Below are 57,671 nucleotides of genomic sequence, written 5' to 3' on the forward strand. Positions count from 1 at the left end.
AGTTTTGGGGATGCACTAACTGGAGAGAGCCGATACGTTACTATCGGGTTATCTCAATTGGGCCGATTGCTGGTTGTAGCTCATACCGATCGAGGCGATCGCACCCGTATTATTAGCGCCCGAATCGCGACACGCCAAGAGCAGAGATTTTATGAAGAAGGAAACTGATCACGAACTAGAAGATGAATGGCGCTCTGAATACGATTTTTCTCAGCTTCAGGGAGGTGTACGAGGCAAATATGCAGAGCGCTATCAGGCAGGAACTAATTTGGTATTGCTAGATCCTGATGTAGCTCAAGCATTCCCAACGGCTAAAGCGGTCAATGAAGCGTTGCGGTTACTCATCCAAATTGCTGAGCGTCAAAAAGCTTAGTTATTCAGATTAGCGATCGCGCACCTTCAATTTATAAAAACTCCCCAGATACCGAGCAGGATTGGTAATCTAGAGCTTACTGGATCATGATTATTTAAGAACCTCGCTCAGTATCGCTATGACTAGCCCCTTCCTCGCGCGTCTTCACAGTCCCGCTCGCCCTGTTCTTGTGTTTGATGGGGCAATGGGTACCTCGCTGCAAACCCAGAACCTGACTGCTGAAGACTTTGGTGGCCCGGAGTACGAAGGGTGTAACGAATATCTAATCCATACCAAGCCTGAAGCTGTCGCCAAGGTGCATCGCGACTTCCTGATTGCGGGAGCCGATGTGATTGAGACCGATACGTTTGGCGCTAGCTCGTTCGTTTTGGCTGAGTACGACTTGGCTGACAAGGCTTATTACCTCAACAAAGCTGCGGCTGAGCTGGCAAAAAGTGTAGCGGCTGAGTTTTCCACCCCCGAAAAACCCCGATTTGTGGCGGGTTCAATGGGGCCAGGGACCAAACTGCCGACGCTGGGCAACATCGACTATGACACCCTCAAAGCTGCTTTTGCCGAGCAAGCTGAAGGGTTGTTTGATGGTGGAGTGGATTTGTTCATTATCGAAACCTGCCAAGACGTGCTGCAAATTAAGGCAGCGCTGAATGCGGTGGAATCAGTCTTTCAGAAGAAGGGCGGTCGCCGCGCGTTGATGGTGTCGGTGACGATGGAAGTCCAGGGCACAATGCTGGTTGGTTCTGATATTAGTGCAGTGCTGTCGATCCTGGAGCCATACCCGATCGATATTCTGGGCCTCAACTGCGCCACTGGACCCGATCGCATGGCCGAGCATATCAAGTATTTGTGTGAATACTCGCCGTTTGTGGTGTCTTGTATTCCTAACGCAGGTCTACCCGAAAACATCGGCGGGCATGCTCACTATAAGCTGACCCCGATGGAACTGCGGATGGCCTTGATGCGGTTTATCGAAGATTGGGGAGTGCAGGTGATTGGCGGTTGCTGCGGGACTCGGCCCGATCACATTCAGCAGTTGGCCGAGGTCGCTCAAACTCTCACGCCTAAAACTCGCGAGGTGCGGCCTTCTACTGAGTCCACTGGTCGGGCACCGATCCATTACGTGCCTTCAGCGTCCTCGATTTACAGCGCTCAACCCTATGAGCAAGACAATTCTTTCTTGATTGTGGGGGAACGCCTTAACGCCAGTGGCTCCAAGAAGTGCCGTGACTTGCTCAATGCGGAAGATTGGGATGGCTTGGTATCGCTAGCCAAAGCTCAGGTGCGAGAAGGTGCCCATATTCTTGATGTCAACGTCGATTATGTAGGGCGTGATGGCGTGCGAGATATGCGGGAACTGGTGTCGCGCCTCGTAACCAACGTGACGCTGCCGCTGATGCTCGACTCCACCGAGTGGGAAAAGATGGAAGCGGGGCTGAAAGTTGCGGGCGGGAAGTGCTTGCTGAACTCCACCAACTACGAAGACGGTGAAGATCGATTTTTCAAAGTGCTGGAACTGGCGAAAGAATATGGGGCTGGTGTGGTTGTCGGCACCATCGATGAAGAGGGGATGGCCCGGACAGCTGAGAGGAAATTCGCGATCGCCCAACGCGCCTACCGAGCCGCTGTGGAATATGGCATCCCCGCTCACGAAATCTTCTTTGACCCCCTCGCCTTGCCGATCTCAACTGGGATTGAGGAAGACCGCGCCAACGGTAAAGCCACGATTGAAGCAATTCGCCGGATTCGGACTGAGTTGCCTGGTTGCCACATGATCTTGGGTGTCTCCAATGTCTCCTTTGGCCTCAATCCTGCCGCTCGCGTTGTGCTGAACTCCATGTTCTTGCATGAGGCGATGGAAGCAGGGATGGATGCCGCGATTGTTAGCCCCAACAAGATTCTGCCATTGGCGAAGATCGAGCCAGAACACCAAGAAGTGTGCCGCAAGCTGATTTATGATGAGCGGCAATTTGAAGGAGACGTCTGTGTTTATGATCCGCTAGGCGAACTCACCACGCTATTTGAAGGTAAGACTACCAAGCGCGATCGCTCGGAAGATGATAAGCTCCCCGTTGAAGAACGCCTGAAGCGCCACATCATCGACGGTGAGCGAATCGGCTTGGAAGAACAACTCACCAAAGCTCTGGAGAAGTATCCTCCTTTAGAGATCGTCAACACCTTCTTGCTTGATGGCATGAAGGTCGTGGGTGAACTATTTGGCTCAGGGCAAATGCAACTTCCTTTCGTGTTGCAATCTGCCGAAACCATGAAAGCCGCCGTTGCCCATTTAGAACCCTTCATGGAAAAGGAGGAATCCGGGCAGGCCAAGGGCACAGTGGTGATCGCGACGGTAAAAGGAGATGTGCATGACATCGGCAAAAACCTAGTAGATATTATCCTCACCAACAACGGCTACAAAGTTGTCAACATCGGCATTAAGCAGCCTGTAGACAACATCATTGAGGCTTACGAAAAACATCAAGCCGACTGCATCGCTATGAGCGGTCTACTAGTGAAGTCTACTGCGTTCATGAAAGAGAACTTGGAGATATTTAACGAGCGAGGAATTACGGTTCCAGTGATTCTTGGTGGCGCAGCACTCACGCCTAAGTTCGTGAATGAAGATTGCCGCCGCGCCTACAAAGGCCAGGTAATCTACGGCAAAGATGCCTTCTCCGATCTCCACTTTATGGATAAGCTCATGCCTGCCAAAATTGCAGGTGAATGGGACGATCGCATGGGATTTTTGAGGGATGAAGGCGGAAAGATGAAGGATGAAGGGGAAGAGGTGGCAGCAACTCAGGGCTTAGAAGCTACAGACCCTGACGAATCTCTTCATCCCTCATCCCTCATCCCACCCTTCGGGAACGCTAAGAGCGAACATCCTTCCGAAGAAGATACTCAGCGTTCTGAAGCGATCGCTAGTGATATCCCTCGACCCACCCCTCCTTTCTGGGGCACCCAAGTTTTGCAGTCCGAGGATATCCCTGTGGAGGAGCTATTTGGATATCTCGATCTGCAAGCATTGATCGCTGGACAATGGCAGTTTCGTAAGCCCAGAGAACAATCTCGCGAAGAGTATGATGCTTTCTTGCAGGAGAAGGTCTATCCGGTTCTAGAGCAGTGGAAACAGAAGATCGTTAAGGAGAAATTACTCCATCCCCAAGCCATCTACGGATATTTCCCTTGTCAGGCGGAAGGAAACTCTCTGCATCTATATGATCCCTCTGTAGGAACCAATAGTTCGCCCTTGCCAGAACCAACCGCGACCTTCAAATTCCCGCGTCAGCGATCGCTCCGTCGCTTCTGTATTGCTGACTTTTTTGCTCCCAAGGAGTCAGGCCAGGTCGATGTGTTCCCGATGCAAGCGGTAACAATGGGCGAGATTGCTACGGAATATGCCAAAAAGCTGTTTGAGGCCCACAACTACACCGACTACCTCTACTTCCACGGATTAGCGGTGCAGATGGCGGAAGCTCTGGCCGAGTGGCTTCATGCCCGGATTCGTCGTGAACTGGGCTTTGGCAACGAAGACCCCGAAAACATCCGGGATATCTTGGCGCAGCGTTATCGTGGCTCCCGGTACAGCTTCGGCTATCCCGCCTGCCCCAACATGCAAGACCAATACAAATTGCTGGACTTGTTAGGCAGCGATCGCATCCACTTACACATGGACGAAAGCGAACAACTCTACCCAGAGCAATCCACTACGGCGATGATTGCCTATCACCCAGAGGCAAAATACTTTAGCGCTTAAACTTAGCGTCTAGGTGGACACCAGCAAACGCGATCGCTAAGCTTTTTATCTTCTACCAGCCGCTTTAGCGATCGCGACTTATCATCCAGGAAAAAGGCACTGGGTGAAAACCATGAAACTTGAAAGCTCTGCGTTTGAAGCTGACAGTTTAATTCCATCTCAGTACACCTGCGATGGGGCCAATATTTCGCCACCTTTAAGTTGGGACGCACCCCCAGCCGAAACGGAAAGCTTGGCGCTGATTGTAGATGACCCGGATGACCCGGTCGGCATTTTTGTACATTGGGTGGTTTACGACTTGCCGCCGGAAACGCTCCACCTACCTGAAGGCATCGCTCCCCAAGCCACGCTCCTGAAAGGCGGCACCCACGGTAAAAATGACTTTGGCAGTCTAGGGTACGGTGGCCCTTGTCCTCCCAATGGCACGCACCACTATATCTTCAAGCTCTACGCACTCGATCGCACCTTATCTTTGCAATCAGGTGCGACCAAAGCGCAATTGGAAGCAGCAATGAACGGACATATCTTAGGGGCAGCAGAATTGGTGGGTCGCTACGCCAGACGCCGCTGAAATCCTGAAGTTACTGTTTAGGACGTTCACCATTTTTACCAATCTTGGTGTCTTGCCAAGCACTGCCAATCCCCTGCAAAATGCCGCGCCCGATTAAGCCAATGCCTCGCCCCAGCACTTCAGTTAAGACATAAACGAAACCACTGCCCAAAAACGCGATCGCTGAGCGAAACCGAGGTGCGATCGCATCCCTAGTTTCTAATACCAAAGTAACGGCGAGTTGCAGACCCGCTAATTCTCTCAGTTCTTGGTTGCGAGGAGAATAAATTGAGGTTTTGGCAATGCCTCGACTATCTAAAACCAATAATTCATATTGACTTTCAAAAATCGCTTTGGGCTCACCCACATAACGTTCAAGCCGATATTTCCAAGACAAACTATTTCTAAATCGCTCAATTTCACGAGTGGAAATCAGACGGCGATCGTAAAAGGTTTGCTTAATCACTTCCACATCAGCAAAGTGATTAAGCAAGGGTTGGATGACAGCGTTGGCTAGTTGCAGCAGTAGGTTTTGCAATAAACATTCTGCTCGCTCGATCGCCTCTGGAGTATGAGCAGCATAAGGTACATTGTCGACAACGAGGGGGATTTGAAATAAGAGGTAAGCAAACAGATCCCAGCTCAGGGGAGTTTTATTAAGAATTTCGCTCTCTACAGTTGGGGTATCTTGCAGCAAAACTTTCACGACTTCTAAGTTCATCGCTCCCAACTGCAACGTATAGTATTTACCAAAAAAATCTGTGGTAGTTGCGACCCACAAATCCCGAATCACAGCAGGTTGTTTTTCCAACAACTGAGCAGGTTGGACTTGCGCAAATCGCAACTCATCCAGCGTTTCTTCTAACTTACGCAAAATAATGTAGAGCAGTTCTCGCTTTTTTTCTTCGCGCAGAATATCGATTTCTAGAGGGGTGTTGCTGAGATTCTGCAGGGGAGATTGCAACTTACTCACTGTCCGGTCAAATAGGCGAGATTGTAGAGGCCGCGCTGCTAGCTCTGGCGAAGTTATAGGGGCGCTAGCCACCAGTTCTGAGCCTGAAGATATGCGCAAGCTAGGCTCTGAAACTGGGATGCGGCGATCGCTCTCTTCCCATGCACTCTCTTCCCAGCCGCTTTCTTCCCATCGGCTGATGTCTGAAAGGGTGGACGAGCGATCGCGCAGTGTTTCTGGATCAGGCTCAGGCGGAGCTAATAGCTGATTCACCACCCAGCGAGCTGCCCGCAGTTCTCGCCACCGTCCCGCCAACACAGCGCGATCGAGAACTGGCAACCCTGGTTGTCGTAGTTGAGCCGTAATCGCTGCCAAAGCAGCATCAATTTGCTGTAAGCCCGAGAGTCGTTGCTTTTGCCACAAGGCAAGCAATGGATGGCGCTGGGAGACGGCAAGGGGGCGATCGCTGACTGGCAAAGCTGCACCTAGCTGAGTCGATGGAGCGATCGTCGTAGGAGCGTTTGCAGGCCAATAACTTTGCCCTGTAGCCACCTGCCGAATGGCAGTTAATAGCTCTGTAACTCTGGTGCCTTTGGCGCAATATCCCTCCGCTCCTGCTTGACGGGCAGCCGCGATCGCCTCTGGAAGTGGGGATGCACTCAAGAGCAAAATCGGAATTTGGGGATATTGCCGCTTCAGTAACTGACACAGTTGTAGCCCCGCTTCCTGATCCCGGCTTGTCCAGGTTGAAACTGCCCTGCCCAAATCTAAATTCAGAATGATCAGCGTTGCGGGAGAAGCTGCCAAAATCTGTAGCACAGTGGCTTCTGTCTCGGCTTCCCCAATGACTTGTAAGTCAGGAAACTGCTCCAGCCAAGTTCGCAATCCTAGCCGGAATACCAAGTCATCATCAATTAATAGCAGCTTTACTAGCGGTTCTGTCATTGCACTTCGAGTGCCCAATGTTCCATAACTGGCAATCAAGTTTCCCTGAGCCTAGCAATGATTCAGGTTGCTAACTGCTTCAAGTTGCAGCTCAGGTCGAATCCAAGATTGACGCTAGCATACTTAAGCCTTCTGAATTCGCTTAATTACCTAGCTTTATTCACTGGGCGCTGAGTCCGTTGGCGGTTCTGGCTCTCCTGAATAAGTTGGTTCTGCTGCCCCTGAGGGATCAGAATCAGGCTCAGGGTCATCGGTCGCTGGAGCTTCTGCGGGCGTTTCTGCAGGCGTTTCTGCGGGGGCAGCTTGCTGGTCTTGGGCAGCTTGCTGGTCTTGGGCAGCTTGTCGAGCTTCGGCTTCACGGGCCGCTAAAATTGCATCCCGCTCGGCAGACCAATTCGCGATCGCGCCTTGAGCTTCTCCATAGAGCGCTCGGCCATAACTAATTTGGGCTGCCACATTAATGGCTTGACTCAAGTTTCCTTGGCTTGCCAGACTGTAAGCCTCGTTTAGAATAGGGCGATCTTCTGCAATTTGAATTTGTGCCGCCCAATCATAAATCGCGTCCTGAGCCTCCTGATACAAAGCCCGACCTGAGCGAATTTGTCCTGCCACTTCAATCGCTTTGCCTAAGTTACCTTGATTCGCCAAAGTCCGAGCTTGGTCTAAGATTGGTTGGTCTTCAACCACCTGAATCTGGCGCTTCCAAGTCGCGATCGCGGTTTGGGCATCAATCCGGAGAGCCCGCCCCTGAGAAATTTGACTAGCCGCCGCGATCGCCTGCCGTAAGCTGCTCACTGTCCCTACCTTGGCTAACTGTTGAGCCTGCGCTAAATAAGGTCGATCTTCCACCCGCTGAATTTCTTTTTGCCAGTGAGCAATCCAGGTTTGCGCTTGCAGTCGCTGAGGACGACCTGGCACAACCAGCTTCGCTTGGTCAATCGCTAAGCGTAAAGCCGGAACTTGTCCTAAGTTGGCTAAGGTATGGGCAAATTGCAAATTGATTAAGTCTTGGCGCTGCATTTCCCAACGCTCTCTCTGGGCTTGCGCCGTTTTATATAAAGGTCGCCCTGGCTCGATTTGGCGTAAGACTTCTAGCGCTGTGACTAAGCTCCAAAGCTGCTCATGTAAAGGTTTGCCTGGAACTTTGCCGAGCGCCGCTGCTTGGTAAGCCCGACTTAAGCGAATTAGGTCTTGAGCTTCAGCGAGGACCGAAACTCCAGCGGGCACTTTCTCAGCGATCGCGATCGCAGACTCCCACTGTTGTTGTTTCAGTTGAGCCGCCGCTAATTTCAGTAAATCCTTGCTCCAGGTGACTTTTTTCGTCTCTGCAATGGTTTTAGCATGAGTTTTAGGCGTGATCTTCGGCAATAAAGCGATCGCCGCTGATAAATCTTCTGGCGTATTTGCTTGGGCCAAGTTCTCAGCCCGTTGCAATTGCTGCCACGCCAACCGCTCCACCGCAATTTGCTGCCGGAGGGCTGTCACCCGTTGCCGCCAATGCTCGTTGGTTAACCCTGCCAACGCTTGAGATTGCTTCCAAGCTTCTTGCCATTTCTGAGCTTTGATCGCGGCTTGGGCTTGGTCATAAATCTTTTCGCCCTGGTTCCAATCTTGCTGCCAAGCGGAGATCTCTGCTTGTGCGTCCTGATAGAGAGGACTGCTGGGCGGAATTTTTTGGGCGATCTCTACAGCAGCTTCCAGCTGATTCTGCCCAATCTTTTGATTGGCGATCGCCAACAGCCCCCGCGACCACTCAGCTAAAGAACTTTGAGCGCTGCTATACAGGGGGTGCTCAGTAGACCAATGCTTCACCAACTCCACGCTGGCAATCAGTTGCTTGAGTTCGCCGGACTGAGCCGCTTGTTGGGCACAGTACAGCCGCTCCGCATCAGCGGCTAGAGGTGAAATTTGCTGGCAATTGGGTGGCGGTGGCAGCATGGTCAGCCAAACCAACGCCATTGCCCCGGTACCACCACAGACCAGCACCACGCTCAGCCAAACTAATGACCAGCTCCAGCCACGCTTACGGCGTGGTTCCAGAACTGGTGAATCTGTAGGCATGGCCTCTGGCCCTTGGGGATCGGCTAGATTAGCGGCTGGCTGAACGGCCTCATCCTTGGTTACCTTTCGGGTGCCATTGGGTCTATCGGCAAAAGCAGCCGACTGAGCGATCGCTTCCCGTTCAGCATTGTTTGAGACTGTGCCATTCCCTGGCTCCTCAGTCGGCTCAGCCAAAATTTCTGCCAACTCAGTTTTTGGCTGTGGGTTAGATTGTCGCCCCAGGTGCCAAGGTCGAAACTGATTCCCAGCATGAATACGAAATCGGTAGAATTGTCTTCTCGCCATAATTGCGGCTGTTGCGATTACCTAGAGAAACCCATATGGCACCCATCGACCTCTCCCAAAATTTAAGGGAGTTGTGTCTGTCAGAAAGACTTGCAGCCCTACTCACAGGTACAGCTTAGTTAGCCCGACCGAAATTGGAGAGTTAACGTTTGCAAAGTGAGCATTAACGATTGCTAGAAGTGCAATTGGTGCCTGGGGCGAGGATAGAGTGCTGGTGAGGAGCGAAGAATGACGGTCAAGACTGGCCTAATCCAATACCCTAGTTGTATAGCAGGTATCCGGATCATTGCAGTCAAAACTCTAACAAGCCATAGAAATATTACGATACACGAACTTTAGCGCTTTCCTACCCTGAAGGTGAGCGAGCTGTAGGAGGGTCATCCAACAGGCTTTATCAACTCTAACTTTAAGCACTGCAAACTCACAGTGACCAAAATCGAATCATTAATTTATCTATAGCCATCCGAGTAGGTTGTGAGAGGCGCACTGATTACTCAACAGTGGCTAAGACAAGCTTAGCTAGGACGATCCAGCTTCCTGCCGTGGTAGGGTCACAGTTGCGGCTGAGCGATCGCCAACTACTCTGTTGAAACTTTCGGAACTAAACGCTTGAGTGATCCCTAAATAAAACATAGCGATCGCATAGCTACTCGGCAATGAAGCCAAACCTACCAAAGTGTAGTGACTCATCCAGCAATAAAATGACTTCGATTGGACGAAGGGCTGAATTGCAGCACTTCTAAAAGATTGCTAGGCTTACGACGCTTGCGTTGCTGCCACTTCAGCGCCTCGGTAGCCAAAAAAGTCAATCCGATAATCGGTGATTTTGACTCCGACTTGCGCTTCAATCTGCCGAATAATGTCTTCCGGCAATTCGATATGAATATCTAAAATTTGGTTCGTATCAAGGCAATTCACATGGCTGTGAGAATCACTGATATTGCCGTACAGACGACCGTCCGATCGCTCAATACATTCAATAATGCCTTGCGCGGAAAGAGCTTCCAGATTTTGGTACACCGAGGTATGTCCGATCGCCTTACCCTGACGATTCAGGCGGTCATAAATTTCTCTGGCTGACAAGTGCTCATGAGCTTGCCACAGCAACTCCAAAATGAAGCGACGCTGACGACTCAGACGCATCCCCAAAACCTGGCAACGGTTTAAGGCATCGTCTAGGGAGCGGATGGGTTTCGAGACTGTCACTTCATTTTGCATACTTAATGCCCTTAACCTATCTGATGCTCACTCAGCTATCCCTCGTTGAGCTTACTCACGACCTCAAATACTCAATGTACAATCGCTGTCAAGAGGCGGAGTAATTCTATTCGAATCTAACACCCCAAATCAAAATTGGCGATCGCAATCGTCAAATCTGTGAGCCAAGGGATGGGTGAATAGCCAGTACTGAGATTGGCTTACTATTTTCCTTCTCTATTATAAGTCAAATCTCGGCTAACACAAACTCACTACAACTTTACTTTAGTCAGGGGTACTGTAGCCACAGGCCGCCGCACTCGCGTTGCTGCATACTTCACCACTGGCGCAGAAGCGGCAGGCAGTTGAGCTTGGGTGATTCGATGCGCCTTTTCTAAAGATTGTAAACTTTGAAGCACAGCGTTACGAACTACGGGTTCTGACTCTTGGCTCAGCAGCAACCGAAGATAATCCACCACTGAGCGCCGCTGATTGCGATCGGCAGTTGGAACAGTCACGGCTTGAGTGAGCTGATGGACGGCAATCAGGCGCTTCAAGGCATCCGCATGAGTTAAATCGCGCACGAGTTGATCAAAACGGGCGGTCGGCTGTTCATCCTGATGCTCCAAAAGATGCCCAATGAATAGGACCAGGACAGCTAATGTGCCAAAACCCTGAAGGATAGCTCCTGTAGCACTCCAAAAGTTCTCAGCCTCACTCCAAATTACTAGGGAAATATAGGTACTAAGGGCCGCGATGGCTCCGCTGGCTACTGCTAAGCCAAAGCGCTGCTTAGTTCCTTTTAGGTGGCGGCGCAAGTCTGCCCAAGGGATCTGCCAGGTTCCTGCCTGCAATGAATGAGTCAGCAACAGAATCAGAGTACCGATCCCCAGAGCAAACAGTAGCTTCCAGTGCCAAATTAGCAGCACTACCATGACTGCCATACCCCAGAACCAAGTTCTAGACCCTTGATCTCCAGAACTTAGCCAGAACAGTTGCTTCAATGCTGCAACTGGAAACTCTGGCAGAGATGCCTGCACTTCGTTGATGAGTTGCCGCCGCCGAGATGAAGCCTGTGCCACGTTCCCTACCTATCTACCCGCCATACGCAAAATTGAAGCATGAAGTTTGATCAATCCACGATTGAGGAGTTCAAACTTCAAATTAAATCAAAAACTCAGATCTATTGTGATCCTAATTTTTACTACTAGGATACTCAATTTGCTACTGGAATGCCTGAGCCTTAATAGTAAGTGAAACACCTAATTTAATTTGTAGGTTGCTGAACTGCGATCGCCTCCATTACAGAGGACTCCTTAGCATCTTGAGCCTCGGCCCCTTGAGCGGGTAACGCTGGGCAATCATTAGGCGCAAGGCGCAGGTAGCGGATGCATTCTTCGGTCGTCAGTTGTCGTAAGGTGCGATCGCGAGCCAACTTGAGCAGAACCTCCCAAGTGGCAGCCCAAAGACGCACTTTGCCATCGTCACCCAGAGTAGCGATGTATTGACCATCGGGGCTAAAGAAAGCTCGCCGTACCCGATTCGATGCATTACTAGGACTAGAAGGCCGCAATTGCGCTTGTTCGGTGCCTGTTTGAGCATCCCAGAGACGAGCTGTACCATCTGCGCTAGCCGTCACCAGCGATCGCCCATTTGGACTAAACTCAGCATCCAGCACAGGCCCCCGATGACCAGCCAAGACCACCCGCAAACCCCCGGTCGTTGGGTCAAATACTCTAGCGGCACCATCCCAGCTTGCGGTTACCACAAGTTGACTGTCTGGGCTAAAAAAGGCGCTACTCACGACATCCTGATGCGCTAGTAAGCGCACTAGCTTCCCGGATGCCACATCCCAAATCCGAGCGGTTCGATCCCAACTGGCTGTAATCACCTGCTGATTGTTGGGGCTAAAGTGCGCCTGCTCGATTGTGGCATGATGCCCGTGCAAACTCTGTAACGGTTGCCCTGAAGCTACATGCCAAAGCCGTACCGTCAAGTCGTCTCCTATCCCTAGTAGTTTCTGGCCATCCGGGCTAAAACTCAGTTGGCGGATGACAAGCGGCGTAGCGATCGTGGACTTGGTCACCGATTTCGCCTTAACGTCGCGTATATTTTGCAATCGTCGCAACAATTTCGGCTTCTGCTCATCCTGTAGTTGCAAAATCTCCATCGAGCCATCAGTTTTAGCGACTGCTAGCGTTGCACCATCCGGACTCAGGGCAACACCACTGAGATTGCCACTGGATGAGTGACTCAACAGAGCCTCAGCTGACTGTAGATCTACCTCAGTTGTTTGTTGAGTGATTGACACCCCAAACCGCCCACCAGCCTTTGATTGAGAAAAGTTCTCCGTGACTGGGTTCCCAGAGAGATGCCAAGCTTGCAGATTGCCAGCGGCAGTAGCAGTCACCATGCGGCTCAGTAGATTGGAAGCGACCGAGGCGGGACTGGAAGCCGTACTATCCGAGAAAGACGAGGAATTGGCTGAAAAAGCCGCTTTTGTAAAGCGAGAATTTAAGCGTGAAGGCAGGGATAGCAGTACTTCCAACCCCTGTGGGGCTGCTTGAGCCGTCAAAGTGCTGTTTTTGAGCGATCGCGACCCAGTAGGTTGCAAAAATGTAGCCCATTGAATCGGTGCTTTTGCCATAGCCAAGGTTGGGAGTTCACCACCGGGTTGAGTGGCCCACAAGCGCACCACGCTATCATCACTCGCAGTCGCAATATAAGCACCGTCAGGGCTAAACTGAGCCGCCTCGATCGCGCCTTGATGCCCCCGTAACACACTGACTTCGCGTCCGGTATAGACCTCCCATAGATGAGCAGTGTAGGCAGTGCTACGATCGCCGACCTGATTGCGGGTGGTCGTGAGGATGTAATCTCCATCAGGACTAAAGGCAATGGGTTCTGGTCCTGCATAACGAATCATGGTGGGTAAATCTCGGCGGGCGCTCAGTTGCGTCCACAATTGTCCAGAGCGCAGATTCCATAGTCGGACTCGCTGGCCGGGGTCAGCCGTAGCAATCAACTTCTCGTCTGGACTAAAAATCACCTGAATGATCGGAGTCGACTTAGTTTGATGGGGCAATTTAGAGCGGTGATATAGCAGGCGATCGCTTTGACCTGTGGCACCCGAAGTCGGGCTAACCAAAGGCTTTCCTAGCGATGGATTTTCGTGATCTAAGCTTCGTGCAGTTTCACCTGCATGAGAGAAAAGCTGTTGAAGTTGTCCAGTTTGGGCATTCCACAGGCGAGCTTGACCATCATCACAGGCAGTGGCAATCCATTGACCACTGCGACTAAAAGTAGCTTGGTTTACAGCTCCTGGATGCTGTAACACCTTCTGAATCCGCCCAGTTGCAACTTGCCAGATTCGAGCTTTACCATCGGTACTAGCCGTCAAGAGCGATCGCCCATTCAAACTAAACTGGATGCTGTTAATCGGACCTTGATGGCTTGCTTGGGCTTGTAATTGCCCAGTTTTTAGTTGCCAAATTCGCACCGTGTGATCAGCGCTCGCTGCCGCAAACCATTGCCCTTGAGGGCTAAAGGCAATTTGGACTGCCTCTCCCGTAAAGCCCGCTAGCTGAAAAACCGGAGTCCCAGATTCAACAGCCCAAATCTTGACTTGTCGAGTTCCCTTAGCGATCGCTGCTAATTGTTTGCCATCTGGACTAAAAGCGAGCGCTGTAATCGCTGACGGGGGAGAAGCTGGTGCAGCTTCAGTCTGCTTAGCTTGTTTGGAACGAGCAGGAGTTGGGGCATCCCATTGCAGCACTCGTTCGGTGGTTTGAGATTGCAAGGACCAAATGCGAATTGTTCCGTCTGCGCCTGCGGTGGCAAGTCGGTTTTGGCTAGGGCTAAAGGCAACTTGATGCACAGCACCTTGATGACCTCTTAATTCAACCTGCAATTGCAGTTTTTGCAAAGCCGCTCTTAAGCTTGCTTCCGCCTCATAGGTGGGTTTTCCTGCTTCCGCAGCCAAGCGGCTAATCAGCAGTGCCGTAGTCGGATCTCCGCCTGATTCTTGCAAAACAGTTTGGGCGATCGCTGCTCGCTGCCGCGATGTTGCCACCTGGATTTGGTAGTCTTTCTCCGCTTGATTACTCACAGCAGTGCGGTATTGGTTAAATGAAACCGTTAACGCTACCAACAATGCACAGGGAACGGCAATTTGCAGCACCCTGGACTCCTTGTGGGCCTTGCGGCTCTCCTCTTGGCTGACTGCTACATACTGCTGAGCCAAGGCTGAAAGCTCATCTGGATAATTCTGCAAAAAGTCTTCCGCATCAACTAAACGACCGCCTCGAAGGAGATATTCTGCTTCTAGAGGTTGTTCAGCACGTTGCCATTCTCGTGTTGCCTGTTCAATGCGTCGCTGTCGCCGCAGCATTTCGCGGTTTTCGTCGAGCCAGCCCCGTAACAAAGACCAATTACGAATCAACGCCTCGTGAGCCACATCGACCGTCTCGTAATAGAGAGCGGGGAGCAAGCTACCGGGTGATGACCAAGTATTAGCTGAGGTCAAATCCAGATCCAAAGGCAAATTCGTTCTCCCAGTTCCTAAGCCATAGGATGACTTGATAGAACTAGCCAACGTGCTTGAGTTCCAAGTCCAAACCGAACCAGACAAGTCTTGATTCGCTTGGGCAAAGTGTAGGGCATTTGAGATAGGTGGCTGAAGCGTCGTTACGGGTGTGTCAGTTTCATCAGCGCGAGAGCTACTAGCAGGGACTTGATTCGTCACAACCAGCTTGGCAACTACCAACTTCTCTAACACCTTTTCCACTAAAGAAGCTGGAAAGCGGCGACTGACCAATTCTGCTTTCAGAATGCGGCGGCGGGTATCTTCTGTACCTTCTCCCAACTGCGTGAGAGCCAGAAAAATCCGCTGGGCCACTCGCTGCTCCTCCGGAGCCAAACTGTAGAAGATTTCTGTCGCTCGTTTTTGTAAGGTGCCCCGCACGCCTCCTAGTTCGGTGTAGGCGTTCAGGGTCAAGCGAGGCGGCTCTCCGTTCTCGCTTTCCTGCCGCCGCTCCCAAAGCTCTAGCAGCGTATATTGAAGCAGCGGCAACTCCCCCGGCGCGCCTACCACATCCAACAACATGGTGTAAATCAAGTTAGGTTCGCAAACTAGCCCTACTCTCTGGGCTGGACGCACAATCGTAGCCTTGATTTGCTCGTAGGTCAGTGGTGTGACGGTAACTAAATTTTGTTCAATCTTTTGAGCAAGTTGGTTGTAGAGCGAGCATTTGCCAAAAAAGTCGGCCCTTAAGCCGATCACAATGCTAAGGTAATGGCCCGCTTCCTGTAATGCCCCGACTAGACAGTTGAAAAATCGGTAACGTTCTTGTTCGGACTGCTGTCCCTGACAGAGGGTAAAGACTTCCTCAAATTGGTCAATCACCAGCACTAAGCGCGATCCCGCAGTGCTCTGCCCATCTGTGGTCTTTTGACTGGCGATCGCACTTGCTTGAGCTAATTGAGCTAAACCAGAACCACCATCTTTGAGAAATGCTTCAGCACGGCGCAACTGTTCGGCCCGCTCTAGACCTGTCGCTTGCGGATCGATAAATGCGTGAGCCAGACTACGGAGCGGATGATCCCCAGGGGTAATCAGCTTAATTTGCCAGCGATCGCTACCTGAAAACTTATTACCCTTGCGGAGTTCGTAAATTAACCCTGCTCGTAGCAAAGAGGATTTACCACTACCTGATGCCCCCACTACGGCGACAAACTTGCCATGCCGTAGCTTGTCAATCAGTTGATCGGTTAAATCTTCCCGACCAAAGAAATACTCTGCATGAGATTCATCAAAAAATTCCAGTCCTCGGTAGGGGCAGATTGTCTGAGATTTGACACTCAGCACAGTTGAGGGGGACTGGGTGCAACGAGTCAGAATAATTTCGCTACCAGAGTTTTCAAACAGAGGCTGTTGGACTTCTGTTTTTAGCGCACTACTCACCCAATGAGTTAGCGAATAATTGGTAACAACTCCGTTTTCATTGCTTTTAGGATCAAGGCCATTTAGAACAGCCTGTGTAAATACACTGTAGGCACTATCTAATGACTCATAAGCTGTTTCATATTCTCTCGAAGCTGCCATAAACAAGCGATCGGTACCCGCATGGGCACCGGGATCAGCTTCCAGCATATTGAACAGTTCACCACTGTGACAGCAGTCTAACCAAATGATGCGCTGGCGCACGGGGCTTTCTTGAAGCAGTCGCCGCAACCAAAAGAGAGACAAACCGTAGAATCCTACGTCTGGCTGGGAGTCACTTAGAGCTAAGTAACCTTCCTGAATCCCTGCATCTTTTTGTAGTCCATGTCCAGAAAAGTAAAACAGAGCCGTATGAGGGATATTGTTTCCTTTGGGCTTAAAGAGCCGAATCAAGGCTGCTTCTAGCTCTCGCAGGGTTACTTGAGTTTTGAGACCCACTCTGGTCTGTACTGTACCAGCCGCATTATCAGTCGCCACGATCTCTGGTAAGCGGGTAACTCGGAATTCACCATAGGTTTGCAATTGTTGAGCGATCGCCTCAGCATCTCGGGCTGGAGCATTAAGGCTGGGCAAGGATTGATACGCATTAATTCCAACAACTAAGGCATCCCGTGACATGATCTACTATTCCTGGCAACACCTTGATACAAAGGTAAGAAACTGGCTTAACTCCCCCAACTTAATGGGCAGTTTCTTACCGAAATTAAAATATAAACTCGCAGGAAATCTGTAAATTTAATCTCGAGTTTTTAACTACTAGCACAAACTAAAAGCAACTAAAATTCAGTTGATTTTTTTGCAAGCTTGCGCATTGCTGACTGAATAGAGAGAATGAAATGTTGTTTTTCCAACAGAGCTTACAGTTAAAAAAACAACACCACCAACTAGTCAAAACTGAAGAGTTCTCTAGTTAAGATTTCCAGTTTTTCATTCATCTTAAAACTAGCTTGAGACGTTTATTAAATTTCAATACTGTCAAAATATCGGAATATACAGTTCTTGTAAAAGGGGGTGATAACCCCTAGTTCAGACTACTTGAAGTTAAGAAGGAAGCCTGACTCAAAAAAGCTGGCAGCCAAAAATGAGAGAGCACAATCCTCTGAAATACCTAATTTCTTACAGTTTGAATTGCGCCTAGAAAAGATAGGTAGTTTTGGTTATTAGAGTGAAACTACGGAGGCAAACTGGTGGCTTCGTGGAGAGAAAAACCCCACCCAAAAACGGCTCCCGTAGAAATACTGAAAATAGAAACTGTAGCGATCGCAGTCTATCAAGCTGAGACCAGAGAGTTTTTCCTGCGTAGTCTTTAGTCAAGGATCTGAATCACACAGAATGTGAATTGAAATCACAAAGTTAAAGTTAAAACCGTTATCAATTGAATAAGATGTCTGTCAGTTCTTTTACAAAACTTAAATTTTTTCTGATGTTCGTTGGTGCTATTTCGGATAACTACGCCTTTCGTTACCATTCAGCGGCTAAAACTAATGTCATCTAAAGTCAGGTGACTGCCGAATGTAGAGAAAACAACCCGATAAATATTACTAGCAGTCAAAAATAGTTCAGCGTTTGCCGGAAGACTAGAGTTAGAATTCGCTAAATTACCTTCTGTTAGTTCCGCCACAGCAATCAGTTGATCATTGTGGTCGTAGGCTGACAAGACCGTGCAGCGAGGACTCGTGACAAACCCACTTACAGAAGATACCGGATGGAGAAATTTAGCTTCTATCAGACCAGTCTTGGGCGCTCCCATTAAAACAGTGGTGCCAGAGCGGGGAGGAAAGGCGGGATTGGAAGGCCATAGGGCGATCGCGTTGTCAAAAATCACTCCCTGATGCTGAAATTGGTGGTTGACCACTTCAAAGCAAGCTAAATTTTCCAAATCAAGCTGTACCTGCCAGGGGCGAGCCACTACCAAACTTGATTCGGACCAAGGCTGAATCGGCAGAGACGCTGCCACGGGGGGGCGATCCAGCAACTCCGGCACCAAGGGCATCGCCTCTAGATCAGAATTAAACCGTTGGTAATTTCTACCAGAACTACTTTTTTCAGTTCGAAGACTCAATGATTCTGCCATAACACCTCTGGGCTTGCCTGATGTATCGGACGATGCGATGCATGCTACACAAGTCAAAACAAGACCTGCCTCAAGCTGCCACTCCGATTAAGAGCGAGAAGACGAAGTTCACGGGACGATAGCAGATGCACTGGTATCAAGTTCCCAAAAAATACTTATTTCGACTTCACTCGACTGGGTAAACCTTGAGAGATATTTAGGAGCCCTGTGTAAGGTTTTCGGGAAATCCACCCCTAAAGCAGCTCTTAGCCTACTCAAGTTCCAGTGATATTAGGATGGCTCAGCTTACATTTACAGTTTCTGGTAGCTGGACCCCAACTCGAATTCTTACAATGCACCCCGTTTGGTTTTTGCGTTCAGACCAATCAACTTATTCAGTCTTCTGAAAACGCCACACCCTGATCTGAAACTTAGAAGCACCCTTATTAAGAAATGTAACGCAACCTTCTCAGAAAAGCGAGAAATTCAAGGAGTAAAGGATGTTTACGTCTTTTAATTTCTCTCATCTTTAACCAATCTGCTGTTTCCCAAAGTACGTTTCTACTATTTCGCTGGTTCGTAGCAGTCTGAGCCGAGATTTGCTCAAATATAAACAAACTTTGTCGGCACTTGACAAAATCTTCATATTTACATCATCTCTAAGACGAGGTTAATTGAGTTATGTTTCTACCTCCTGGCTTTCGCCAACAATCCATTCTGACCAAGCTAGGCCGTATGGTTTACTACACTGCGGCAGCAAAACCTTGGGTCACTGCCGCGGCAGAACTATCTAGCGATCGCGACACCTTAGTATTCCTGCATGGTTTCGGCGGTGGTTCTTCCGCCTATGAGTGGTCCAAAGTCTATCCAGCCTTTGCCAGCGACTACCAAATTTTGGCTCCAGACCTGATTGGCTGGGGTCGTTCAGAGCATCCAGCCCGAAACTACCGAATTGAGGACTATCTCAGCACCATCACTGAGTTTTTGGAGCAAACTTGTTCTGGCCCTACGACTGTCATTGCTTCGTCACTCACGGCAGCTTTTACGATTCGGGTAGCGATCGCTCGCCCAGAACTATTCAAGTCGCTGATTCTAACAACCCCTGCGGGGCTTTCCGATTTTGGCGAAGACTATACCCGCAGCTTTTTTGCCCAACTGGTCACCACTCCCATCATCGATCGCTTAATTTACAACGCTGGAGTTGCTACTAGTGGGGGGATTCGCAGCTTTCTGGAGCAACGCCAATTTGCTCGCCCAGAGCGAGTTTACCCAGAAATTGTCGCAGCCTACTTAGAATCCGCAGGCCAAGCGAACGCTGAATATGCAGCACTGGCTTTCGTGCGCGGCGACTTATGTTTCGATCTATCCCAATACATCACCCAACTGACTGTGCCCACCGCAATTATTTGGGGTCGCCAGTCACAATTTACCGGACCAGAAATTGGTCGGCGCTTAGCAGACTTGAATCCTCAAGCCATTCGGGTGTTCCAGCAGTTAGATGAGGTGGGATTAACGCCACAACTAGAGCTACCCGCCGTTACGGTGGGGTTAATTCGGCAATTTCTTCAGAATCCTGACCTTAAATAGCTACTTGTCATTCAGTCTGATGTCAACCACACTGGCATTGAAGTCGTACAAAGTACCTTGTAGCTGCACAACACTGCCAATCTTGATCTTGCTATTTCCCAAAACAGGACCATCCTTGTTAACTTGGGCTCTACCACCAACCGTAATCAGCAAATCGGTGCTGTAAGACAGCTCTGAGCGAGGGTCCGGGATCACTTTAACAGAGCCGTCCGGTTGGGTAATCAGAACATTGCGAGGTAGCACTTGAACCGACTTGAGATCCACCTCACCGTATGGCTGATTGCGGATCACAAGGCTGGTCTTCTTGGCACTTTGAAAGTCTTGGATAAATCTTTGGGGATTGCTGACACTCAAGCCCTTGGCAATTAAGTCAACCTCGATTGGTTTGGTTGCGTTGTTGATCTGAGCCACCGTTCCTGTCCCAGGTACCAAAAAGACGCCAATGATCACCAGCAAGATCACGAGGGCGGCTCCCACGTCGAGAATGCTAACTTTGCCGAATAGACGACCTTGAGAGTCCAAAATAGCCATACAAGCTTACCTTGCTGATATCTTAAGAAACGAATAAAAGAAATGATTGGGAATTGGCTCTGACAATCCCTCAGAAAGCTGCCGCAACTCTGGTCAGATTACCATAACTTGCACGCCAAAGATTTAGACGGCTGGCAGTGTTAAGTGCACTGGGCAAGGTGCAATTTTTAGGGAACAACGGGCAACTGTTTCAACCGTTCCCTGTAACTCTCGCAATGAAATTTGTTGCTTTCGCTGTGGCAACTTTGAGTCTGGGCTGTACGTCTAGAATCATCTATGAGGACAGATGAGGTTCTAGCACTTACAAACCTCTCAGACTAGGTCCGCCACTTCTAGTTCCCTTAAAGTTCAGCTTTTTTGCGTTCTCCTCGCACATCAGTGATCATGCTTAACCGCTTTTCTACTTTGTCTCGCCGTTCCGTCCGCCGTTGGCTCTATCCTTTTATCTCTTTGGCGATCGCCATTGGACTGGTAGTAGGGTCTCCCAGCCCTAGCCCAGCTTTACCTTGGGCTGATTTGATCTTCCGGGGAGTACAAATTATTCAACTCTCGAAAGTATCTGATCGCGAAGAAGTAGCGATCGGTCGTCAAATCAATCAGCAACTTATAAACAGTGAGTTTCGGCTATACCGTAACCGCTCCATCAATGAGTATGTTGATCAAATTGGTCAGCAACTGGCGGCTAAAAGCGATCGCCCCCGGATCCCCTATACATTTCAAGTGGTAGAAGATAACCGCGTCAACGCCTTTGCCACAGCAGGTGGTTACGTCTATGTCACCACAGGTTTGATGAAAATTGCCGATAATGAAGCCCAGCTGGCGAGCGTCTTAGGTCATGAAACGGGTCATGTGGAAGGCCGTCATCTCTTACAGCAAATGCGCCAAACAGCGATCGCCCGTGGTGTGGCTACAGCAGCAGGGCTCGATCGCAGTACCTTAGCGGGGATCGGTGTAGAACTGGCCCTCAGACGCCCCAATAGTCGCCAGGATGAATTTGAGGCTGACGAAAGAGGTCTACGAATTTTAAGCAGGGCAGGTTATGCTCCATCAGCAATGGTTGCTTTTATGGAGAAGCTGCTTAAAGGCAGCTCACTTCCTACATTCCTGAGCACTCACCCTAACACCAAAGACCGCATCGAGGCGCTCAAGCGCAGTATCAACTCCACCAGCACTAGTAGTAGCAATACTAACCCTGGAAATGGCTTAGATAGTGCGGCATACAAAGCCAAGATTCAGCCTTTGCTAAGTCGTTCTTGAATTTGTCTCCCCTTCCCTGCTAGGGAAGGGGCTAGGGTTGCGTCTCAACGCAATGCCTAAGAACGAAGCATTTGGTGGCGAGCAATAATTTGGGAAGGCTCCACTTGGGCGATCGCTTCATCTAAAGGTAAGGTTCGGACTTCTTGGTGCCAAACATTGACCTGATAAACCCGACGATTGGTAATATCTACTCCGGTAAGCCAGCCGCTCTTTTGGTGATAGGCTCCCGTATCAATATCCAGCCATCCCTTGCCTTGAGCCACTTCCCCAGGAGACACCCCTGGCAACGTGAAAGTGATCGTATGTCCCGTCACAATCAATTTGTTTGGGAAATAAGGCTTGGCAATGCTGTGAAATTCTTCTCGAATCCAGCAAAATTCATGAGAGCTTTGGTCTTCAATGGGCATCTCTGGATGCACACCTGCATGCACCAACCAAACATCTCCCAAGTCCATATACATCGGCAGCGTCTTAATCCATTCCAAGTGCTCGGCCAGCAAGTCCATATTCTTATAGCTGGCTACCGTCGCTTGGCCCCCGCTATACAGCCAAGCTTGCAAGCCTGGGCCAAAGGCTCGGCCCTTGGGAAAGGCATCAATCATCAGTTGCTCATGATTTCCAAGCAAGCAGTGGAAGTTACTTTTCTGAACAAAGTCAACGACTTGGGCACTGCGAGGGCCTCGGTCAATTAGGTCGCCCAGAAAATAAACTTGGTCGTCCCCATCAGGAGCGATCGCCTCCAGCAAAATCATCAAGCCATCATAATGACCATGCACATCCCCGATGAAAATGCGACGGCGGGTAGATTCGCTCATCCGGTCCTCTCATGCAAAAACTTGAGCAAGGCTTCAGAGCTAGCCTAAATAGCTGCAATTTGCAATAAATTGAGATTGCAAAAGAGGAGCTATGGGAAGCACTGAACTCTTCTTATAGTATGCCCTGACTCACCTTGGCGATCGCACCGTAATTGTATCCAATGGTACCTCTCCTAAAGCCAGCGTTACTGGGTTAAGGCTCTGAGAAAACGCTGAAGTTCTGTCATAAAGCCTGTTTTAGGAGCTGGGGTAGGATCTTCAGGATTTCCAGTAGATTGGGCTAAAATTCGGTCGATTTCGTCGCCAGCGGGCTTGGTGTCAACTTCGGCAATTAGTTTGTAGTCGTCCTCTAATTCTAGCCAAACCTGCCAAGGGCCGGGATAGCAACGCAGCAAGGCTCCATTTTCCAAAGGGCGGAGATAATAACAAACCTCGAAAGTGCTAAGGAACCGAGTGCGTAGCTGCCGCCCCGCATAGCCTAAGCCAACGGTGGCAATGTCTTCCAGAACCGGATTTAAGAGAACAAAGGGGCGTTCTCTGGCTTCATCAGCCATTTTTTGCACCTCAGCCACTTCTACAGAAGTTGGGGCGACCATGAGAAAGGCTTGGTCTTCTGGTAGCATCTTGCCCTTCAGTTCACCAATCCCTCGAATCTCAAAAGGCTTCTCCCCCCAGTCCCGCCGTGCCAGAGCCGCCGCACCAGCATCGGGGAAAAAAACTTTGAAGTTGGCTCCCAAATCTTCAAAAATACTCAAAAACTGCTCGGCGATCGGCATAGGTTTGAGTTCAGGGAAATTGAGTTCTACCTGTATCCGGCAAACACCAGCGTCTAGCGCTGCCTGGGTTGCAGTTTTGGCTTGCTCGATCGCGTCTTCAAGGTTTTTGGGAAGTTCAGCCATTGTTCAGTCAGGTTCTTGAGGGCTTATGGGTGCCGAGGAAGATCACTAGCCTGCTAGGAGCGGCTCCCTACTAATTGTACGGGCATGAGTCGCTCTAGAACCTGCTGGAACACGGTGGCTGTCCAATCAATATCTGCGACTGTAGTATCTCGGCCTAACGTGAACCGGATGCCGCCTTTCGCCAAGCGATCGCTATATCCCATTGCCAGCAAAATCGGACTGGGAGTTGTTTTGCCACTATGACAGGCAGAACCTGCACTAATCGCAATCCCCGCCAGATTCATTTGGCGCACCAAGGTTTTGCCATTTAGGGTTTCGCTATCGGTAGCCTGAAGACAAACGCTGACATGGTGCGGTAAGCGATTCCAGCGATCGCCCGTGACAGTTACGCCTGGAATCGCTAGTAATTGATCAAACAAGCGATCGCGCAGCCGAATTAAGCGGGGCGTTTCGGTGGCTAGTTCCGCGATCGCCAGTTCTGCCGCTATGCCAAACCCTGCGATCGCAGGTACGGCCTGAGTCCCAGAACGCAGCTTAAACTCTTGCCCACCACCACCGATCAGGGGCACCAACTCCACCCCAGGTCGCACATACAAAGCCCCAGATCCTTGCGGTCCATACAGCTTGTGGCTGGACAACGAGAGCAAATCTACCGGAAGCTGCTGCACATCTAGCTGCAAACGGCCTGCGACCTGCACGGCATCAGTATGAAACAATGCACCATGATTATGAGCAATTTCACTGAGCACCTGGATGGGCTGCAAGGTACCAATTTCGCTCTGCCCGTGGATCACTGAAACTAAAACCGTATTACTTTGCAAGGCATGGCGTAAATCCTGAGGATTCACCCGCCCCTGAGCATCCACAGGTAAGCGAGTTACTTCCCATCCCCACTGCTCCAGCAAACGCACAGGCTCGGCGATCGCCGAGTGCTCCACGCTAGAAATAATCACATGTTGGGGCGTGGTATACTGCCGCGCCACTCCCAGAATCGCCAAATTATCAGATTCGGTGCCGCCCGACGTAAACACGATCGCCTCAGAGGGAGCATTGAGCAAGCTAGCCACCTGAATGCGAGCCCGTTCTACCAACGTTGCGGCCCGACTGCCCCACTCATGCAAGCTGGAAGGATTGCCCCACTGCGCCGTCAAAGCCTGCTGCATGGCAGCGATCGCTTCGGCACGAGGGGGAGTTGTCGCACTGTAATCCAGATAGATTTGCATGAGTAGTCGCGTTCTAAAGCTTTAAATCAAGGCATTGCTTTCTTCCAGCATACCTTTCAATCCCAAGCGTACCGATTCAGTCAAGATGTCCCGCCTTTGGTTTAGGATTGGGAGCCCTTTGAAGCAATTAATTGTATCCCTAACGACAGAAAGAATTAAAGTTAGCTGCCCCTTGGGGTAGAACGAACCAGCGTATCTAATTCGCTTTTAGGCTGAGGAACTTCCAACTATTGCTGCATAGGATGATCGCAAGTCTCAGTATGAAAACGGAGCTTATTAAGCAAATGGCACCAGAACAACAGCAAGAGCAAAACCTACCTCAAGAAGCTCAGCAACTCCCCGAATCAGCCCAAAAGATCTTCCAAGCTGCAATGCGAAGTGCTCAGTCTGATGGTCTGTCTCAAGAGGGAGCGATGAACGTCGCTTGGACCACAGTCAAGCATGATTACATTCAAGGCAGCGACGGTAAGTGGCAGCGCAAGCCAGAAGACGACCACCGATACAAGTCAACGGTCGTCAGCGGCAACTAAAAGTGTGGCTCTGGAGTGACTACAAGACGCACAGCTAAATTCATTTCAGCATCCGAGATTACCTTTAACCCCTCACAGAACGTGCTAGGGGTTATTTTTGATTCTTGTCTGAGACTAAGACGATTGATTTCGAGACATTACCACTCAAGTTGCAGGTGGAGCCGAGATAATGGAAACCAACGCGATCCTAGAAATCCGTGTACAGAATTTGCTCCTGAAACTGGAAGACATGGAGCGGAGGCAAGACTCTACCGTTAAAGCCATTTTTCAGCTTTATGAAGCAGTGCGCTGGCTGAACGCAGGCAATCACGAACGAGTCGCTAGTGAGCTGGAAGACGCCATTAGGACGTTACAGGAAGCTGCGAAGAAACCTCATTAGCGGCTAATGGTAATGATGCTATGGGCTAGGGCAACCTCTAGACATGCATCCCTCATTGCCGTCAGGAGCGCTATTTTGCTTTTTCCGGTTTCCTTGCGATCGCGTTTTTACCTCAGTCTACTGCTAATTTTAAGCCTAACTGCTTGCCAACAAGTGCAGTCTCAGCCACAGCAATCTGCACCTGCACCCCTGCCCCAAGATCCGTTAGTTCAGGCTTACTTCAATCACGAACCTGCTGCCAAATACACCGAGCCTTACCGCCAGCAAACTCGCCCTGGCGATAACCTAGAGCAGCAAATTATTGACGCGATCGCCTCAGCGCAATCTACCGTAGATGTTGCCGTTCAAGAGCTGCGGTTACCCAAGATTGCCCAAGCCTTGATCGATCGCCAAAAAGCAGGCGTAAAGGTAAGGGTGATTCTAGAAAACACCTATAGCCAACCTTGGAGCGCGATCACCGAAGCTGAACTAGAGAAGCTGCCCGAACGAGAGCGCAGCCGCTATGAGGAATACCAAAAGCTCGCAGACCAAGACCAGGACGGCAAACTTACCCCAGAGGAAATCAACCAAGGCGACACTTTAGTCATGTTGCGGCAAGCGCAGGTGCCTTGGATTGATGACACCGCCAACGGCTCTGCTGGCAGTGACTTGATGCACCATAAATTTGTCGTAGTGGATGGACAACGCCTAATCATCACTTCGGCCAATTTCACAACTAGTGATATTCATGGCGATTTCTCTCGCCCTGCCAGTCAAGGCAACGCCAACAACATGTTGCGGATTCCCAGCGCCGAATTAGCTAGCTTATTCACCCAAGAATTCAACACTATGTGGGGAGATGGCCCTGGAGGTAAGCCCGATAGCAAGTTTGGCCTACAAAAGCCCTATCGTTCTCCCCAAACAGTTGTGCTTGGCAGCACATCAGTTACAGTGCAGTTCTCGCCTACCAGTCCCTCCCGTCCCTGGAGTCAAAGTGGGAGCGGGCTAATTGGCAAAACCTTGGGTGCAGCTCAGCGATCGGTGAATCTGGCTTTGTTTGTGTTTTCCGAGCAGCGTTTAGCGAATGTCTTAGAAACTAATCATGAACGAGGTGTACAGGTACAGGCTGTCATCGATCCTAGTTTTGCCTACCGTTCCTATAGCGAAGCCTTAGACATGCTGGGCGTTGAACTCAAAGACAAGTGCCGAACCGAACCCAACAACCATCCCTGGCAAAACCCTATTAGTACAGTGGGGGCACCACGCCTGCCACCTGGAGATTTATTGCACAACAAGTTTGGCGTTGTTGATCAAGCCACTGTGATTATGGGGTCTCACAACTGGACTGATGCTGCCAATACAGGCAATGATGAAACATTAGTTGTGGTTGAAAGCCCAATGGTTGCCGCTCACTACGAGCGAGAATTTGAGCGGCTATACACCAATGCCATCTTGGGGGTGCCTCCAGCAGTACAACGCAAGATGACTGCCCAAGCGAAACAGTGCCAGTCAGGTCAGGCCCAGTCTAAGCCAACCTCAAAGGTCAAAAGCCAGCGATCGCCTGCTCCATCAACCCCTAGAATCTCGCAGCCTCAGACCGCACCCAACTCAGTGGTGAACCTCAATACTGCTAGTCTGCAAGACCTAGAAACCTTACCTGGTGTCGGTCCTGCTCTGGCCCAGCGCATTATTCAAGCTCGTCAGCAAAAACCTTTTACTTCGCTTACCGATCTCGATCGCGTGTCTGGGGTTGGCCCCAAACTCCTCGATCGCTTAGAGCCTTACGTCACTTGGTAAAGTTAGCCACCCGTTTTCGGGGCGCATCCACTCGCAACTCCATTTCTGCATGACTCACTGTGAGCCAAGGTTGCCCGAAATAAATCTGGGCCAGTGGGCTATTTGCAGGGACTTCCAAATGGCCTTTGACCACACCCAAGCGTGTGTCTAAATGGGCTGCAAAAGAGAGTAAAGCTGAGTCCAACAGGCTAAAACTAGTAGCCGAAAAAGGTTGCCGCCAGAGAGAGAAAGGTGGTTCATAACGTAATGAGCAAAGCAGGCGATCGCCTTGGCGTACCGTGACTTGCTTTGTCTCACCCGCCTCCCAAGTAAACTCTGCCAGTTCTTTAGGCAATCCCCAAATTTCTCGCCCACCTGCAACCGAATCCGGATGATCGACATAAATATGGGTCACCCAGCCGCCAATATTGCCAGCCTGACGGATCAGCGTCGCCACAATCAATTCGTTGTACTCCAAGACTGACCCCGCCTGGTAAGCACTGAGATACACACTGGCGACTGCTTTGCCAGGCCACGGCTCCAGCACTTCTAAACCCGACGGCAGCAGCGATCGCACAGAAGCACTATCTACTAAATGTAATGTCTGCAAAGCGTGGCCTCGCAGTGTCCAAGGCGCAGAGGGATAAGGCACAGCGTTATTCTCCTGAGGTGAATAGGGGCAAACCAATCACACTGTAAAAACTCCCGTGGGCAAATCACTCTCTCTCGCGTCAGACTTACTTGAGAGGCTGGGCTTGCTATCCTGTAGAAAGTTGCTCTGCTAGAATCGTCTGCGCTCCCAGCTATGACCCAACAACCAACCCGTATTTGTATTCTCGGTGGCGGCTTTGGGGGGCTTTACACCGCCCTCAAGCTCAGTCAGTTGCCTTGGACGAAGCTGGAAAAGCCTGAAATTGTTCTGGTAGACCAGCGCGATCGCTTCTTGTTTTCCCCCCTCCTCTACGAACTCGTGACGGGGGAACTACAAACCTGGGAAATTGCCCCCCCCTTTACCGAGCTGCTCGCGAACACAGACATTCGCTTCTGCCAAAACGCGATCGCTGAGATCGATACACAAGCGCAGCAGGTGCAACTACAAGACGGCCCAACCCTTAGCTACGACTATCTAGTTGTAGCCTTAGGGGGTGAAACTCCCTTGGATCTAGTACCTGGTGCCGGTGAGTATGCCTTGCCATTTCGCGCCCTCGCAGATGCTTACACACTCGAAGAAAGATTACGCCTCTTAGAAGCCTCAGAAGCCGATAGGATTCGGATCGCGATCGTGGGGGCAGGCTATAGCGGCGTGGAATTGGCTTGCAAACTCGCTGATCGTTTAGGCGATCGCGGTCGGTTGCGCCTCGTAGAACAAGCCGATCAAATTCTCCGAACTTCGCCAGAGTTCAACCGAGAAGCTGCTCAGAAAGCTTTGGAAGAACGAGGCGTTTGGTTAGATTTAGATACCAAAGTCGAGTCATTGGGACCAGAAACAATTTCGCTGGAGTACAAAGGGCAAGTTGATACCCTTCCCGTCGAGTTGGTGTTGTGGACGGTTGGCACTCGCATTAATCCTGTCGTGCGATCTCTATCTCTGAAGCAAAATCAGCGGGGCCAGCTTGTCACAACTCCGACGCTGCAAGTGGTTGATCATGCCAACATTTTTGCTCTGGGTGATTTAGCCGATTGCCGGGATGCCGAGGGCAAGCAAGTTCCTGCCACGGCTCAAGCTGCTTTTCAGCAAGCTGATTATACTAGTTGGAATCTTTGGGCCTCGATTACCGGACGACCACTTCTACCCTTCCGGTACCAGCAGTTGGGCGAAGTGATGACCCTAGGAACTGACAACGCCACCTTCACCGGCATGGGCCTTAAACTAGAAGGAAGTTTCGCTCATCTAGCTCGTCGCTTAGCTTACCTCTACCGTTTACCCACCCTAGAGCACCAGTTGAAAGTGGGTATGAACTGGATCGCGAGTCCAATTTTGGAGTGGTTAACCCCATCCTCATAGGTAGTTCAACCCAAGGTGCCTGTTATTGCGAGATCGCACGGATAGCAAATTGTCCTATAGCTTGGGAACATTAGGACTAGTATCAGGCGTGCTCCCTGGCCAATATCAGAATCAGGAATTGTTTCCCTGACCCACACAGGGTCTTTTGCTGAAGCGCCCCAGCTGAATTTAATGGCTAACGGTATCGAGAGGTAGACGAATATGAATGCTGCTGAGCTTCTGAGGCGTTATGCGGCAGGGGAACGGGATTTTAGCAAAACCGACCTGTGGGGTATTAATTTAAGCAAAGCCAGCCTTAGCGGCATTAACTTCAGCAAATCAGATTTGAGTGGGGCGAATTTGCAAGGGCTTAACCTGACCCAATCCGATCTGAGCGGGGCGAATTTAGATGAGGTTGACTTAAGCGGTGCCAACCTGCAAGGAATTAATTTAAGTCGCGCTAACCTCAGTAGCGCTAATCTCCGCTGGGCCTTACTCAATCGGGCTAACCTGAGCGGCTGCAACTTGAGCAAGGCAATTTTGAGTAAAGCCAACTTAAATGGTGTCAACTTGAATGGGGCCAATCTCAATGAGGCGAATCTTTGGGGGGCCAACTTGTGTGAAGCACTCTTGCAGGAAATTGACCTCAGCGGTGCCAACCTCAGAGGTGCCTATCTTTGTGGTGCTACCGTCAGTGGTGATTTGAGTTGCGCAAACTTGAGTGGCGCTAACTTAAACGGAGCAGTGCTGTCGGGTGCTAACTTAGCAGATGCAATTTTAAGCGAAGCCATCTTGAGCAGTGCTAACCTGTGGGGAGCGAATTTGAGAGGAGCTAAGCTGCGGGGTGCAGACTTGGGCAGGGCTGATTTAGGACATGCGGATCTAACTGAGGTGAATCTCAGCAAAGCCGATCTTGCCATGGCCAAGCTGATCAAAACCAATTTGACGGGAGCAGTGCTCAGTGGCGCTAACCTACGTGGCACGAACCTCAGTGAAACAGATTTGAGTACCGCTAACCTGATGGGTACAGATTTACGGGGCGCGATCATGCCCAACAACACCATTCATAGTTGATGAATGTAAAACCAATGCGTTAAGGTCGTCAGCAGCGTATTGGTTACTAACACCCTAATTTGCCTGTGATGGAGCGACCTAGAGTAATTTTTTTGGATGCCGTGGGGACTTTATTTGGCATCCAGGGGAGTGTTGGGGCTATTTACAGCCAACTCGCCCGGCAATTTGGTGTAGAAGTATCTGAGGCTGATTTGAATCTCGCCTTTGGTCAGAGTTTTCGGCGGAGTGAGCCAGCGGCTTTTCCGAGTGCTGAGCCGAGTGAAATTCCAGTTCTAGAGTTTGAATGGTGGCAGGCGATCGCCCAAGAAACCTTTGCCCAAGCTGGCGTTCTGCAACAATTCTCAGATTTTGCCACCTTTTTTAAGGAGCTTTATGCCTACTTTGAGACGCCCAACCCGTGGTATGTGTATCCAGAAGTGCCGCTGGTTCTAGAAGAATGGCGATCGCAAGGGATTGAGTTGGGGATACTGTCTAATTTTGACTCTCGGTTGTATTCTGTATTAGATGCGCTCGATCTAGCAAAATTTTTTACCTCGATTACCATCTCTACGGAGGTGGGTGCTGCTAAACCTACCCCCGCTATTTTTGCGGCGGGTTTGGAAAAACATCACTGTAAAGCGATCGCCGCTTGGCATATTGGCGACAGTTATCAAGAAGACTATGAAGCAGCGCAAGCCGTTGGACTACAAGGCATATGGTTAAACCGTAACGACAAATCAGTCCCGATTCGTAGTTACCCCTCCCCTTCACCTACCATGCTTACGCCTGACCCCCAACCACGAGCGATTCGCAACCTAAGTGAATTAAGCGAATTGATCACTCGGTAACTCAACTTCCTACTTTTTCTGTGGCCTGTCTCTGATACTACTGACTGACAATCATGGCTCTCAAATCTGCTCAAGTCCTTGCCCTCCTGCAAGCCAAGCAAGCTGACTTCAAAACCTTCGACCAAACAGCCTTGCATGCCTTACAAAAGTATCGTGCTGCTTTAGCAAAGGCATCTCAGAAAACAGCAGTAGAACTTGAGCAGATGTTAGGCGCTGCTCGCGCAGTAGGAGCTAGACCACTCGAACCTGTAGGGAATTTCCTGAATTGGGTGATTCCCTCAAATTTGGTCTGGCAGAACCGCGAGCAAAGTTTGAGTTGGGTGCGCGATCGCTTGATTGGGATTGCCACCTTTGCTGTGGATGGTTCCCAGATTTTCCCCACCAAGGATTTCTCAATTCCAGTTGCTCTTGTGCAGATTGGTTGGTTCGAGAATTTACATCTGCCCAGCGGCACCTATGAGAAGGATGTAGCTCTGGATGTAATGACTCCGGCTGAACTCAAGGTGAACCATAGTGGAGAGCCTGTCGATCGCCGCGTGAATATGCGACGGTTTGAGATGGAGACGCAGCGACTGATCCAGTACATGCAGGAACACAAAAACTGCAATGACTGTTTAGTCTTTTTTGATGGTTCTCTAATTGCGACGTTCGCCGAAGCCTTCGACCCAGACACCCGCGCGTTCTATGTCGATTGTCTTCTGGAACTGCTGCAAACTAGCGAAGATTATCGAGTGCCGCTGGTCGCTTACATCGACACTTCTTACGCGCGCGACTTGACGGTGATGTTGCAGCAGGGCTTTAAGTTACCAGAAGCAAATGCAATTCACGATGCCCAGTTGCTCAGCAAGTTTATGAGTTGGGGCGATCGCACTCCCCTGTTTCTCTGTCAGCGATCGGGGATTTTGGGTCAATATCAAGCCCATGCTGACAAGATTGCTTTCACCTACCTCAAAACCACTCACGATGGCTATCCCGCTCGCTTAGAAATGCCCGTTTGGATGTACGAAGCAGGCATTGTCGATCGCGTTTTAGATTGGGTACGAGGTGAAGTCGTCATTGGCAACGGCTACCCTTATGTGATTGAAACTGCTGACCAAACCGCTGTACTACAAGCAGAAGATCGCCATACGTTTTATCGGATTTTCCAAGACTGGGCAGAAAAGGAAGAATTGAATCTGCGCTTATCTCGCAAGATGGTGAGTAAAGCCCGCCGTCGTTAAAACAGCGCGATCGCCACTCATCTCTAGTCACCCATCTTTAGAGCGAGAAGATTCAGGATTTTCAGAGTGCTAGTCACCAACACTTGACATCTTGTATTACACTTGTAGTATAAATAATACAGATACTCCAGCTTTGCTTCGGGAGTTAGCCCTATTTACTTGAGGAGGCAAACGTTTATGCCTTACGAAAAATTAGAAATTTCTACCCCTAAGCCTGTTTTGTCTTGGGCTAACCATTCCCTCGGAGCCGATGAAACCAAAATGGCTAAGAACGTGGCGTCTTTGCCATTTGTGTTCAAGCATGTTGCTCTGATGCCTGATGTGCATTTGGGCAAAGGAGCCTTAGTGGGGTCTGTGGTTGCAACTAAAGAGGCGATCGTGCCAGCAGCAGTGGGAGTAGATGTCGGCTGTGGTATGTGTGCCGTCAAAACTCCCTTTACTGCCAGCCAGCTAGAAGGCAAGCTCAAGCAAATTCGGCTAGACATTGAAGCTGCGATTCCGGTTGGTTTCCATGAAAACAAAGAAACCGACAAAACCGTGCTCAACTGGCAAGGCTGGCGTGAGTTCAAAGACTTGCATTCTGGGGTGCAACGCCTAGAAAGCAAAGCCATGAAGCAAATGGGTTCTCTCGGTGGCGGTAATCACTTTCTGGAAGTTTGTGTGGATGCTGAGGAGCAAGTATGGCTGATGCTGCATTCTGGCTCTCGCAACATCGGCAACATGCTGGCCCAAAACCACATTGGTACTGCGAAAGAACTTGCCAAACTAGCAGACAATCGCTTGCCTGATCCTGATTTGGCCTACTTTGTCGCTGGTACACCTGAGTTTGCGGCTTATTGGCACGATTTGCAGTGGGCTCAAGGTTACGCCCGCTTCAACCGAGATGTAATGATGGCACGGTTCAAGCGAGTGGTGGAAAAGCATTTGGCTGGGGGCAAACCCACTAAGGCGCTGCTATCCGTGAATTGTCACCACAACTATGCCGAGAAAGAAGTGCACTTCGGCGAAGAAGTCTACGTCACTCGCAAGGGAGCCGTGCGCGCCCGGAGTGAGGACTACGGCATTATTCCTGGCTCTATGGGAGCCAAGTCCTTCATTGTCAAAGGCAAGGGCAATGCCGAAAGCTACTGCTCTTGCAGCCACGGTGCAGGACGAACCATGTCTCGAAATAAAGCCAAGTTACAGTTTTCCTTGGATGACCTAATCCAGCAAACGGATGGCGTCGAGTGCCGCAAAGACGCAGGCGTGCTAGATGAAATTCCCGCCGCTTACAAATCTATCGAGCAAGTTATGGCTAACCAGTCAGACTTGGTTGAAGTTGTAGCCACGCTGAAGCAAGTGGTTTGCGTCAAAGGCTAAACCCAGATTACTAGGGAGCGATCGCCCTCTCTAACCCGATTAGGAGCGCGTTTATCCCTCATCCTTTACACAGATGAGTGGTCGATTGGCGATCGCCTCCAGTTCCACCGACTTGATTAGCTCGTTCCAACTAGCAATTAAAGCAGCATCTTTGGGACGATCACAGCGTTGGTCTAGCAGCGTTTCAATCGTATTAAACCAAATGCCATTTTGGGCATAGACAGCAGGGCGATCGCGAGGGTCGGCCTGCTTTAATTGTTGATTCACAGTTGAGCTAGGAGTCACACGCTGTACCCAACCATCCACTGTTACATCTTGGGTGCGATCGCCCGGATTGCAAATGAGAGACACAGACCAGCGATAGTCTTGCCCCGACTTTAAGGGAGGCAGATTTACATCTGTTGGTAAGCTGAGGCTGGCAATTCCTGCTTCACCCGTAATGCTAAAGGTGGTTTTGTATATCAAGTTGCGGTTCACTCGCTTGGCATCTACGTCATAAAGAGCAAACTCTACTAAAGACGCATTGCTTGCTGGCAAAGACCAGAAAAATTGGGGATAAGCTGCGGTCGTCAAGCCCAAATTGGTAGCGGGTAACAAAGCCACTAACGGGCCAGAATTCGCTGGCAAGCATTCGCCTGTCCCATTCCCTCGTGAGCCGGCTCCCTGCCGTCGGCCTGGTATCCTAGGCGCGGGTAAAGTTCCACGCGTTCTAGGAGCTTCCAACCGGGGTGACACAAATGCTCTGGTCCCCGCTCCGACTCGCCGACCTGGTAGTTTGCGACCAGTGGCTCTAAATTGCAGTGCTGAGGCTGAGGCTGACGAAAAGCTGCTTTCCACCCAGCCAAACAAACCGATCATTAGGCCAGCAGCGATAAAAGTTTTGGAAATATTAACTTGAAGCATAGAAAAACTCTTGTGGATTGATTCAGCAGTAGCATCCCGCAGGCTTAAAGCCACACCGGGAGACACAGCAAAAACTGCCACTCATTGATGACGAGGGTTGCCCCAATTGTAAGTCTCTCGCTCAAGATTCAAGATTAAACGCAGCTGACATACAATCTTTTCGCTGGCCTTAATGATACTGATCAATAAAATTTGGACCGTAGAATAGAGGGCAGCAAATTGTGCGGCAGCAGCAACGATTGGGGTAGAGTGTGAGAAAAATTTTTTGGCAGTTTTTTGAACAAGGACAAGCGATCGCCTCTAAAACCCAGGTTTTAGGGCTGTTAGTCTCGACCTTGGCAGTACCGATTCAGCTCAACCCCAATTCAGCTTGGGCTAGTGTCACTACACTCCCTGTTGATCCAGGGCTGAATCATCAAGTTGCTCAAGCTGTGCCTACGCCGCCTAGTAATCCGCAGCCTGACCCAAATCAGGACCGCTTCCTGCAACCCCAACCAACCCTGCCAGCTCCTGCTCCTACGGAAGAAGAACAGCCAATCTTACCCACGCCTACCCCAGAAACGCCTCCCGCCCAGCCTGATGTCACGATTCCAGTTAAAGAAATTGAAGTGATTGGCAGTACGATTTTTGAGCCACGGGAACTGGACTCGATCGTGCAGCCTTACGAAGGACGTTCTTTAACGCTGGAGGAACTGCGGACAGTAGCGGATGCCATCACGCAGCTTTATCTCAACCGAGGCTACATCACATCCCGCGCCATCTTGGTCGATCAAACGATTACAGATGGCGTCGTTAGGATTCGTGTGATTGAAGGTAGCTTGGAGCGGATTGAAGTCGAAGGCAATCGCCGAGTTAATACAGGTTACATTCGCGATCGCATTCAGTTGGGAGCCAAAACGCCGCTGAGGAAAGACGATCTAGAAGACCAATTGCGCCTGCTCAAAACTGATCCTCTGTTTAAGAACGTCGAAGCGAGTTTACGGGCGGGTGAACAGCTTGGCCAAAGCATTTTGACCGTTCGGGTTACGGAAGCAAACCCGTTTGATTTTTACCTCAGCGCCGACAACTATTCCCCACCGAGTGTGGGGTCTGAGCGTCTAGGCGTGAGTGCAGTGCATCGCAACCTAACTGGACTCGGCGATCAACTTGCGGGGGCTTACTATGTGTCTACCACGGGGGGTGCTGAGTTGTATGACTTCAGCTACCGAGTCCCAATTAATGCCATGAATGGGACTATTCAGTTGCGGGCTGCTCCCAATGACTACAAGATTACCGATCCAGAGTTTTCGAAACTGGGCATTCGCGGCAGCTCAGAGTTGTACGAGATTAGCTATCGTCAACCGCTAGTGCGATCGCCCCGCGAAGAATTGGCCCTCTCCTTAGGCTTTACCTTCCAAGACGGGCAAACTTTTCTGTTCAACGACATTCCTAATCCGTTTGTGATTGGGGCTGGCCCCAATGGTGTTAGCCGTACCAGTGTGATCAAGTTTGGTCAAGATTACGTCAAACGTGATCCAACGGGTGCCTGGGCCTTGCGATCGCAGTTTAATGTGGGGGTAGATGTGTTTGATGTCACCACCAATCCCGATCCGATTCCTGATGGGCGGTTCTTTAGCTGGTTAGGTCAGGCTCAGCGGGTTCAAGCTCTCGGCACGGATAATTTGCTGATTGCTCAACTAGATTTGCAACTTACGCCCGATAGTCTCTTGCCCTCACAGCAGTTTGTGATTGGCGGCGGGCAGTCGGTGCGGGGGTTCCGCCAAAATGCCCGCTCTGGGGACAACGGGGTGCGTTTCTCGCTGGAAGATCGGATTGCTTTGCAGCGGAACGAAGCAGGATTGCCGATTCTCCAGCTAGCACCTTTCTTTGACTTAGGAGCGGTGTGGAACAATGCCAGAAATCCCAACGAAATCAACGATGAGCGATTTTTAGCGGGCGCAGGGGTAGGACTATTGTGGCGACCTGTCGCAGGTCTGAACATCCGCCTGGATTATGCTTTCCCTCTAGTGGACTTGAGCGATCGCGGCCAGAACGCCCAAGATGAAGCCTTCTACTTCAGTGTGGTGATTCGTCCTTAACTGATCCGCTTTACCAAGGGTTGCCGACCATCGTGAAGGCAGCCCAATAGTAAGGATGGGAGAGTTTGCGATCGCCCTACCAGCGGGCCAAATAAAATCGGTCAGCGCTAGCGAGTACTGCTTGAAGTCGAGGGTTTGGAAGTGGAACTGGTAGAACGAGTATCTTCTGAAGCTCGGTTAGTTTGAGAGCAGCACTGCACTAAAGGCGCTTTAGCTACAGTGTCTAACCCCACCGACTTCAACAAAGTTTCCCAATCTGTCGTTAAGGCGCGATCGCGAGGGTTGGCGCGGCGTAACTCGCTCAGGCTCTTGAGCGTATCGTTCCAGATGCCCTCTTTGGCATAAATGGCGGGGCGATCGCGTGGAGCAGCTTTGGTTAGTTGATTTCCTAGATCGCGGCTGAGGCCAACCCGTTGCACCCATCCTTGGACAAAATCAACGGCTGAAGGATCAGACGGATTGCAGATTAAAGAAAACGTCCAAGAGTAATTCTTGTTCACTTCTAGCGGCGGTAAGGTCGCATTTGCCGGCAGGGTGACGTTGATGACTCCTGGCGACCCAGTAATCGCAAGAGTTGTCTTGTAGATTTCCTGTTTCTTCTCATTGTTCAGCACAAATTCAGCCGTGCGAGCTGGTGTGGGCGGAATGAACCAGAAGAAAGTGGGATATTTCTCAGCAGTTAGCCCCAGATTAGTATCGGGGATCAAGGCGACTAAAGGCTGCTTCGGATTCGTGCAAGGTCCACGAGTTCCCGCACCGACCCGACGACCTGGTAAACGACGCTTGACAGTGGTTGATGGCTGTTGACTCTGAGCCAGAGTGAGGGTGGGCCAGCTGCAAACAAATAACCCTAGAGAGAGAGCTAGGCAATTTTTCAGCAAAGTTGTCCGAGATTGTTTTCGACGCATACTGATCACCCGTAGGTCGCATAACTTAAGATTCACCAGCAAAGATACGGCATCCGCAAGTTCGTCTGCCCTAATCCGCTACCTCAATGAGAATCTACCGTTTTGGTTTCTATGTCTACCTGGGTGACAAAGGGTTCTTGAGGGATCTCAACGCTCGCCAGGGTAGGGCTGTCCAAAGCAGGAGCGATCGCCTCAACATCTGGAGTCTGCCAACCAATGACTCGATAGACATCGACCATTTGCTGTTTGCCTTTAAGAGCCAGTGGTCCCCAAGCTTCAACCGCAAATTGCTGATTCAAATGCTCTAAAGTTTCTTGGGCAATCAAGACACGGCAAAAATCTACATGGCGATCTTTTTCACAGCTTTCTAAGCGGGATGCAATATTGACACTATCGCCAATCACGCCGTACTCTAGACGGTTCTTGCCACCCAAGCTGCCGACAACCACCGGACCTGTAAAGATGCCTGCTCGCATCTGCACAATGGGTAAACCGCGCGCTTGCCAACCCGGATTTAACTCCCGTAGGCGATCGCCAAAAGCCAAAGCACAAGCCACTGCTTGCTTGGCATCTTCCGCAATTTCGGCTGCGCTAGTGCGCGGCACCGGAACGCCAAAGACTGCCATCAGCCCATCCCCAGTGAACTTATTAATAATGCCGTGGTGGGTTTGCACCTCCTGGGTCATCACAGATAGATATTCGTTCAACCAGTTCAACAAAGCCTCAGGAGACATCTGCTCAGAGACGGTGCTGAAGTCTTTAATATCAGTGAACAATACGGTCGCAGTCAGCCGTTGTCCAGGGAGCTTGCCCGACTTGAGCAGGCGATCGCGGCTACTCCACAACGCTGCAGCAATCTCTGGCGAGGTGTTCTGGCCGAGCAAGGTCATCACTGTTTTCTGTTGGCGTTGGGCTTGCTGCGCACGGTAACTGACTACCAGACCCACCGTCATGACAGCTGCGATCGCTGGGGTCATCACAGGCACCCAGCCTTGGTGGAGGAAGATGCCAAAGGTGCTGCCAGTCAGCACGCCCAGCATCAGAATGCCGCTCAGAGCTAAAGTGAACGGTTGGCGCATAATCCAAGCAACCGCACCGCCCACTACCGACCAACTGGCAATCCACAAAATCTCGGCCCACTCTGGCCAAAACCAAAACAGCGGGCGATCGCCGGAGACAGCATCCAAAATCTGGCTTACCATTTGCGCATGGATTAGTACCCCTGGCATGTTGGGATTATTCACCCAAGCCGCTGAACTATAAGGCGTGAAAAATTCATCTTTAAGGCTAGGCGCGGTGGTACCAATTAGGACAATCTTGTCTTTAATTAAGGCGGGATCAACTTGCTGGTCGAGGATCTGCGTCAACGTAACCTGTGGTGATACATCACGAGCAGCACGATAATTCAACAGAATTTGATACGCATCTGCATCCACATTTTGATAACCGCCCGCATTCGTTTGCAAAGGTGTGAATATAGCTTCGCCCCAGCGAACCTCGCCATAGTCTTTCCAAGCTGCTTGGGGCAACTGTTTCTGAGATGCCAAGTAATGCTGAGCCACCCGGAGGGAAAAGGAGTACAGCTCTGTGGTTTCTGTATTGCCAAACATGAAGTTGCGGCGAATGACGCCATCAGCATCAGTCACTACATCGTTGAAGCCCACGCGATCGCTCGGTACCACCATCGGAGGCGGCGTACCGCCACTCTCTGTATCACCAATATTGGTAATCGCAATCAGATTGGGCGCTTTAAACTGCTGAGTCAGCAATTTCCAACCCGGTTCTTGCGGAAAATTGCGGTACAGATCTAAGCCAATGACTCGGGGTTTGGCTTTTTGCAAATTCGCTAAAGCCTGCGCCAGCACTTGATCGGAGATCGGCCATCGCTGCTGCTTCTTTAAGTCTGTTTCGCTAATGGCAACCACTAGAAATCGCTGATCAGGGGTAGCTTGGGGACGAAGCTGTACCATGCGATCGAACGCCACAAGTTCTAGAGATTGCAACCCTCTCATAGGGCGCACACTCAGCACTAATCCAGTTACGACAAGACTGGCGATCGCCACGACTGGCACACCCGTTAAATCTGACCACTCAATCCGAAGCGCAGGAGGAAATTTGAGGATCACAGAAGTTCTCGGCTAGTTAATCAACTCAACTCATTGGTATTGATACACTACAAGCTACAACCTGCACCCATCCCTGAGCTGCTGACTCTGATAGTTTAGTAAACCCAGAGTTCGCTGAAACAACCATGCCCCAATGGCTTAATCGGCAAAAGACTTCATCTACTTAAGTAAGTCAATTTTTTAACCATGCGGCTTCACCTATGAGCATGATCCTGCTGGGCTAAATTTAGGCGATCGCACGACGCACCAGGATCACGGTGCATTGACTATTGCGGGCGATCGCTTCGGGAATGTTACCTTTAATTGCTTGTTGCAACATGCCTTCCCGACTGGCTCCTAAGGCAATGACATCGCAGCGTTCTTTCTGGGCCAACTTCACCACCGCCTCAGACACCGAAGCGCCCCAAACCGGAGTCACGATAACGGGAGTCGCCAGGCGACGATCCAGCGATCGCGCCGCTTGGTCGAGGATGGCGGTATTTGGTTCTTGCTGGTTTGGCTCAAACACCTGACAAAGTTTAACCAGCGGTGTTTCTCCGAGAGACGTAAGAGCGGGTAGCAGTTGCACCGCATATTGAGCATTCGGTCCACCCGCGATCGGCACGAGCCAGCGATTAAAAGTTTCGGTGCCACGCAGTCTGGCTAGGACGACATCACAAGAGGCTTGGCGGATTACAGTATCGACAGCTCCCCCAAACACTCGCCCTGGAGTCGCAGTGGTGCCTTTCCAGCCCATTAAGATTAGGTCAATATGACGGTCTTTAATGGTTTCTAGAATTGCTTGCGATACATCATGGGCCACACGAATTTGGGTATGGACTGGAATCTGCCAAGCTCGGCCCAAGTTTTCTGCCTGCCGTAACAATCGCCGACTCTTGGCAGTGCTGACAGCAGTTTCTGCCGGAGAATTACTGCGGGGAATGAGTACTACTTGCAGACATTCAATTTCTAAGTTGCGATCGCGGGCAATGGCAGTAGCCAGGCGAATCAGAGAAGCTGCGGTTTGAGGATTGCTCAAGGGCAACAACAAGCGCCCCCGACCCAAGGCAGGCGATCGCGTTTGGTACACTACATAGGACGCTTCCGGTTGCGGCCCCAACTGCTCCGTCTTACCACTCAGTTGATCCGATTGCGCCCGAATGATATCGGCTCGCGTAATAATGCCCACCAGCTTGCGGCCTTCCGTCACAGGCAAACGACTGATTTTGTAGCTGTTGAGCAAGTACAGCACATGAGACAGCGGATCTTTCGGGTTGACGGTAACAGGCTGCGGCGTCATTAAGGCGCGGAGCGGCATGGTCTCAGATAGTTGCTGCTGAGCAATATTGCCCAAATCTGTTTGAGTGACGATGCCCACTAACTTTCCTTGATCCACCACTGGGAAGCCACGATGATGCGATCGCGAAAATGCTTGCACCACTTCTTCTAAAATCATCTGACTCGACAGCGTTTCCACCCGTCTCTGCATAATATCGGCTGCCGTCAAACCAGATAAACGGCCTTCGATGGGGGCTTCCTGCTCCAAATAAATGCCATTCCAAGCTAAGAGCCGCTTGTAAATCGAGCCACTGGCGATCGCTTCTGCCACCAAGTAAGCCACCACCGACCCCATCATCAGCGGCAGCACCAAATTAAAATCGGTGGTCATCTCAAACACAATCACGATCGCGGTAATGGGGCCGCGAGTCACAGCACTAAAGAAAGCCCCCATTCCGGTTAAGGCGTAGGTGGTCGGGGAACCAATCGCGATCGCCAAATCAGGTGGGACTCCTAACGCCGTCTGTAGAGCTTCGGCACCAAGGCTCACCAAATACCCCAAGGCTGAGCCAAGAATTAGCGATGGCGCAAATAAGCCACCGGGTGCCCCAGAACCGTAAGCCACCAAAGTCAGCAAGAATTTGGTTACAAACGCCAGGGCCGTGATTTGCCACCCCGCTCCCCCTGTCACCAGAAACTCTTGCAGCCCAGTGTTGTCGCGCAGAGAAGCGGGCAAAAAAGCTAGAACCAGACCCGACAGCAGCCCAGCCAAACCGATTCGTACCGGTAATCCACCTGTGCGCAGCAACTTCCGGTTTAGATCTAAGCTGACAAAAATTCCTTTACAGAATAATGCGCCCAATAACCCTGCTAAGACCCCCAACAGTAGAAACAGAGGAATTTCTGCCAGAGAAAATTTGGCATTCGAGGTTGTCAGGATCATATTCAACCCATGCCCCCCTAGTAAGCGAGACACCACCCCACCCACAAAGGAAGCCAGAATTGCTGTGCCCAGCGTCAGGTTAGACACATCTTGCAGCAGTTCCTCCACGACAAAGATCACCCCCGCGATCGGGGCGTTAAACCCAGCTGCCAAACCTGCTGCCGCTCCTGCCGCTAGTAACTGGCGTTGGTAGTCGGGAGAGGTAGGCACCCAACGACTAAACTGCGCGGCCAAAGCTGCTCCCACTTGCACCGTCGGCCCCTGCCGTCCCAAGGTTAATCCAGACCCCAGCGACAACATAGTGGTCACCAGCTTGACCAATGCCACCCGTAAATTTAGGGCGATCGGCACGTAAGCCAAAGCCGCTTTGACTTGGGGAATGCCACTTCCAGAAGCTTCCGGGGCTAAGCGCTGAATCAACCAGCCTGTTAAACCACCGCCAATCAAACCAATCGTTGGTAAAACTAGCCAAGCTGGAAATGTATGTCCCGCTATAATGCGCCAGCCACCCAACCACCCAGACCCCTGCTTGAGCAAAACGGCTGCTAAGGCAGAGACCAACCCAATCGCACAAGCTTCAAAGATAGCCAGACGCTTAGGGCGCAAAAATTGACGGAGATGCTGGGGGAGGGAAAGATACCACATCAGGCCGACGGCTCAATAGGAAGACTTGGACTTGGACAAACATCACGCTGGGGCGATGTCATGTTTGCCTAATGCGCAATAGGTAAACAGCAAATTAAGCCTGAATGATGCCAAGAGCCCACCCAGCAATCACTAGATCTCAGTATCGGACGGAAAATTGCTGTCGATAGATTCCTCTTTGAGCAACTTGCATCAGCGCTTTACTCAAACTGCATCCAAGTTTCCCAGATCCTTAAAATTGAACTAGCGAGTGAACGACATCAGTCAGAGCAGCGATCGCTTGATTTTGGCCTCATGGCCTAGTGCCGCCCCGTCACAGACAGCCCTTCCACAATCAAAGAAGGGGTATAGCAAGCACCATTCCAGTCAGCATCACTGCCAATATCTACCAGTTGGTTCAAGGCTGTGTAGACATTGCCAGAAATCATCGTGTCCTTGACACGGCCCACAATCTGCCCCTGCTTGACGCGGTAGCCTAAATCCACATTCACTGAGAAGTCCCCAGAAATCCCCGCGCCACCTCCCAACATCTGATCGAGCACCAATCCTTCATCGAGGCTGGCGATTAAATCTAGGAGAGACTTGTTGGCAGTCGCGCTAGCCATCATCGCACTGGGTTCAATCAACAAGTTGAACAAACCGGGTGTGGGATAACTGCCTAAACCAGGACGGAAGCCATTGCCTGTCGTTCCGCTCCCCAGCAAGCGCCCACTGGTGCGATCGGTATAGAACAATTGCAACACTCCGTCTTGGATGAAAACCAGAGGCCGAGTCGGTGTGCCTTCATCGTCAAAGGGGCAGCTAAAGGGACCGCGACTGGGATGCTGAGAAATGGTTAGCGCATCGGAAATCACTTGTTCGCCCAAGCGATCGCTCCAAGGAGAGGCCCGCTCAATTACCTGCTTACCGCTCAGTGCCGCTTGCACCGTGCCCCAAATCATGTCGGCGGCTTTGGAGGTGAATAGGATTGGTACCCGACCGCTAGGGGTTGGCACATTTTCTTTGGCCCACTCCAAGCGTTGCAACACTTCCTGGGCCAAAGCGACTGGGTCTAAATTGCCACGTTGGATTTGCCCATCTGAGACGCTAAGAAAATCGTCACCGCGAATCCACTCAGCCGACAAAAAGCAACTTAGGGTAGTGTCGGTATAGCTAAAATCCAATCCTTCTGAGTTGAGCAACCGGGTGCTCTCAGCTTCGCACTCCCACTCAGCGGTACAGAGACTTTCTGGGTAAGCCTCCCGGACTAAGGCGATCGCTTCCTTACCCCAACCCACGAGTTGCTCAACGGCGATCGCCTCCCCTACATCTGGGTAAAACACTTTAGAGCCTGTCGTTAGCTCGATTGCCTCTGGCTCATTTAGTTGGCTGAGCGCCAAGGCTCGGTCTACCAAGGCTTGTGGCTCTACAGGACCATAGGCTACGGCTAACCCAGGACGGCCATCTTGCCAAAGGCGTAACGCCGTACCTTCAGACTGAGTACTCTCTAGCTGCTTGAGGCGATTGGCTTCAAAGAAAACAGGACGGGAAAGCGATCGCGATTGAAACACTTCCGCTGCTTCGGCACCTGCGCGGGCGGCTAGCTCCAACAGTTGTTCTGCTGGCATCTCTGGCTGTAGTTCGTCAAGACCCATAAAATCTGTGGACGAGTGAAGCTAACGGGGAAGCAGGCGGAGATTACATGACTCAATTAATCGCGTCACTTCATCCACCTGGGATCACTTTACGCTAGTTTGGAACCCAATTTAAGCCAGATTTAGTTCCTGCAATAACCAAAATCCCGCAAAAGATTCGGCTTCCGGATCAGACTGCACCGCCACAAAATGCACTTGCTGCGCGGCTTGTTTGGCTTGCTCGAATCCTTGCGCTTCTGCTTGCAGTTGTGGCGTGGTGAGATTGGCTAAAATCCAGCGATCGCTTAAGCCTGTGTCGAGCAACAATCTTGGTTTAGTGGTGCTGGTATCCATTTTAAGGAAGGCCAACTCTAAACCAGACATCCAACCCGCCAAGGCTAAGGCTCTATGCGAAAAAATGATCAGTCCTGGAATTTTGGTATCAGGGGCTAGTTTCAGAATTTCTAGCGGAAAAGCCCTTGTAAAGGCAATTTCCCACTCTGCCATTTCCGCAAAAGCGCTAGCTTCTAAGGTGACAAAAGCCCACTGCTGGCCGATTAGCGCATCGGGTAACGGTTGCGGAGTGGTGGTTTCGTAACTAACTGACGGATTCGCTCCTGGTTGGAATCCTGGTTGATCGGGGTAGACAATCTGCTCTCGCTCTTGCAACCAATGATTGAGTGCAAAGGTGCGGCGGCTGACTTCACAAGCAATGCCTAAATCTTCACAGGCTTTGTTGATCATGTTCGTCATCTGACGACGAAAGAAACGAATCTCATTCGGGGGTTGAGGCGCTTGGGCGATCGCGTTTTGCAATGCTTCCTGCAACCACAGGGAGTTTACCTGGGTACTGGGACAATACTGGGCATAGCGAAAGAGGGTTGCGGGCTTTTGGCCTGCCTCCAAGGGACTTTCACAGACCAGCACTTCCCACAGTTTTTTGCCACTTTCGTCCAGAATCGGACGTGAATAAAAATCTAATTCCCAGACGATACCCATACAACCACACGTAAATCATTGAGCCAGAGCAGAACCAAACTATCTGCCCCATTACCAGTATCGGTGACGCTGGCTCTTAGAGGCACGACAACTATAGGGAGGGCGATCGCCTAATGCAGCTTTTCTATTCTTCAGTCAGCCTAGGGCTGTTGAATGATGCGGAGGAAGGTTCGGAACTAGTAGCCCAAACCTCTAAAGGTTGTGATGTCTGGTTATAAAGTAGCGCTTCCAAAACAATGGCATTAGTATTTAGAGTCAACGCTCGGTTGGGCTGTTGACTCTCTTCGTAGAAGCCAGCGAATACTCCCTGTTGGGGATCAGCCAGCCAGCGCATTCCCTTGTAGGTTCGCTCGGTGTAGCGGTTACGGAACAAGACATTCCAGGCGATCGCAATCTTGGTACTACTGCCTCGAAAAGCAGCCGCATCCTCTCCCCCAGGAGTCACGGTTTGCCAAGGACGACTATTCGCCACTACACAGTTATGGACTTGCCAAGGAGCCTGATCTAGGTTTGTTTCCGACCAAGCCGTCAGTTGATTTGTCGCTAGATATCGATGCTGTTGAGCTTGGAGTAAACGAGCGGCATATTCTACGGGCAGCGCTTTAAAGCCGCTTTCTAGGCCATCCAAGACATAAGGTTCACTCACGACACAGTTGGGCTGCGCTCCCTGCTGATCGGTTGTCACCTCCACATTCATCACATCGACGAGTTGAGTTTGCGTCTTGACATCTAGAGCTTGAGTTGGCTTCAGCCCCAGCTTGCTCAACCCATAAGCCGCATATTGCTCGTAGCCCAATGTACCTTCTGGCTGCCAAACTTCCTTACCAGAGGCAGTGGTTGCTGCCATGATCTGGCCATCATTCACCAGTCGGTCCAGCTTCCAACGACTGGTCACTGCTTGGCTAGCCGCTGCATGTTGGGGATAGCGTACTGCCACGATGTCTAGCCAACGAGCCAATCTGCCCAGGTCTACTGCCGAAAACCCAACCTCCTGCCGTTTTTCTGGTTGTCCGTAATCAATCGGCACCAAAGTCGTAGCGTTGTAGGCTTTATTGGGTAGCTCGTTACGATACAGCGGCAATTCTTTAAGGGTGGTTAGAACCTGAGTCATCCAGGGATCAAATTCTTGCGGAGAAATCAGCCCCAGTTCTCGCGCTGCCACCATCCCTGCTAACTGATTGGCAACATCCCACATCGTCGTCGCGGGGAAGCCTGCGGCTGAAGTAACGAGTCCAGTCTGGGAGCGGTTTAATTCAAAATAGCGCCAAGCGTTGCGAGCCAGGTTTTTATCTTCGCCACTCAGGGGAATCTGTCGGGTGACAGGAACAGGCAAAACCGAGGTTTCGCGCCAGGCTAATGCTTTGTGGACGCCAAAGGCAACCAAAAAGATAGCACTGCACAGAGCAACCTGCTGAATCAGATTGAAGCGGCGATCGGAGGTTTCCATAACAACTTTTTTAATAATGAGGCTAGCGAGGGATAGGTCGTTTAGCGAGGCACCACATTGAACAGAAATTTTTTTTTGATGAGGAACCAGAAGAATCCGATCGCGATCGCCTGTAACAGGGTTGTCACTAGGGCGTTCCCTGTGGTGAGCCCCGGAATCATAAACCACAACACCGTCAGGGGCACATGCATTACATAGACATAAAGGGAGTTTTGCCCTAGAGGGATCAAAAGTTTGCCTAGTGCTTTATTAAGGGGTAGCCAAAATGTGTTGACCACCATGTACAGCAAGGGAAACAAGCCTAATAAAGTCACTAACCGAATGGGACCGTTGATACTGCGGTCAGTCCACTGCAACCACTGCACCCGCTGGGAGACATTCGCAGGCCAAACGCCCAATTGCATGTCATACTGAGCCGCTACCATCGCCGCAATCACAATCGTGACTAGAACTGTGACCAGTGGCAGTTTAGGGATCCGTGCCCAAAGTTGCTGCAACTGCGCTCGGTAGTAGCCTGCGGCCAAACCATGCACATACAAGATCTGCCAAGAAGCAAAGGAGAAATAAGGATGGTCGCGATCGAGCGGATGGAAGCTGAGTGCGTAAGGATGCAACTGCTGCAAACTCCACACAGACCAGGAAATGGCCAGAAGTGGTGCCCATAGTCCTCTGCGTAGCAGCCAAAACATACCGGGAGAGGCAACTAGGCACAAGACGTAGAGCTGCAAGATGTCAATTACTGGAGGAGCTAAATGCAATGTGGCAGCAGCTAAGAGAATTTGCCACCAACTTCCTGGAGCGGCTTCAAAAGCAGGGCGAGTCCAGCCTGGAAAGAAGATTGACAACAGCCCTAAGGTCGCCATCAGGATAAAGCTAGTTTTATATAGTGTCCAAGCTCGCTCTAATAGCTTTTTCATGGCTTCAGGTAAGCCAATTTTTTGAATTCGCTGGCGTGTCACCAAACCCAAAACCATGCCCGATAGAAAAACGAATCCTTCCGCAGAACTGGCGTAGATGTGACCCTGAGTAATGTTGTTGAAGTAAGAACGGCTCTCCAAGTGATTGATTACCATTGATGCGATCGCTAAGCCTCGCAGAAAATCTAGGCGGAGATCTCGCTTGGCATCCACGCTAGGGTCATAAACCCACTGCTTGCGGGAAAACACGTAGGTATTAGGAGTTGCCGTATCAGCCATGATCGGCTTTAGCTCTGAATCAGACATTGAGTGTAGGAGGAAGAATTACCAGGAACGAGCAGGCATGCAGATCGAGGCAGGCCTATTTTGTTATCCAGGTTACCGTCGTCTCTCCGCGTCCATCAAATGGCTGAACTCTTGCTGAATTTGCTACCACTACTGGTATCGGAGAGGAAAATAGCTTTGCACCAAGCCCGTCCTACAACTAAGAATTTGAAGGCTTTACAGCAAGAGCAGGACGATGCATCATCCTTCGAGCTTGAAAACATCCTGCCTTAAGGAGCAATGGAGGGCGAAACAAAAGAGGATATCTTAGCGCTAGAACTGAGTTTCAAATTTTACCAGTGGCGATCGCCCCTACGTGGAAAGCGAAGCGGGATTTAGCTGCAACTCTTTTCTCAACCAGCCTAGTTTGTTAGTAATCAATTAATCAGCCAAATATAGGATTTATGGATACTGCGACGCTCCAGAAACAATATGACTCCGGACAACGAGATTTTAGTCAGATTAATTTGGTAGGCGCTAATTTAACGGGTGCGAATTTAGCTGGAGCCAATTTGAGCGGAGCAAACTTGATGGCGGCTAACCTCAGCAATGCCAATTTGATGGGTACAGACTTGTCCAAGGCCAATCTGATCGTCACTAAACTCGTAGGAGCCAACCTTACAGGGGCCAATCTTGTAGGGGCTAATTTGGATGGAGCCAATGTTAGTCAGGCTAACTTAACGCGATCGCATTGTAGTGAGGCCAACTGGACAGGGGCCAATCTCTGCATGGCTAATCTGACAGAAGCCAACTTCCAAAAAACTACTTTAAAGGGAGCAGTGCTGCTGATAGGAGCCGATTTAATTCGGGTAGACTTCAGTGGAGCTAACTTAAGCGGTGCAGTTTTAAGCGGGGCTAATTTAACAGCCGCTAACTTGGTAGGAGCAAATTTGAGTGAAGCCAATTTGAGCGGAGCTAATCTACGCCGAGCCAACTTTGATGGAGCCAATTTGCGTGAGGCGAACTTGCTGGAAGCAGACCTCACCGAAACCAATTTAGAGACAGCCAATGTGTTTGGCGTCAAACGCTCAGAGTCCTCAATAACATAATTACAATCGCGTCATGCAGATGTCTAGAAAACCTGTGAGGAAAGCTTTCAAGTGAGTTTGCAGGATAGGATTACCATGTTTTTCCCAAGTTCACGACATCTGCGATCGCCCTCATTACCTTTTTGGAGTTTAGGCATCTGGATATTAGGAGGTACTGGAGTTCAAGCGATCGCTACAACCTCTAGCTCCTTAGATCCCCCATCCTCTGCAATTCTGGCCCAGCTACAGCCGCGCTCAGAGCAATTTACTTCAGAAATAGCTACCCATACCGCTACAGAAACAGACATCCAGACGGCATCTTCACTTCCAGCACATCGCTCATCTGCCTCAGCACTATCTTCTGCCTCAGCACTATCTTTAGAGCCATCCCCTACCCCGAGCACCAGCTTAGAGAATGCTGCGATCGCCCCAGAAAAGCCCAACTCTTTAGAGCCTGAATCTTTAGGTCTTCCTAACTCGCAAGCTTTAAGTTCTGAAGCGGCAGTCATGTCTGCGATAGAGAATCAAGCGCTGGCAGAGTCTGACAAGCAGCAAGATAGTTCTGTCACCTCGCTCTTCCCCACTGTTGCAGTTGAGCCAGAAACTATAACTGGCGTGGCCACGACAACTTACATTGCCACTTCAGGACCAGAAAACTTTAACCCTGAATTACGAGTACCCCCGCCACCGCCACCGCCGCCACTGCCACCCCCTGCCCTACCCCCACCTGCACCAGCGCCGTTAGAGATACCACAGGAGACAGAACCAGGTACAGCTGCCCAAGAGCCTAATCCCTTTAAATTAGAACATCTGCAAATCAATTTTCGTGATAACCAAGATCAATCTGGGCAACATAATCAGTGGATAGAGCCAACCGCTCAATTTCAACTGGGTAATAAGGGTGATCGCCTTCTAGTCAAAACGGGATTCAACACGTTTGAGGAGCCAGAAACTGAAACCATCACCAATATCCCTATTCAAATTGGCTGGCAGACCAAGGTCGGCAAATCAACTTTACAAGTGGCAGCGGGTGTAGACTTCTTCAACCGTTTGCCTGCGGCCCTCAATCTAGATGTTCAAGCCAGTGTGCCTCTCACGCCTTCCCTGACAGTAACGGGAGTTTTAGAACAAGGCCCTTATAAAGCCAATGCCAGAACGTTAGAAAACCAAATCACTGCTTGGAGATTTGGGCCTAATTTGTTTTGGCAAATCGATCGCAAAACAACTCTTTTTTCGTCATTCCGGGTAGGACTTTATAACGACGGCAACAGTGAGGCACAGTCCTTTAGTCGATTAGAACGAAAATTTGGCCAATTTCATGTTGCGGCCAACTTGTTCTCTTGGAATGTGAGAAAGGATATGCAAGCGCAGAGCGGCTACTTCTCACCCCCAAATTTTCTTGTCTACAACGGAGAAGTAGGGTGGCAGGGTAAGCCTTTTGACTTTCTCACCTGTCGGTTAACTGCCAATTTGGGAGGCCAGCGCTTAAAAGATACCAGTACCAACGGTTACAGCTATCAAGGTCTTTGCACGGCTGAGTTATCACCCTCTATTGAGATAGATCTTGGCTATACCGTTAGCAATATTTTTACTCGAGAAACAAGAGAAAGCGGTGCTCAAAGCGATGCAGTAGTCAGCCAACTTCGGGTCAAATTTTGACTTGATTCAGCCTAAAAGCCTAAGTAAATCTCCTATAGGGTATATTCCAAGCGGAGGTTCCTCAAGTATAAAAAGTATTGAAGATTACATAGTACGCTTACACGACCTTAATCTCTGTATTCCTTAAACAAACGTCATTCTTGTAGTTGAACTTCTTGACTCAATGGATTTTGAACCTCCTTCTAAAAGATTATCGTTACTAGCAATAGTAGGTGGAGTCCTCACCGCTGCCATCGCGATCGCTGGATTAGAAACTCTGTCCCGTAACTCTCGGCAAGCGCCACAAGTCGTGACCTCCCCTAAACCGATTACCAAACCGTTACCGTCTCTCCCTCCGGGTTTGCCACCTGAAGCTACAGAGATCGCAAAGCTAGATTCAAAATCCTGGAGTTTGCAAGGCACACCTGTTTCTCAGCAACAACTTCAAGCAGTCAAAACGCCTTATGTAGCGGCAGGGGCAGGAGCAGGTAGCCTGACTCCCGAAGAACAGGCGATCGCTCAGACAGCTTGGAAATATTTTGAGGCCAACTGGAATGAAAAGACGGGACTAGTCAATGCGGTAGATGGTTTTGCTTCAATCACGATGTGGGACCAAGCCGCAGCCCTAGCGGCATTGGTCAGTGCTAAGGAACTTGGGATCGTTCCAGAAACGGAATTTAACGCCAAAATGAGCGTTAGCTTGAAAACCTTGGCAACAATGCCTCTCTACAAAGGCGAACTACCCAACAAGGTTTACAACGCTAAAACGCTGCTTCCTGTGGGCTATGGGCAGTTAGACAAGCGGCAGGAGATTGGCTGGTCGGCCCTAGACATCGGACGTATGGCTATATGGCTAAAAATCATTGGCGCTAAATATCCTGAGTTTCAAGAGCAGACTGAAGCCGTCTGGAAACACTGGAAGGTTGACCGACTCACCAAAGATGGTGATATGTACGGCACCGCAGTAGTTAAAGGCAAAGAACAGGTCAATCAGGAAGGCCGTTTAGGATATGAAAATTATGCCGCTTTCGGGCTAAAACTTTGGGGCATGAAAGTTGATAAAGCCTTGGACTATCAATCCAAAGTTGCCTACGTTAACCTCTACGGGCAAGGAGTCCCCTACGATCGCCGAGACTACTCCAATAGCCAAGCCAACAACTATGTCCTCAGTGAGCCTTTCATTCTAGATGGTATTGAAACAGGCTTTCAATCATTACCAAAGCCTTTTGCAGATCGAGTTCTTGAAGCTCAGGCGGCTCGTTATCGCACCACCAAGAAACTCACTGCTGTCACTGAAGACAACCTCGATCGCGCTCCCTACTTTGTCTATAGCACCTTGTTTGTGAACGGGGAACCCTGGTCAACCATTACCCCTGAGCAGAAATCACAATACCATCTCCGCTTCCTTAGCACCAAAGCGGCAGTGGGCTGGCATGTCCTCTACAACAACGACTACACCCAGAAACTATTCGATTTTGTCAACACCAACATGAAAGCCGAGAAAGGTTGGTACAACGGCTTTTATGAATTGCTCAATGAACCGAATGCAGCGCTTACAGCCAACAACAACGGGGTAGTACTAGAGAGTTTGTTGTATCGAAAAGTAGGCAAACCCCTCACGGTATGGGCAGGAGTGCAAGCTACGCCATAAATCACAGCAATCATATCCGTCCCTAATTTGGTTTTCAGCATGCGGAGAACTTTTCAGCCCAAATGGATTCGAGCGATCGCCCTATTTTTAGTGGGGGTCTGCTTTCAATTCCTGCTCAATGCTTATCTTTCCAAACCAGTAGTTGCTCAGCAACCCGTTGCCACGGGTGGGGCTTGTGCCGAAATCACAGTGCCTCTAACGCCAGAAGAGCAAGCATATGCCACTACAGCTTGGCAATACTTCGTCAAGAACTATCAGCCCGCCACGGGATTGGTGAATTCTGTCGGCAATTATCCCTCCAGCACCTTGTGGGATATGGGGAACTACTTGACGGCTCTGAATTCGGCTCGTTGGTTGAATCTGATTGACCAAAAAGAATTTGATACCCGTCTGAATAAGTTCTTGACGACGCTCGCTAGCTTAAGACTATTTGAAGACACCTTACCCAACAAAGTCTACAACACTGCTACTGGGGCTTTAGTAGACTATGGCAATAACCCCATAGAACGGGGTATTGGCTGGTCTGCCCTTGACATTGGGCGTTTGCTCGCCGCCATGCACATTATTCGGACTTGCCATCCTCAATACGCCGACTGGACAAAAGGTGTTCTGTCTAAGTGGCAGTTGGCTCGCTCCATAAAAGATGAACAGATGTATGGAGCCGCAGTCCTAGCAGATGGCAAAACTCTTCCTGTACAAGAAGGACGATTAGGGTATGAGGAATATGCTGCTAGAGGCTATGAGCTTTGGAATCTGAAGCCCGCTAAAGCTCTGGAGATAGAACCTTTTAAGTTTGTTGATGTCAATGGCGTCCAAATTCCAGTCGATACCCGTGACTATCAAAGTTCTAATGCCAACAACTATGTCGTGAGTGAATCGTATATCCTTGACGGCATTGAATTTGGTCTAGGAGGAGTCTTAGGGGACTATGCGGCTAGGGTGCTAGAAGCTCAAAAACGTCGCTATGACTCTACAGGTCAGCTAACAGCCGTTTCTGAGGATAATCTCGACCAAGCTCCCTACTTTATCTACAACACCGTCTATTCCAACGGCGTACCTTGGGCTGCGATCAACGAAAAGAATGAGGCCTTTCCTCAGTTCCGCAACATCAGTACCAAAGCCGCGTTTGGCTGGCGTTATCTGTATCCCGATAATGCCTACGCCCAAAAAGTCTTTGATGCGGTCAAAACCTTAAAAGATCCAGAGAATGCAGGCTTCTACGCAGGTCTGTATGAAACCACCAAGCAGCCCAATAAAGTTTTGACGGGCAATACGAATGGGCTGATTTTAGAAATCCTGTATTACAAAGCTCGTGGTAACCGTCCGTTAATTGGTTCCAGTAATGTAACGTTTGCCTCTCCCCGTGGTGGTGCTACAGCAGCACAGTCTGCACCAACTTCCCCAGCGCCAACTCCTTCAGGGCCACCTACTGCTGCCAGCCCTGCTGCTCCACAACCAACTACGGCTCCATCCACTCCACAGCCAACTGCTGCTCTACCTACCCCACAGCAACCGGCGACTCAAGCTCAAACTCCTCCTCCAGCTACAACTGCTCGTGCGGTTGCCCCTCCGATTAAGGTTGCAGCTATTGGCAGTGTAGGTTCTCGGCTATCCAAGCCTCCTTTAACGGTCAAACCACTAACCGTCGCAGAGCGTCGTTATGCAGAAGCGGCTTGGAATTATTTCAAGTCCAACTACAACTCAGATACAGGCTTAGTTAGCGATCGCAGTGACCTCAAAACTGCTTCCCTCTGGGGCATGGGTAACTATTTGGCAGCTCTGAATGCAGCGCGATCGCTAGATATTGTTTCTGCTTCCGAGTTCGACCAGCGGGTACGGCTGTTGTTAGGCGCATTAAGGCAGGTCTCACTCTTTGGCGGAGAACTTCCTTATCGAGGCTACGACACAAAAACCTTGCAACCTGTAGATTATGGTGGCAACCCGATCACAGAGGGCAATGGTTGGTCTGGAACCGATGTAGGACGACTTCTAGCAGCTCTACACAACCTAAAAAGTTATCATCCCGAATATACAGAGGCGGTCGATCAAACCGTTCTAGATTGGTCATTTCTGCGCGTAATTCGAGATGGCAAGATATTTAGTGCCATCACCACACGAGATCAGCAACCCCAGAGAGCTGCACGTTGGTTAACCCGAATCAAGCCCGTTAACTATCTGGGATATGAAGAATATGCAGCTCGCGGCTTTCAGTTGTGGGGCTTTGAGGTCGATCGCTCAGCAGTTGGAGGTCGATACGAAACCGCTACAGTAGATGGTGCTCCAGTGCCTACACAGCGGTTGCAAGCTGGCAACAAAACAGAAAGACCTGCTTACACTGTTGCCGATCCCTTCGTGTTGTATGCCTTGGAGTTTGGCCTAGATCCGCAAATGAAGGAACTGGTGCAACCCATGCTGCAAGCCCAAGCCGAACGCTATCGTCGGACTGGCACCTTCACCGCAGCGGGAACCACCTTGATCAACCGCAAACCCTACATTGTTCATAGTACGCTCGTGGGCAAACAGCAGCCTTGGGCCACACTGGCAGATGATGGTTCAGCCATTCCAGAGTTGCGGATTGTTAGCACCGCGATCGCCTTTGCGTTCCGCGCCTTGCTGCCAGAAAACAAGTACGCTCGTCAGCTAGGGGAGCAAGTCACAGACTTATATAGTCCGCTGCTGGGCTACTACGAAGGGTTTTATGAGCAAACCGGGAAACCGACGATCGCGGCCTTTAGCAGTGGTACCAATAGCTTGATTTTGCAATCATTGCTCTACGTCAGTACCAAACAACAACCGCTCATTCGTCCCACTCAATCAGCGAAATCTCCTTGGTGGGAGGCGATCGCGGCAGGAGACTCCGGGCGAGGGCTACCTGAGAGAGCGACGCAAGCAATCCAACTGGTGAGGGATAGAGCTGGAACCTATTGGGCATCAGCGCCAAACAATACTGCGGTTCAGTCTCGCCAACCCAATCTCTAGCTCTGCGATTTCCTCGCCTCATCTGTGGTGTCATTCATCCCTGGAATCTCTAAGTCGTTTCGTATGATCAGCCCCATCTCTATCGTTGAAGGCAGTCCCAATTTTTCTGGTAACACCCGTTCTCGCTTAAAGCAGAGAACCCTTCTGTTTCGGTACTTGGCTGAAATCAATCTGATTTTAGGAGCCTGGTACTTGTATTGGCGGGTCAACAACTCGATCAATTTCGATGTGCTGTGGCTGTCGATTCCACTGCTACTCGCGGAGATATATAGTTACATCGGCGGACTCATGTTTACGATCGGGCTTTGGCGGCCCCTGAGCCGTCAGGTGAAGTCACTCGATCAGTTGACTCCGGCGATGCCTGCATCTAGTTGGCCCACCCTAGATGTGTTTGTCACCTGCTACAACGAATCGGTAGACATTGTAGAGCGAACTACTCGTGCTGCCCTGGCAATGGACTATCCCGTTACTAAGTTGCGGGTTTACATTCTGGATGATGGCAACTCTTCAGAGATCCGAGCGATGGCTGAACGTCTGGCTCTAGAAGATTTACAGCTACCTCAACTTCAAGAAGAAGTTGCCCGCCTCAGTCGTGAGCGAGTCCAGCTAGCTACTCGCCTAGAAGAACTGAAACAACTAGAACCCGACACGCAAGCCGCCGAAGCCTTCCTCGAAGATCCATCTACCATTAATCAGGGCAACCTAGTATTTGGGTGGTTACAAAGTCTTCAGAAGCTAGCGCTGATGCTGAATCCAGGACATTCCAGCCTGCGCGATCGCCTGTCCGCCGAAGAAAAACAAACCGAGCAATCGCTGCATCACAAAGAACTAGAACTGAGCGAAGTCCTACGGTGCCATTACATTGCTCGGCCAAAGCCTGCTGGAAAACCCCACTACGCCAAAGCGGGTAACATTAACTACGCTATTTTTGCGGGTGGCACTGCCGGGGAGTTCATTCTTACCTTAGATGCAGACCACATTCCCAAACCCCATTTCCTGAAGCGGGTACTCTCCTACTTCTACACTTACAACGTAGCTACAGGCCGTTACGACAGTAACCGCATTGCCTTCGTTCAAACGCCTCAGGATTTCTACAACATCCCGCCAGGTGACCCCTTCGGACATCGGGCCAATCTATTTTATGGCCCCATCCAGCAAGGTAAAGATGGCCTCAACTCTGCCTTCTACACAGGCACTAATGCCATCCTCCGACGCGAAGCGCTGGTAAATGTAGGCCTGCGGCATTTCTTCAACGAGTACAGCAAAAATGAGCGCCAGTTAAGCGATTTCGACTTGGTCGGTGGTATGTCTAGCAACAGCATCACCGAGGACATGAATACGGCAATGCGCTTGCATGCCAATGGCTGGAAGTCGATCTACCATAACGAAGTTTTGGCAGAAGGATTAGCACCTGATGACCTAAGTTCCACGTTAAAACAACGATTGCGTTGGGCTCAAGGAACCATGCAAGTTATGGTTCGGGAAAATCCTTTCACGAAGCCAGGGCTGACATTCTGGCAGCGATTGCAGTATTTCCAAACCATGTATAGCTATCTATCAGGTTTTGCGACTGTAATATTTATTGCCTGCCCAATCATCTACTTTTTCACAGGCATTATTCCGGTGACATCCTTTGGCCCTGATTTCGCTATACACTTTTTCCCAGCATTTATTTTGAATCGCCTCACCTTTATGGTGGCGGGTTGGGGCGTGCCCGCTAGAGAAATTTGGCGGTCTGAACAGTACGCGATCGCTCTCTTTCCATTGTTTATTCAAGCGGTGGTTAGCGTCTTCACCAACCGTCCGATTAGATTTCAAGTCACTCCTAAACAGCGGCAAGCAGGCATTTATTTAGGACTTGTTATTCCGCAATTAACTGTTTTTGTACTGACCATACTTGGTATAGTTTGGAGTCTGTACCGCTTAGTGGCAGGCACATTAGAGGACCCTGCGGTTCACCTAATTAACGCAGCGTGGTCAGTTTATAACCTAGCGCTGTTACTCGTCATTATTCGTGCAGCCGTTTGGCAGCCTGAATAAGCACTAAAGCATTGCTTTAACTACTTTCGAGCAGTGAGAGCAATATCACTTAAACCTAGATTCGTGAATGGATAGATGATCATGGCCTCTCAAGTTACAGTAATTCAAGCTTCTGGATCAATTGATAGCATTAGTGGCAATCAGCTTCGGCGAGATGTGAGTGATGCGATCGCCTCTGGTGCGAAAACAATTTTAATTGACTGTGAAAAAGCTACCTTTATGGACAGTTCTGGGTTAGGGGCTTTAGTCATGATCCTGAAAACCGTGCGAGAAGCAGGGGGTAGACTCGCACTTTGCTCCATCATTGATCAGATTGAAATGATTCTTCAGTTAACCAGTATGGACAGTTTGTTTGAGATTTTTCCCAACCGAGAAGCATTCGAGCAAAAGGTTACCAGCTAGCTTAGATTTGGAGAAGAAGCTGATATTCTCCTTAGCGCAGCTTCATGCAGTAGCATCTTTTTATTCCATCCCTGTTTTCCCTAAAGCAACTTTTAGGAATCAGGGGTGGGGTAAGCTTTATTTACCTTCAATCTGACAACAACTCTGGTACATCAAAAATATAAT

The 57,671-nt window shown here is 50.2% G+C and carries 41 protein-coding genes and 1 pseudogene; 22 read left to right on the plus strand and 20 right to left on the minus strand.

What is annotated here, in order from left to right:
* Positions 1-9 precede the first annotated feature (9 nt).
* From H6F90_RS23140 to H6F90_RS23155, 4 genes and pseudogenes are all read left to right on the plus strand, one after another.
* Positions 10-168 (plus strand): annotated as a pseudogene (locus H6F90_RS23140) (BrnT family toxin); the annotation flags it as partial.
* Positions 152-373 carry a hypothetical protein gene (locus H6F90_RS23145; RefSeq protein WP_190554488.1) on the plus strand — a complete coding sequence of 74 codons (222 nt, stop codon included), beginning with the start codon at positions 152-154 and terminating at the stop codon, positions 371-373. The pseudogene H6F90_RS23140 and the gene H6F90_RS23145, both read left to right, overlap by 17 nt.
* 118 nt (positions 374-491) lie before the next feature.
* Positions 492-4,124 (plus strand): methionine synthase, encoded by a 3,633-nt coding sequence (gene metH / locus H6F90_RS23150; protein WP_190554489.1) that lies wholly within the window; start codon positions 492-494, stop codon positions 4,122-4,124.
* Positions 4,125-4,236: 112 nt separating this feature from the next.
* Positions 4,237-4,695 carry a YbhB/YbcL family Raf kinase inhibitor-like protein gene (locus tag H6F90_RS23155; protein WP_190554490.1) on the plus strand — a complete coding sequence of 153 codons (459 nt, stop codon included), beginning with the start codon at positions 4,237-4,239 and terminating at the stop codon, positions 4,693-4,695.
* A gap of 10 nt (positions 4,696-4,705) precedes the next feature.
* Here H6F90_RS23155 and H6F90_RS23160 read toward each other — a convergent pair whose 3' ends face one another.
* From H6F90_RS23160 to H6F90_RS23185, 6 genes are all read right to left on the minus strand, one after another.
* Entirely contained in the window at positions 4,706-6,571 is a 1,866-nt protein-coding gene (locus H6F90_RS23160; protein ID WP_190554491.1) for a DUF3685 domain-containing protein, read from the minus strand.
* 156 nt (positions 6,572-6,727) lie between these two features.
* The gene (locus tag H6F90_RS23165; protein ID WP_190554492.1) at positions 6,728-8,917 is read right to left on the minus strand and encodes a hypothetical protein; all 2,190 of its coding nucleotides are present in this window, start codon (positions 8,915-8,917) and stop codon (positions 6,728-6,730) included.
* A 519-nt stretch (positions 8,918-9,436) separates the two neighbouring features.
* Entirely contained in the window at positions 9,437-9,607 is a 171-nt protein-coding gene (locus tag H6F90_RS23170; protein WP_190554493.1) for a hypothetical protein, read from the minus strand.
* Between the two features lie 66 nt (positions 9,608-9,673).
* Positions 9,674-10,135 (minus strand): Fur family transcriptional regulator, encoded by a 462-nt coding sequence (locus H6F90_RS23175; RefSeq protein ID WP_190431861.1) that lies wholly within the window; start codon positions 10,133-10,135, stop codon positions 9,674-9,676.
* A gap of 251 nt (positions 10,136-10,386) precedes the next feature.
* Complete coding sequence (locus H6F90_RS23180) at positions 10,387-11,196, minus strand: hypothetical protein (protein ID WP_190554494.1); 810 nt, start codon at positions 11,194-11,196, stop codon at positions 10,387-10,389.
* A gap of 185 nt (positions 11,197-11,381) precedes the next feature.
* Positions 11,382-16,733 (minus strand): caspase family protein, encoded by a 5,352-nt coding sequence (locus H6F90_RS23185; RefSeq protein ID WP_190554495.1) that lies wholly within the window; start codon positions 16,731-16,733, stop codon positions 11,382-11,384.
* A gap of 569 nt (positions 16,734-17,302) precedes the next feature.
* Here H6F90_RS23185 and H6F90_RS31225 point away from each other — a divergent pair.
* Positions 17,303-17,425, plus strand: a complete 123-nt coding sequence (locus H6F90_RS31225; protein ID WP_255525049.1) for a hypothetical protein — start codon at positions 17,303-17,305, stop codon at positions 17,423-17,425.
* A 158-nt stretch (positions 17,426-17,583) separates the two neighbouring features.
* Here H6F90_RS31225 and H6F90_RS23190 read toward each other — a convergent pair whose 3' ends face one another.
* Positions 17,584-18,189 carry a hypothetical protein gene (locus H6F90_RS23190; protein WP_190554496.1) on the minus strand — a complete coding sequence of 202 codons (606 nt, stop codon included), beginning with the start codon at positions 18,187-18,189 and terminating at the stop codon, positions 17,584-17,586.
* A 660-nt stretch (positions 18,190-18,849) separates the two neighbouring features.
* On the opposite strand from H6F90_RS23190, the gene H6F90_RS23195 reads away from it, so the two are divergent.
* A complete protein-coding gene (locus H6F90_RS23195) occupies positions 18,850-19,755 on the plus strand; it encodes an alpha/beta fold hydrolase (RefSeq protein WP_190554497.1) in 906 nt (301 codons plus the stop codon).
* On the opposite strand, the gene H6F90_RS23200 is transcribed toward H6F90_RS23195, so the two are convergent.
* On the minus strand, positions 19,756-20,286 hold the full coding sequence (locus tag H6F90_RS23200; RefSeq protein ID WP_190431853.1) for a DUF4330 domain-containing protein: 531 nt from the start codon (positions 20,284-20,286) through the stop codon (positions 19,756-19,758).
* 384 nt (positions 20,287-20,670) lie between these two features.
* On the opposite strand from H6F90_RS23200, the gene H6F90_RS23205 reads away from it, so the two are divergent.
* Positions 20,671-21,543, plus strand: coding sequence for a M48 family metallopeptidase (locus tag H6F90_RS23205; RefSeq protein WP_190554498.1), 873 nt, complete (start codon positions 20,671-20,673; stop codon positions 21,541-21,543).
* Between the two features lie 56 nt (positions 21,544-21,599).
* On the opposite strand, the gene H6F90_RS23210 is transcribed toward H6F90_RS23205, so the two are convergent.
* The 3 genes from H6F90_RS23210 to H6F90_RS23220 all read right to left on the minus strand — a co-directional run bounded on the left by H6F90_RS23210 (position 21,600) and on the right by H6F90_RS23220 (position 24,480).
* Positions 21,600-22,358 (minus strand): metallophosphoesterase family protein, encoded by a 759-nt coding sequence (locus H6F90_RS23210; protein WP_190431849.1) that lies wholly within the window; start codon positions 22,356-22,358, stop codon positions 21,600-21,602.
* A 185-nt stretch (positions 22,359-22,543) separates the two neighbouring features.
* Positions 22,544-23,257, minus strand: coding sequence for a DUF1995 family protein (locus tag H6F90_RS23215; protein WP_190554499.1), 714 nt, complete (start codon positions 23,255-23,257; stop codon positions 22,544-22,546).
* 53 nt (positions 23,258-23,310) lie between these two features.
* Positions 23,311-24,480, minus strand: a complete 1,170-nt coding sequence (locus H6F90_RS23220; RefSeq protein WP_190554500.1) for a cysteine desulfurase family protein — start codon at positions 24,478-24,480, stop codon at positions 23,311-23,313.
* A 260-nt stretch (positions 24,481-24,740) separates the two neighbouring features.
* Here H6F90_RS23220 and H6F90_RS23225 point away from each other — a divergent pair, with 260 nt between their 5' ends.
* From H6F90_RS23225 to H6F90_RS23235, 3 genes are all read left to right on the plus strand, one after another.
* Positions 24,741-25,010, plus strand: a complete 270-nt coding sequence (locus H6F90_RS23225) for a ChaB family protein (protein WP_242024599.1) — start codon at positions 24,741-24,743, stop codon at positions 25,008-25,010.
* A 169-nt stretch (positions 25,011-25,179) separates the two neighbouring features.
* Complete coding sequence (locus H6F90_RS23230) at positions 25,180-25,389, plus strand: hypothetical protein (RefSeq protein WP_190554501.1); 210 nt, start codon at positions 25,180-25,182, stop codon at positions 25,387-25,389.
* Positions 25,390-25,464: 75 nt separating this feature from the next.
* On the plus strand, positions 25,465-27,165 hold the full coding sequence (locus tag H6F90_RS23235; protein WP_242024600.1) for a phospholipase D-like domain-containing protein: 1,701 nt from the start codon (positions 25,465-25,467) through the stop codon (positions 27,163-27,165).
* On the opposite strand, the gene H6F90_RS23240 is transcribed toward H6F90_RS23235, so the two are convergent.
* Positions 27,155-27,832 (minus strand): acetoacetate decarboxylase family protein, encoded by a 678-nt coding sequence (locus H6F90_RS23240; protein ID WP_199296118.1) that lies wholly within the window; start codon positions 27,830-27,832, stop codon positions 27,155-27,157. The two genes, H6F90_RS23235 and H6F90_RS23240, sit on opposite strands and share 11 nt — an antisense overlap.
* Positions 27,833-27,949: 117 nt before the next feature.
* Between H6F90_RS23240 and H6F90_RS23245 the strand changes: the two genes are divergently transcribed.
* From H6F90_RS23245 to H6F90_RS23265, 5 genes are all read left to right on the plus strand, one after another.
* The gene (locus tag H6F90_RS23245; RefSeq protein ID WP_190554503.1) at positions 27,950-29,149 is read left to right on the plus strand and encodes an NAD(P)/FAD-dependent oxidoreductase; all 1,200 of its coding nucleotides are present in this window, start codon (positions 27,950-27,952) and stop codon (positions 29,147-29,149) included.
* 201 nt (positions 29,150-29,350) lie between these two features.
* On the plus strand, positions 29,351-30,202 hold the full coding sequence (locus tag H6F90_RS23250) for a pentapeptide repeat-containing protein (RefSeq protein ID WP_190431838.1): 852 nt from the start codon (positions 29,351-29,353) through the stop codon (positions 30,200-30,202).
* A 68-nt stretch (positions 30,203-30,270) separates the two neighbouring features.
* Positions 30,271-31,029 (plus strand): HAD-IA family hydrolase, encoded by a 759-nt coding sequence (locus tag H6F90_RS23255; RefSeq protein ID WP_190554504.1) that lies wholly within the window; start codon positions 30,271-30,273, stop codon positions 31,027-31,029.
* Positions 31,030-31,082: 53 nt separating this feature from the next.
* Positions 31,083-32,249, plus strand: a complete 1,167-nt coding sequence (locus tag H6F90_RS23260; protein WP_190554505.1) for a DNA double-strand break repair nuclease NurA — start codon at positions 31,083-31,085, stop codon at positions 32,247-32,249.
* Positions 32,250-32,426: 177 nt separating this feature from the next.
* The gene (locus tag H6F90_RS23265; protein ID WP_190554506.1) at positions 32,427-33,608 is read left to right on the plus strand and encodes an RtcB family protein; all 1,182 of its coding nucleotides are present in this window, start codon (positions 32,427-32,429) and stop codon (positions 33,606-33,608) included.
* Positions 33,609-33,659: 51 nt separating this feature from the next.
* Here the strand turns inward: H6F90_RS23265 and H6F90_RS23270 are convergent, their stop codons facing one another.
* Entirely contained in the window at positions 33,660-34,592 is a 933-nt protein-coding gene (locus H6F90_RS23270; protein WP_190554507.1) for a DUF928 domain-containing protein, read from the minus strand.
* A gap of 170 nt (positions 34,593-34,762) precedes the next feature.
* Here H6F90_RS23270 and H6F90_RS23275 point away from each other — a divergent pair, with 170 nt between their 5' ends.
* The gene (locus tag H6F90_RS23275; RefSeq protein ID WP_199296119.1) at positions 34,763-36,589 is read left to right on the plus strand and encodes a ShlB/FhaC/HecB family hemolysin secretion/activation protein; all 1,827 of its coding nucleotides are present in this window, start codon (positions 34,763-34,765) and stop codon (positions 36,587-36,589) included.
* A 107-nt stretch (positions 36,590-36,696) separates the two neighbouring features.
* Here H6F90_RS23275 and H6F90_RS23280 read toward each other — a convergent pair whose 3' ends face one another.
* The 7 genes from H6F90_RS23280 to opgC all read right to left on the minus strand — a co-directional run bounded on the left by H6F90_RS23280 (position 36,697) and on the right by opgC (position 47,750).
* Complete coding sequence (locus H6F90_RS23280) at positions 36,697-37,497, minus strand: DUF928 domain-containing protein (RefSeq protein ID WP_190554508.1); 801 nt, start codon at positions 37,495-37,497, stop codon at positions 36,697-36,699.
* An 83-nt stretch (positions 37,498-37,580) separates the two neighbouring features.
* The gene (locus tag H6F90_RS23285; RefSeq protein WP_370588075.1) at positions 37,581-39,623 is read right to left on the minus strand and encodes a CHASE2 domain-containing protein; all 2,043 of its coding nucleotides are present in this window, start codon (positions 39,621-39,623) and stop codon (positions 37,581-37,583) included.
* Positions 39,624-39,849: 226 nt separating this feature from the next.
* Complete coding sequence (locus H6F90_RS23290; protein WP_190554509.1) at positions 39,850-42,468, minus strand: chloride channel protein; 2,619 nt, start codon at positions 42,466-42,468, stop codon at positions 39,850-39,852.
* A gap of 299 nt (positions 42,469-42,767) precedes the next feature.
* A complete protein-coding gene (locus H6F90_RS23295) occupies positions 42,768-44,102 on the minus strand; it encodes a TldD/PmbA family protein (protein WP_190554510.1) in 1,335 nt (444 codons plus the stop codon).
* A 111-nt stretch (positions 44,103-44,213) separates the two neighbouring features.
* The gene (locus H6F90_RS23300) at positions 44,214-45,080 is read right to left on the minus strand and encodes a Tab2/Atab2 family RNA-binding protein (RefSeq protein ID WP_190554511.1); all 867 of its coding nucleotides are present in this window, start codon (positions 45,078-45,080) and stop codon (positions 44,214-44,216) included.
* Positions 45,081-45,204: 124 nt separating this feature from the next.
* A complete protein-coding gene (locus H6F90_RS23305) occupies positions 45,205-46,527 on the minus strand; it encodes a DUF3131 domain-containing protein (RefSeq protein ID WP_190554512.1) in 1,323 nt (440 codons plus the stop codon).
* Positions 46,528-46,568: 41 nt separating this feature from the next.
* Complete coding sequence (opgC, locus tag H6F90_RS23310) at positions 46,569-47,750, minus strand: OpgC domain-containing protein (protein WP_190554513.1); 1,182 nt, start codon at positions 47,748-47,750, stop codon at positions 46,569-46,571.
* A gap of 422 nt (positions 47,751-48,172) precedes the next feature.
* Between opgC and H6F90_RS23315 the strand changes: the two genes are divergently transcribed.
* The 6 genes from H6F90_RS23315 (at position 48,173) to H6F90_RS23340 (ending at position 57,506) form a co-directional block, all read left to right on the plus strand.
* Positions 48,173-48,817 (plus strand): pentapeptide repeat-containing protein, encoded by a 645-nt coding sequence (locus H6F90_RS23315; RefSeq protein ID WP_190554514.1) that lies wholly within the window; start codon positions 48,173-48,175, stop codon positions 48,815-48,817.
* A gap of 75 nt (positions 48,818-48,892) precedes the next feature.
* On the plus strand, positions 48,893-50,455 hold the full coding sequence (locus H6F90_RS23320) for a hypothetical protein (protein ID WP_190554515.1): 1,563 nt from the start codon (positions 48,893-48,895) through the stop codon (positions 50,453-50,455).
* A 163-nt stretch (positions 50,456-50,618) separates the two neighbouring features.
* Positions 50,619-52,085: a DUF3131 domain-containing protein gene (locus H6F90_RS23325; protein ID WP_190554516.1), complete on the plus strand. Its 1,467-nt coding sequence runs from the start codon at positions 50,619-50,621 to the stop codon at positions 52,083-52,085.
* A 39-nt stretch (positions 52,086-52,124) separates the two neighbouring features.
* A complete protein-coding gene (locus H6F90_RS23330; RefSeq protein WP_190554517.1) occupies positions 52,125-55,064 on the plus strand; it encodes a DUF3131 domain-containing protein in 2,940 nt (979 codons plus the stop codon).
* Between the two features lie 63 nt (positions 55,065-55,127).
* Positions 55,128-57,104: a glycosyltransferase gene (locus H6F90_RS23335; RefSeq protein WP_190554518.1), complete on the plus strand. Its 1,977-nt coding sequence runs from the start codon at positions 55,128-55,130 to the stop codon at positions 57,102-57,104.
* An 81-nt stretch (positions 57,105-57,185) separates the two neighbouring features.
* Positions 57,186-57,506 (plus strand): STAS domain-containing protein, encoded by a 321-nt coding sequence (locus H6F90_RS23340; protein ID WP_190554519.1) that lies wholly within the window; start codon positions 57,186-57,188, stop codon positions 57,504-57,506.
* Positions 57,507-57,671: the final 165 nt, after the last annotated feature.

The organism is Trichocoleus sp. FACHB-591 (genome assembly GCF_014695845.1).
Taxonomy (GTDB): Bacteria; Cyanobacteriota; Cyanobacteriia; order FACHB-46; family FACHB-46; genus Trichocoleus.

Coding starts and splice junctions, on each gene's coding strand:
- H6F90_RS23200 (WP_190431853.1), bottom strand. CDS start 20,286: ATGGCTATTTTGGACTCTCAAGGTCGTCTATTCGGCAAAGTTAGCATT.
- H6F90_RS23215 (WP_190554499.1), bottom strand. CDS start 23,257: ATGGCTGAACTTCCCAAAAACCTTGAAGACGCGATCGAGCAAGCCAAA.
- H6F90_RS23250 (WP_190431838.1), top strand. CDS start 29,351: ATGAATGCTGCTGAGCTTCTGAGGCGTTATGCGGCAGGGGAACGGGAT.
- H6F90_RS23190 (WP_190554496.1), bottom strand. CDS start 18,189: ATGGCAGAATCATTGAGTCTTCGAACTGAAAAAAGTAGTTCTGGTAGA.
- H6F90_RS23230 (WP_190554501.1), top strand. CDS start 25,180: ATGGAAACCAACGCGATCCTAGAAATCCGTGTACAGAATTTGCTCCTG.
- H6F90_RS23315 (WP_190554514.1), top strand. CDS start 48,173: ATGGATACTGCGACGCTCCAGAAACAATATGACTCCGGACAACGAGAT.
- H6F90_RS23295 (WP_190554510.1), bottom strand. CDS start 44,102: ATGGGTCTTGACGAACTACAGCCAGAGATGCCAGCAGAACAACTGTTG.
- H6F90_RS23290 (WP_190554509.1), bottom strand. CDS start 42,468: ATGTGGTATCTTTCCCTCCCCCAGCATCTCCGTCAATTTTTGCGCCCT.
- H6F90_RS23340 (WP_190554519.1), top strand. CDS start 57,186: ATGGCCTCTCAAGTTACAGTAATTCAAGCTTCTGGATCAATTGATAGC.
- H6F90_RS23265 (WP_190554506.1), top strand. CDS start 32,427: ATGCCTTACGAAAAATTAGAAATTTCTACCCCTAAGCCTGTTTTGTCT.
- H6F90_RS23325 (WP_190554516.1), top strand. CDS start 50,619: ATGGATTTTGAACCTCCTTCTAAAAGATTATCGTTACTAGCAATAGTA.
- H6F90_RS23160 (WP_190554491.1), bottom strand. CDS start 6,571: ATGACAGAACCGCTAGTAAAGCTGCTATTAATTGATGATGACTTGGTA.
- H6F90_RS23300 (WP_190554511.1), bottom strand. CDS start 45,080: ATGGGTATCGTCTGGGAATTAGATTTTTATTCACGTCCGATTCTGGAC.
- H6F90_RS23170 (WP_190554493.1), bottom strand. CDS start 9,607: ATGAGTCACTACACTTTGGTAGGTTTGGCTTCATTGCCGAGTAGCTAT.
- H6F90_RS23165 (WP_190554492.1), bottom strand. CDS start 8,917: ATGGCGAGAAGACAATTCTACCGATTTCGTATTCATGCTGGGAATCAG.
- H6F90_RS23210 (WP_190431849.1), bottom strand. CDS start 22,358: ATGAGCGAATCTACCCGCCGTCGCATTTTCATCGGGGATGTGCATGGT.
- H6F90_RS23280 (WP_190554508.1), bottom strand. CDS start 37,497: ATGCGTCGAAAACAATCTCGGACAACTTTGCTGAAAAATTGCCTAGCT.
- H6F90_RS23225 (WP_242024599.1), top strand. CDS start 24,741: ATGAAAACGGAGCTTATTAAGCAAATGGCACCAGAACAACAGCAAGAG.
- H6F90_RS23255 (WP_190554504.1), top strand. CDS start 30,271: ATGGAGCGACCTAGAGTAATTTTTTTGGATGCCGTGGGGACTTTATTT.
- H6F90_RS23195 (WP_190554497.1), top strand. CDS start 18,850: ATGTTTCTACCTCCTGGCTTTCGCCAACAATCCATTCTGACCAAGCTA.
- opgC (WP_190554513.1), bottom strand. CDS start 47,750: ATGTCTGATTCAGAGCTAAAGCCGATCATGGCTGATACGGCAACTCCT.
- H6F90_RS23245 (WP_190554503.1), top strand. CDS start 27,950: ATGACCCAACAACCAACCCGTATTTGTATTCTCGGTGGCGGCTTTGGG.
- H6F90_RS23260 (WP_190554505.1), top strand. CDS start 31,083: ATGGCTCTCAAATCTGCTCAAGTCCTTGCCCTCCTGCAAGCCAAGCAA.
- H6F90_RS23220 (WP_190554500.1), bottom strand. CDS start 24,480: ATGCAAATCTATCTGGATTACAGTGCGACAACTCCCCCTCGTGCCGAA.
- H6F90_RS23320 (WP_190554515.1), top strand. CDS start 48,893: ATGTTTTTCCCAAGTTCACGACATCTGCGATCGCCCTCATTACCTTTT.
- H6F90_RS23205 (WP_190554498.1), top strand. CDS start 20,671: ATGCTTAACCGCTTTTCTACTTTGTCTCGCCGTTCCGTCCGCCGTTGG.
- H6F90_RS23185 (WP_190554495.1), bottom strand. CDS start 16,733: ATGTCACGGGATGCCTTAGTTGTTGGAATTAATGCGTATCAATCCTTG.
- H6F90_RS23145 (WP_190554488.1), top strand. CDS start 152: ATGAAGAAGGAAACTGATCACGAACTAGAAGATGAATGGCGCTCTGAA.
- H6F90_RS23330 (WP_190554517.1), top strand. CDS start 52,125: ATGCGGAGAACTTTTCAGCCCAAATGGATTCGAGCGATCGCCCTATTT.
- H6F90_RS23305 (WP_190554512.1), bottom strand. CDS start 46,527: ATGGAAACCTCCGATCGCCGCTTCAATCTGATTCAGCAGGTTGCTCTG.
- H6F90_RS23155 (WP_190554490.1), top strand. CDS start 4,237: ATGAAACTTGAAAGCTCTGCGTTTGAAGCTGACAGTTTAATTCCATCT.
- metH (WP_190554489.1), top strand. CDS start 492: ATGACTAGCCCCTTCCTCGCGCGTCTTCACAGTCCCGCTCGCCCTGTT.
- H6F90_RS23175 (WP_190431861.1), bottom strand. CDS start 10,135: ATGCAAAATGAAGTGACAGTCTCGAAACCCATCCGCTCCCTAGACGAT.
- H6F90_RS23335 (WP_190554518.1), top strand. CDS start 55,128: ATGATCAGCCCCATCTCTATCGTTGAAGGCAGTCCCAATTTTTCTGGT.